General features: G+C 60.9%; 50 protein-coding genes (2 of these 50 running past the window's edge). 21 read left to right on the top strand and 29 right to left on the bottom strand.

Translation table 11 applies throughout. From position 1 onward, the window contains the following. Positions 1-556: the 3' portion of a PAS domain-containing protein gene (locus OU694_RS14265; RefSeq protein ID WP_308911684.1), read on the top strand. Its footprint begins 35 nt before the window's first position; 556 of the gene's 591 nt are visible here — the last part of the coding sequence; the start codon falls outside the window, past its left edge; the stop codon is at positions 554-556. Between the two features lie 57 nt (positions 557-613). Here OU694_RS14265 and OU694_RS14260 read toward each other — a convergent pair whose 3' ends face one another. The 3 genes from OU694_RS14260 to OU694_RS14250 are packed head-to-tail and all read right to left on the bottom strand — an operon-like array spanning position 614 to position 3,484. Then, positions 614-2,029, bottom strand: coding sequence for an NAD(P)(+) transhydrogenase (Re/Si-specific) subunit beta (locus tag OU694_RS14260; RefSeq protein ID WP_308911683.1), 1,416 nt, complete (start codon positions 2,027-2,029; stop codon positions 614-616). Between the two features lie 13 nt (positions 2,030-2,042). After that, a complete protein-coding gene (locus OU694_RS14255; RefSeq protein WP_308911682.1) occupies positions 2,043-2,342 on the bottom strand; it encodes an NAD(P) transhydrogenase subunit alpha part 2 in 300 nt (99 codons plus the stop codon). 11 nt (positions 2,343-2,353) lie between these two features. After that, on the bottom strand, positions 2,354-3,484 hold the full coding sequence (locus OU694_RS14250; protein WP_308911681.1) for a Re/Si-specific NAD(P)(+) transhydrogenase subunit alpha: 1,131 nt from the start codon (positions 3,482-3,484) through the stop codon (positions 2,354-2,356). A gap of 247 nt (positions 3,485-3,731) precedes the next feature. Here OU694_RS14250 and OU694_RS14245 point away from each other — a divergent pair, with 247 nt between their 5' ends. From OU694_RS14245 to OU694_RS14220, 6 genes are all read left to right on the top strand, one after another. Then, positions 3,732-5,186, top strand: a complete 1,455-nt coding sequence (locus tag OU694_RS14245) for a sigma-54-dependent transcriptional regulator (protein ID WP_308911680.1) — start codon at positions 3,732-3,734, stop codon at positions 5,184-5,186. 177 nt (positions 5,187-5,363) lie between these two features. Beyond that, on the top strand, positions 5,364-8,468 hold the full coding sequence (locus OU694_RS14240; protein ID WP_308911679.1) for an autotransporter outer membrane beta-barrel domain-containing protein: 3,105 nt from the start codon (positions 5,364-5,366) through the stop codon (positions 8,466-8,468). Positions 8,469-8,590: 122 nt separating this feature from the next. Then, the gene (locus tag OU694_RS14235; protein WP_308911678.1) at positions 8,591-9,520 is read left to right on the top strand and encodes a DMT family transporter; all 930 of its coding nucleotides are present in this window, start codon (positions 8,591-8,593) and stop codon (positions 9,518-9,520) included. Between the two features lie 51 nt (positions 9,521-9,571). Further along, positions 9,572-10,444 (top strand): glutamate racemase, encoded by an 873-nt coding sequence (locus OU694_RS14230; RefSeq protein ID WP_308911677.1) that lies wholly within the window; start codon positions 9,572-9,574, stop codon positions 10,442-10,444. A gap of 172 nt (positions 10,445-10,616) precedes the next feature. Then, positions 10,617-12,740, top strand: a complete 2,124-nt coding sequence (locus OU694_RS14225; protein WP_308911676.1) for a TonB-dependent receptor — start codon at positions 10,617-10,619, stop codon at positions 12,738-12,740. A 23-nt stretch (positions 12,741-12,763) separates the two neighbouring features. Further along, positions 12,764-13,789 carry a PepSY-associated TM helix domain-containing protein gene (locus OU694_RS14220; RefSeq protein ID WP_308911675.1) on the top strand — a complete coding sequence of 342 codons (1,026 nt, stop codon included), beginning with the start codon at positions 12,764-12,766 and terminating at the stop codon, positions 13,787-13,789. On the opposite strand, the gene OU694_RS14215 is transcribed toward OU694_RS14220, so the two are convergent. Both OU694_RS14215 and OU694_RS14210 read right to left on the bottom strand, forming a co-directional pair. Then, a complete protein-coding gene (locus tag OU694_RS14215; protein WP_308911674.1) occupies positions 13,790-14,422 on the bottom strand; it encodes a hypothetical protein in 633 nt (210 codons plus the stop codon). A 274-nt stretch (positions 14,423-14,696) separates the two neighbouring features. Next, positions 14,697-15,284, bottom strand: coding sequence for a TetR/AcrR family transcriptional regulator (locus OU694_RS14210; protein ID WP_308911673.1), 588 nt, complete (start codon positions 15,282-15,284; stop codon positions 14,697-14,699). A 145-nt stretch (positions 15,285-15,429) separates the two neighbouring features. On the opposite strand from OU694_RS14210, the gene OU694_RS14205 reads away from it, so the two are divergent. From OU694_RS14205 to OU694_RS14195, 3 genes are all read left to right on the top strand, one after another. Further along, a complete protein-coding gene (locus OU694_RS14205; protein ID WP_308911672.1) occupies positions 15,430-15,978 on the top strand; it encodes a carboxymuconolactone decarboxylase family protein in 549 nt (182 codons plus the stop codon). Between the two features lie 215 nt (positions 15,979-16,193). Beyond that, complete coding sequence (locus OU694_RS14200) at positions 16,194-18,350, top strand: TonB-dependent siderophore receptor (protein ID WP_308911671.1); 2,157 nt, start codon at positions 16,194-16,196, stop codon at positions 18,348-18,350. Between the two features lie 162 nt (positions 18,351-18,512). Continuing rightward, positions 18,513-19,535 carry an FkbM family methyltransferase gene (locus tag OU694_RS14195; protein WP_308911670.1) on the top strand — a complete coding sequence of 341 codons (1,023 nt, stop codon included), beginning with the start codon at positions 18,513-18,515 and terminating at the stop codon, positions 19,533-19,535. Positions 19,536-19,655: 120 nt separating this feature from the next. On the opposite strand, the gene OU694_RS14190 is transcribed toward OU694_RS14195, so the two are convergent. From OU694_RS14190 to OU694_RS14165, 6 genes are all read right to left on the bottom strand, one after another. Then, complete coding sequence (locus OU694_RS14190) at positions 19,656-19,931, bottom strand: DUF3325 domain-containing protein (protein ID WP_308911669.1); 276 nt, start codon at positions 19,929-19,931, stop codon at positions 19,656-19,658. Further along, the gene (locus OU694_RS14185; RefSeq protein ID WP_308911668.1) at positions 19,928-21,487 is read right to left on the bottom strand and encodes a PepSY-associated TM helix domain-containing protein; all 1,560 of its coding nucleotides are present in this window, start codon (positions 21,485-21,487) and stop codon (positions 19,928-19,930) included. Before OU694_RS14185 ends, OU694_RS14190 begins: the two co-directional genes overlap by 4 nt. Next, on the bottom strand, positions 21,484-21,771 hold the full coding sequence (locus tag OU694_RS14180) for a hypothetical protein (RefSeq protein WP_308911667.1): 288 nt from the start codon (positions 21,769-21,771) through the stop codon (positions 21,484-21,486). The genes OU694_RS14185 and OU694_RS14180 overlap by 4 nt, the downstream gene beginning before the upstream one ends. A 199-nt stretch (positions 21,772-21,970) precedes the next feature. After that, positions 21,971-22,282, bottom strand: coding sequence for a DUF2312 domain-containing protein (locus OU694_RS14175; protein WP_308911666.1), 312 nt, complete (start codon positions 22,280-22,282; stop codon positions 21,971-21,973). 68 nt (positions 22,283-22,350) lie between these two features. Then, positions 22,351-22,674: a DUF1244 domain-containing protein gene (locus OU694_RS14170; RefSeq protein ID WP_289503694.1), complete on the bottom strand. Its 324-nt coding sequence runs from the start codon at positions 22,672-22,674 to the stop codon at positions 22,351-22,353. Beyond that, positions 22,671-23,441 (bottom strand): N-formylglutamate amidohydrolase, encoded by a 771-nt coding sequence (locus OU694_RS14165; RefSeq protein ID WP_308911665.1) that lies wholly within the window; start codon positions 23,439-23,441, stop codon positions 22,671-22,673. Before OU694_RS14165 ends, OU694_RS14170 begins: the two co-directional genes overlap by 4 nt. Before the next feature lie 166 nt (positions 23,442-23,607). Here OU694_RS14165 and pyk point away from each other — a divergent pair, with 166 nt between their 5' ends. Continuing rightward, complete coding sequence (gene pyk, locus OU694_RS14160) at positions 23,608-25,074, top strand: pyruvate kinase (RefSeq protein WP_308911664.1); 1,467 nt, start codon at positions 23,608-23,610, stop codon at positions 25,072-25,074. 77 nt (positions 25,075-25,151) lie between these two features. Next, positions 25,152-25,856: a sulfotransferase domain-containing protein gene (locus OU694_RS14155; RefSeq protein WP_308911663.1), complete on the top strand. Its 705-nt coding sequence runs from the start codon at positions 25,152-25,154 to the stop codon at positions 25,854-25,856. A gap of 7 nt (positions 25,857-25,863) precedes the next feature. Here OU694_RS14155 and OU694_RS14150 read toward each other — a convergent pair whose 3' ends face one another. After that, positions 25,864-26,469: an HAD family hydrolase gene (locus OU694_RS14150; RefSeq protein WP_308911662.1), complete on the bottom strand. Its 606-nt coding sequence runs from the start codon at positions 26,467-26,469 to the stop codon at positions 25,864-25,866. Positions 26,470-26,559: 90 nt separating this feature from the next. Further along, on the bottom strand, positions 26,560-26,685 hold the full coding sequence (gene ykgO / locus OU694_RS14145) for a type B 50S ribosomal protein L36 (protein WP_121938607.1): 126 nt from the start codon (positions 26,683-26,685) through the stop codon (positions 26,560-26,562). A 425-nt stretch (positions 26,686-27,110) separates the two neighbouring features. On the opposite strand from ykgO, the gene OU694_RS14140 reads away from it, so the two are divergent. After that, positions 27,111-28,235, top strand: coding sequence for a M14 family metallopeptidase (locus OU694_RS14140; RefSeq protein ID WP_308911661.1), 1,125 nt, complete (start codon positions 27,111-27,113; stop codon positions 28,233-28,235). 66 nt (positions 28,236-28,301) lie between these two features. On the opposite strand, the gene OU694_RS14135 is transcribed toward OU694_RS14140, so the two are convergent. The 10 genes from OU694_RS14135 to OU694_RS14090 all read right to left on the bottom strand — a co-directional run bounded on the left by OU694_RS14135 (position 28,302) and on the right by OU694_RS14090 (position 43,261). Further along, positions 28,302-28,964: an aquaporin gene (locus OU694_RS14135; RefSeq protein WP_308911660.1), complete on the bottom strand. Its 663-nt coding sequence runs from the start codon at positions 28,962-28,964 to the stop codon at positions 28,302-28,304. Positions 28,965-28,968: 4 nt separating this feature from the next. Beyond that, positions 28,969-29,466: an arsenate reductase ArsC gene (locus OU694_RS14130; RefSeq protein WP_308911659.1), complete on the bottom strand. Its 498-nt coding sequence runs from the start codon at positions 29,464-29,466 to the stop codon at positions 28,969-28,971. A gap of 10 nt (positions 29,467-29,476) precedes the next feature. Then, a complete protein-coding gene (locus OU694_RS14125; protein WP_308911658.1) occupies positions 29,477-29,812 on the bottom strand; it encodes an ArsR/SmtB family transcription factor in 336 nt (111 codons plus the stop codon). Between the two features lie 88 nt (positions 29,813-29,900). Further along, positions 29,901-30,887 carry a DUF2336 domain-containing protein gene (locus OU694_RS14120; RefSeq protein ID WP_308911657.1) on the bottom strand — a complete coding sequence of 329 codons (987 nt, stop codon included), beginning with the start codon at positions 30,885-30,887 and terminating at the stop codon, positions 29,901-29,903. Between the two features lie 182 nt (positions 30,888-31,069). Beyond that, a complete protein-coding gene (locus tag OU694_RS14115; protein ID WP_308911656.1) occupies positions 31,070-33,592 on the bottom strand; it encodes an ABC transporter permease in 2,523 nt (840 codons plus the stop codon). Between the two features lie 30 nt (positions 33,593-33,622). Continuing rightward, positions 33,623-36,052 carry an ABC transporter permease gene (locus OU694_RS14110; RefSeq protein ID WP_308911655.1) on the bottom strand — a complete coding sequence of 810 codons (2,430 nt, stop codon included), beginning with the start codon at positions 36,050-36,052 and terminating at the stop codon, positions 33,623-33,625. A gap of 13 nt (positions 36,053-36,065) precedes the next feature. Next, positions 36,066-38,549 (bottom strand): ABC transporter permease, encoded by a 2,484-nt coding sequence (locus tag OU694_RS14105; protein WP_308911654.1) that lies wholly within the window; start codon positions 38,547-38,549, stop codon positions 36,066-36,068. A 63-nt stretch (positions 38,550-38,612) separates the two neighbouring features. Beyond that, the gene (locus OU694_RS14100; RefSeq protein WP_308911653.1) at positions 38,613-41,093 is read right to left on the bottom strand and encodes an ABC transporter permease; all 2,481 of its coding nucleotides are present in this window, start codon (positions 41,091-41,093) and stop codon (positions 38,613-38,615) included. Between the two features lie 59 nt (positions 41,094-41,152). Beyond that, positions 41,153-41,833: an ABC transporter ATP-binding protein gene (locus OU694_RS14095; RefSeq protein WP_308911652.1), complete on the bottom strand. Its 681-nt coding sequence runs from the start codon at positions 41,831-41,833 to the stop codon at positions 41,153-41,155. Positions 41,834-41,902: 69 nt separating this feature from the next. Further along, the gene (locus OU694_RS14090; RefSeq protein WP_308911651.1) at positions 41,903-43,261 is read right to left on the bottom strand and encodes an efflux RND transporter periplasmic adaptor subunit; all 1,359 of its coding nucleotides are present in this window, start codon (positions 43,259-43,261) and stop codon (positions 41,903-41,905) included. Positions 43,262-43,471: 210 nt separating this feature from the next. On the opposite strand from OU694_RS14090, the gene OU694_RS14085 reads away from it, so the two are divergent. Continuing rightward, positions 43,472-44,869 (top strand): sigma-54-dependent transcriptional regulator, encoded by a 1,398-nt coding sequence (locus OU694_RS14085; RefSeq protein WP_308911650.1) that lies wholly within the window; start codon positions 43,472-43,474, stop codon positions 44,867-44,869. Further along, the gene (locus OU694_RS14080) at positions 44,859-46,223 is read left to right on the top strand and encodes a sensor histidine kinase (protein WP_308911649.1); all 1,365 of its coding nucleotides are present in this window, start codon (positions 44,859-44,861) and stop codon (positions 46,221-46,223) included. Before OU694_RS14085 ends, OU694_RS14080 begins: the two co-directional genes overlap by 11 nt. On the opposite strand, the gene OU694_RS14075 is transcribed toward OU694_RS14080, so the two are convergent. The 4 genes from OU694_RS14075 to OU694_RS14060 form a co-directional block, all read right to left on the bottom strand. Continuing rightward, positions 46,224-46,994, bottom strand: a complete 771-nt coding sequence (locus OU694_RS14075) for an isocitrate lyase/PEP mutase family protein (protein WP_308911648.1) — start codon at positions 46,992-46,994, stop codon at positions 46,224-46,226. It abuts the gene before it with no gap. A gap of 125 nt (positions 46,995-47,119) precedes the next feature. Beyond that, entirely contained in the window at positions 47,120-47,617 is a 498-nt protein-coding gene (locus OU694_RS14070; protein ID WP_308911647.1) for a glutathione peroxidase, read from the bottom strand. Positions 47,618-47,745: 128 nt separating this feature from the next. Next, positions 47,746-48,144, bottom strand: coding sequence for an SRPBCC family protein (locus OU694_RS14065; RefSeq protein WP_308911646.1), 399 nt, complete (start codon positions 48,142-48,144; stop codon positions 47,746-47,748). Between the two features lie 316 nt (positions 48,145-48,460). Then, complete coding sequence (locus OU694_RS14060; RefSeq protein WP_308911803.1) at positions 48,461-48,901, bottom strand: Lrp/AsnC family transcriptional regulator; 441 nt, start codon at positions 48,899-48,901, stop codon at positions 48,461-48,463. 159 nt (positions 48,902-49,060) lie between these two features. On the opposite strand from OU694_RS14060, the gene OU694_RS14055 reads away from it, so the two are divergent. From OU694_RS14055 to amaB, 3 genes are read left to right on the top strand one after another with little or no spacing between them, the layout of a single operon-like run. Beyond that, the gene (locus OU694_RS14055; RefSeq protein WP_308911645.1) at positions 49,061-50,155 is read left to right on the top strand and encodes a saccharopine dehydrogenase family protein; all 1,095 of its coding nucleotides are present in this window, start codon (positions 49,061-49,063) and stop codon (positions 50,153-50,155) included. A 51-nt stretch (positions 50,156-50,206) separates the two neighbouring features. After that, entirely contained in the window at positions 50,207-51,868 is a 1,662-nt protein-coding gene (locus OU694_RS14050; RefSeq protein WP_308911644.1) for a thiamine pyrophosphate-binding protein, read from the top strand. 22 nt (positions 51,869-51,890) lie between these two features. Beyond that, positions 51,891-53,402, top strand: a complete 1,512-nt coding sequence (gene amaB, locus OU694_RS14045) for an L-piperidine-6-carboxylate dehydrogenase (protein ID WP_308911643.1) — start codon at positions 51,891-51,893, stop codon at positions 53,400-53,402. Positions 53,403-53,469: 67 nt separating this feature from the next. On the opposite strand, the gene OU694_RS14040 is transcribed toward amaB, so the two are convergent. Next, a complete protein-coding gene (locus OU694_RS14040) occupies positions 53,470-54,870 on the bottom strand; it encodes an MATE family efflux transporter (protein ID WP_308911642.1) in 1,401 nt (466 codons plus the stop codon). Positions 54,871-55,014: 144 nt separating this feature from the next. Here OU694_RS14040 and OU694_RS14035 point away from each other — a divergent pair, with 144 nt between their 5' ends. Further along, on the top strand, positions 55,015-55,539 hold the full coding sequence (locus tag OU694_RS14035) for a cupin domain-containing protein (RefSeq protein ID WP_308911641.1): 525 nt from the start codon (positions 55,015-55,017) through the stop codon (positions 55,537-55,539). Between the two features lie 91 nt (positions 55,540-55,630). On the opposite strand, the gene rpsU is transcribed toward OU694_RS14035, so the two are convergent. After that, entirely contained in the window at positions 55,631-55,849 is a 219-nt protein-coding gene (gene rpsU / locus OU694_RS14030; protein WP_289503719.1) for a 30S ribosomal protein S21, read from the bottom strand. A 269-nt stretch (positions 55,850-56,118) separates the two neighbouring features. Here rpsU and OU694_RS14025 point away from each other — a divergent pair, with 269 nt between their 5' ends. Both OU694_RS14025 and OU694_RS14020 read left to right on the top strand, forming a co-directional pair. Then, entirely contained in the window at positions 56,119-56,781 is a 663-nt protein-coding gene (locus OU694_RS14025) for a COQ9 family protein (protein WP_308911640.1), read from the top strand. Then, positions 56,778-57,671 carry the 5' portion of a tyrosine recombinase XerC gene (locus tag OU694_RS14020; RefSeq protein ID WP_308911639.1) on the top strand. The gene runs 72 nt beyond the window's last position, so 894 of the gene's 966 nt are visible here — the first part of the coding sequence; its start codon is at positions 56,778-56,780; its stop codon lies off the right edge, out of view. The genes OU694_RS14025 and OU694_RS14020 overlap by 4 nt, the downstream gene beginning before the upstream one ends.

The raw sequence follows: 57,671 nt of genomic DNA, 5'->3' as shown, positions 1-57,671 counted from the left end.
TGACCATTTTCTTTCCGCCTGGCATGCATGGCCCAAGGCGCCCGAAAGTGGTGTGCCTTACCGCGCTGCGCTCAATCCGATGCGACACAAGGATTACATCCCTTTCGTCAACCTGTGTGACTATGAAGGCGACGGCTGTGTTCGCCTGCGCCTCGTTGGCACCGCCAATGTTGAATTCCTCGGCAACGACCCGACCGGTACGTCAACTGCGGATCAGATCGTGGTCGAAGACCCGCAGGTCAAGCTGCACCGCAAAGTGGTTTCAAACATTTTCGAACATTCCTGCGGCGTGCATGTGGTGCGGCGTGTGCCCAACCAGTTTTCCCGCGAGTGGATCTATGAAACCCTCTCGCTGCCTCTCGCCAATAGGGAAGGGGCCAGCAACATAGCGATGATCGCCGCACAGATCCGCACGACAGATGGCAAGCCCCATGAATATCTGCCGGGATCGTTCCGGCTCGATGAATCACGCATCTGCAGCGTGGACTATATCGATCTCGGCACCGGCGCACCGCCACCGGAAATCGTGCCGGCGCGGTCCGAGGACGCTGCATAAGGAAAAGGCCCGGCGGATCGCACCACCGGGCCTCCCTGTTTCTGGCGTGTAAGCCGGTCAGAGCGACTTGACGATTTCCTCGACCATCTTCTTGGCATCCGCAAACAGCATCATCGTGTTGTCGCGGAAGAAAAGCTCGTTCTCGACCCCGGCATAGCCCGAGCCCATCGAACGCTTGATGAAGAGAACCGTCTTGGCCTTTTCAACATCCAGCACCGGCATGCCGAAGATCGGGCTTGCCGGATCGGTCTTCGCTGCCGGGTTCGTCACATCGTTCGCGCCGATCACGAAGGCAACGTCGGCCTGTGCGAACTCGCTGTTGATGTCTTCAAGCTCGAAGACCTCGTCATACGGCACGTTTGCCTCGGCCAGCAGCACGTTCATGTGCCCAGGCATCCGCCCGGCCACCGGGTGAATGGCATATTTGACCTCGACGCCTTCCTTTTTCAGCTCTTCAGCCATTTCCTTCAGGGCGTGCTGGGCCTGTGCCACCGCCATGCCGTAACCCGGCACGATGATGACCTTGGCCGCATTCTTCATGATGAAGGCCGCGTCCTCGGCCGAACCCTGCTTCACAGGCCGGTCTTCAACAGCCCCGCCAGCCGCAGCAGCCGTATCGCCACCGAAGCCGCCAAGGATGACCGAGATGAAGCTGCGGTTCATGCCCTTGCACATGATGTAGGAAAGGATCGCCCCCGACGAGCCGACAAGCGCACCGGTCACAATGAGCGCGGTGTTGGCAAGCGTGAAGCCGATGCCCGCCGCCGCCCAGCCGGAATAGCTGTTCAGCATCGAGACAACGACAGGCATGTCCGCCCCGCCGATCGGGATGATCAGGAGGAAGCCGATCAAGAACGACAGGCCGATGATCCACCACATCAGGTCACCGCCGCCCGAGGCTGCGCCGTCCGACAGCGTGAAGGCCACGATCAGCCCCACGATGCCAAGCCCGAGGGCAAGGTTGATCAGGTGCCGCATCGGCAACATGATCGGCTTGCCGGACATATTGCCGTTGAGTTTGGCGAAAGCGATGAGCGAGCCCGAGAAGGTGATCGCCCCGATGGCGGCGCCAAGGCTCATCTCCACCCGGCTCGCGGCAAAGATCGCCCCGGTGGCATCGACGATCCCGAAGGACGACGGATGCATGAAGGCGGCAGCTGCCACGAGGACAGCGGCAAGACCGACGAGCGAGTGGAACGCGGCCACAAGTTGCGGCATCGCGGTCATGGCGATCTTGCGTGCGATCACGAAACCGATGGCGCCGCCGATGACAATCGCCCCGATGATCCATTCGTAGGAAACGATCTCCGGGTTGAGGATGGTGGTGATGACGGCGATGGCCATACCGACCATGCCATAGATGTTGCCCTTGCGGCTGGTTTCAGGGCTTGAAAGCCCCCGCAGCGACAGGATGAAAAGGACCGCGGCCACGAGATAGGCAACGGCGGTCATGTCCGCATGGAACTGGGTCATGATTCAGCGCTCCCTACTTCTTTTTCTTTTTGTACATGGCGAGCATGCGGGCGGTGACGGCAAAGCCGCCGAATATATTGACCGCTGCAAGCGCGATGGCGATGGAGCCAAGGATTTTGGCGGCCGAAAGGCCTTCGGGCCCGGCGGCGATCAGGGCACCCACGATGATCACGCTCGAGATGGCGTTGGTGACGCTCATCAGCGGCGTGTGCAGCGCCGGCGTTACCGACCACACCACATAATAGCCGATGAAGATGGCCAGCAGGAAAACGCTGAACTGCTGGATGAACGGATTGACGATGATGTCATGCATATCAGCCTCCCTTAACTGGCGGGCGCGAGGCGCGGGTTGACGACGGCGCCGTCTTTGGTGACGAGGCTTTCCTTGATGATCTGGTCTTCCCAGTCAAAGGCAAGCACCCCGTCCTTCACATGCGGCGTGATGAAATTGAGGAGGTTCTTGGCGAACAGGAGCGACGCATCGGCCGCGAGGCGCGACGGCACGTTCCGGTAGCCGACGATCAAGACACCGCCCACTTCCACTATCTCGCCGGGCTTCGAAAGCTCGCAGTTGCCGCCAGCCTCAACCGCCAGATCGACAATCACGCTGCCGGGACGCATCGATTTCACCATTTCGGCGGTGATGAGGCGCGGCGCCGGACGGCCGGGGATCAGCGCCGTGGTGATGGCGATATCCTGCTTGGCGAGCGTTTCGGCAATCAGCGCCGCCTGCTTTGCTTTGTAAGCGTCACTCATTTCCTTGGCGTACCCGCCCGACGTTTCGGCAGCTTTGGCTTCCTCGTCATCCACCATCACAAACTTGCCGCCAAGGCTTTCAACCTGTTCCTTGGCGGCGAGCCGCACGTCGGTGGCGGAGACGATGGCGCCAAGGCGCTTGGCGGTGGCGATGGCCTGCAGGCCGGCCACCCCTGCCCCCATGACCATGACCTTGGCGGGCGGGATCGTGCCAGCAGCCGTCATCATCATGGGGAAGGCACGGCCATAGTGCGCGGCGGCATCAAGGACGGCTTTGTAACCGGCGAGGTTCGATTGCGAGGACAGCACATCCATCGACTGGGCGCGGGTGATTCGCGGAACGAACTCCATTGCGAAGGCTGCGAGCCCCGCTTCGGCGTAAGCCTGAACCCGCTCGGGCTCGGCAAAAGGGTTAACGAGCGACAATTGCGCGGCGCCCTTTTTGGCGAGCTTCGCGTCCTTGCCCTCGATCCCCTGGACCGAAAGAATGATGTCGGCGTCGCCGATGGTGGCCTTCAGGTCCTTGGCGATCGTGGCCCCGGCCGCCTCAAGGGCGCTGTCCAGCAGCGAAGCCGCTTCACCGGCGCCGGCCTCGATCACGACGTCGAAACCTAAGCCCTTGTATTTCTTTATAGTATCTGGAGACGCAGCGACCCTTTTCTCGGCATCGCGGCGCTCACGGATGACAGCAATCTTCATCCTGTTCCTCCTGACTGATGTCTGCAGGTCCGCGGCTTCTGATGGCCGCTGGATCAATGCCCCCGAACAGACCCGGCCCTTCCTTTGAAGGTGCCATGGAACTGTTACCGATCGGCCTTCAAGACTCAAGGCAAATACAAGGATTTAGGAACAATTTTATGCAATTTAGCAGGCAATTTTACCTTTAGGTTTCCATTAACCGGCGTCCCGAAATGATACACCCGACTCAGGACAGGAGTGTCTCGAAATGGGAATGAAACGTGTACTGCTGGTAGAAGACGAAGCCACCCAACTGCATCTGTTGCAGTCGATGGTTTCGCGCGCCGGATACGAGATCGAAACGGCCACCAACGGGCAAGAGGCGGTTACCCGCCTGATGCGCGCTGATGCACCGAAGATCGATGTCGTACTCCTTGATCTTATGATGCCCGGCATGGACGGGATCGAGGTTCTGCAGAAGATCCGCCCCTCGATGCCCGGCATGCCCGTGGTGATGCTGACTGCACATTCCTCCATCAAGACGGTGGTGGAAGCGATGCGGGCCGGTGCCAACGACTTCATCTCGAAGCCGGCGAGCGCCGAACGCATCCGCACGGCCATCGCTGCGGCCATCGAAACCTCGTCGCTGGTTGGCGAGATTGCCCCGATGACGGCAAAACTGAGCCGCCCCAAGGAAGGCTTCAAGAACCTGATCGGTGCCAGCCGCCCCATGCTGCATGCGGTGCATCTGGCCGAGAAGGCCGCGTCTGCCAGCATCCCGGTGCTGATCGACGGCGAATCCGGTGTGGGCAAGGAAGTCTTCGCCCGCGCCATCCATGAAGCAAGCGACCGCCGGAACGGCCCGTTCGTTGCTGTGAACTGCGGTGCCATCCCCGAGAATCTGGTGGAAAGCATCCTGTTCGGCCACGAGAAGGGGTCCTTCACCGGTGCGATCGAACGCCGCGTGGGCAAGTTCCAGGAAGCCGAGGGCGGCACCCTGTTCCTTGACGAGGTCGGCGAACTGCCCCTCGACATGCAGGTGAAGCTCCTGCGCGTGCTGCAGGAAAAGGAAATCGACCCTGTTGGCGGTCGTCAGCCTGTGAAACTGAATATCCGGGTGATCTCGGCCACCAACCGCAATCTGGCGGACCTCGTGGCGGCCGGCACCTTCCGTGAAGACCTCTACTATCGCCTGAATGTCTTCCCGATCAATCTGCCGTCCCTGCGCGAACGCATGAGCGACGTTCCGGCCCTGGTCGATCATTTCCTCGACCAGATTTCCGAAATGGAGCAGATGCCGCGCAAGAATGTCTCGCCGGCAGCCCTTGAAATGCTCACGGGCTACAACTGGCCGGGCAATATCCGCCAGCTGCAGAATGCCATCTTCCGCGCTGTCATCATGTCGGAAGGCAAGGAGCTGCAGCCGGCTGACTTCGCCCACATGATCACCTCGCCGGCCGAAATGAAGGGGGGCAACAACACCATCCCCTTCCCGACGCGGCCGACCATCGCCCATTCGGGCCCCGGCGCGGGTGTGATGCTCGATATCGCCGGTGATGACGGCCATATCCGCAGCATGGCGGAAATCGAGGCCGAAGTGATCGCCGCCACCATCGACCGCTACAATGGCCGCATGGCCGAGGTGGCGCGGCGGCTGGGCATCGGCCGGTCGACCCTTTATCGCAAGGTCGCCGAATACCACATCGACCTCGCCGCCGAATAGGCACAAAACCCACTCCTGTTTCGAGCGAAAGACCGCGCGGATGGCACACGTCATCCGCGCGTTTTTGTCCGTTAAGCGAACATTCATCTTGACTGGGGCACGAAGGGCGGGTCTCTGTCTTGCCGTATTTACAAGATAACCGACGGTCAACGCCGACCATACTTTGAAGGACTCCCCATGTTCGACTATCGCCGCATGGCCTCCCGGCCCTCGCTGATTGCGATCCTCACTGCCCTTGCCTCCGTTCCCGCCACCGCCACCGACAAGGAAATCACCGACGACCGCACGTCGAAAATCACCTCGACCACGGAAATCGGCACCGCATCGGGCACCCTGACGCTCGGCAGCGAAGGCAGCGTGGACGTCACCAGCGGCACCGCGATCGAAGTGAACGGGCCTCACCGTCTGGTTGTATCCGGCAACATCACATCGGACGGCAAGACCGACGGCCGCGGCATCTGGTTCAACTCCACCGCCGCCCGCCAGAACGCCTCGCTGAGCCTGACCGGTGATCTCGTGATCGGCGACACGACCGATAATTTCGATCTGGACGCGGCCACGAATGTGCGCGGGCTCGAACTCAGCGGCTTGGGATTTGTTGGCGATTTCATGATCAACAGCGGCTCGTCAATGACGGTCAATGGCGCTGACGGCCGTGGTGTGCTGATCGATGCGCCGCTGACCGGCAGCTTCATCAATAACGGCAGTATCAGCATGCAGGGCAATCGCGCCATCGGTATCGATATTGTTGGCGATGTTTCCGGCGACGTGGAGAGCTGGGGTGCGGTTGCAGCGCGCTATGCCGACACCTATGGCATTCGGGCACAGGGCGAGATTGGCGGGGCCTTCACCCTCGGCGGCTCGGTTCAGGTCGGCCGCGCCTCCTACACCGATGCAGATGATGAGGTGCAGCCCGCATCAGGCGCCAAGGCAGGCGTCTATTTCGGCAACAACGTCGATGGCGGTATCGTCTTCCAGGGCATCGGCGCCAATAACGACCTGGACTTCAATGACGACGGCACCGACGACATTACAGGTGATTCTGCGATTATCACGACTGGCGGCACGGCGGCCCTCGTTATCGAAAACACCCGTGCCGACAAAAGCGACCAGGTCATCGGCCTGATCGAGGGCGAAACCGACCTCAGCATTGTCAACCGCGGCAACTTCAGCGTGACTGGCGGCAGTGCAGGCGTCAGCGCCACCGGCATCATCCTCGGTGCTTCCGGTGCCAATGTCGGCAAAACCGTCTTCGAGGGCGACATCTCGTTCGACCTCGGCACGCTCGCCGTCACCGCGCTCAACGGAAAAACGACCGGCATCCACATCAAGGGCGGCGTCGATCTGCCGGGCATCCTCAACAGCGGCCAGATCGCGGCAGCCACCACCCGGACGACGACGACCGCCGACGATGGCACCGTCACCTATGGCGCGGGCGGCGATGCGACGGCGATCCTGATCGAGGCCGGAAACGACGTGTTCCGCATCAACAACTCGGGCCGCATCACCGCAGATGCCGCCGGTGAAGGCAAGGTGGCGACCGCCGTTCTCGACAAATCCGGCACCATCACCAATTTCCAGAATACCGGCACCATCACGGCAATTGCAGCGAACGGCACGGCCAATGCCATCGACTTCCGCGCCAACACCGGCGGAACATGGCTGAAAAACACCGGCACGATCACCGGCAATGTGCTTCTCGGCAGCGGCAACGACAGCGTGATTGTCGACGAAGGCACCATCGACGGCGACCTTTCCTTCGGCTCCGGCCGCGACAAGCTGCAGCTTCTCAACGGCGGTGCCATTTCAGGCTCGATCGACTATGACGGCTCACTGGCCTTCATCGTCGACAGCGGTGACCTTTCCATCGGTTCCACGTCGGTCCTCAATGCCACGACCGCCGATTTCAAAGGCGAAGGCAACATCACCATCGCCGTCGACGCCGCGAACAATACCGCCGGCCGGATCGCGGTTTCCGACATCATCAGTGTCGGCAACAAAGTGACGATCACACCGGAACTGGATTCGTTCGTGCGAGAAGCCCATTCCTTCGACCTGATCACCGCCGGCCGCATCGATTTCGCCGACGCGAATGCCTCGCTTGAACTGGCCGAAACGCCTTATCTTTTCGATGTCGAGCTGGATGCAAGCAACACGTCGGTCACCCTGAACCTTCGCCCGAAAACGGCGGCGGAAATGGGCCTGACGAACCAGCTGGCAGTCATCCATTCACAGCTTCTGGGTGACACCGATTTCGATACATCGCTTGAAAGCTATGTCGCGAACCTGAAAACAGCAGGCGAAGTGAACAATACCTTCCGCGCCCTGATGCCCGACGTTTCGAACGACAGCTACAATATCATGCTGCTTTCGGAACGCCGCACCAGCCGCATGATCAGCGAACGCCTTGAATCTGTCGGCACCACCCGCAACGACGACGGCTCGATCTGGGGTGCCCAGCATTTCGAACGCCTCACCTCGGGTGATGACGGCGCGATGCTGCCCGGCACCGTGACATCCACAGGCCTCACGCTCGGCATCGATCAGTCGGTCACCGATAGCTGGCTCCTGGGCCTCGCCGCCGGGTTCGTGCTGGACCAGACCGACCGCAAGGAAGAGATCGGCAGCGAAATCTCGATGTTCTCGCCGTTCCTCACCGGCTATGCCCTTGCCCGCTACGGCAACGCACACCTCGCCCTTACCACGAGCCTGCGCTACACCGACATCTCCCGCGATCGCACCCTTGTCCTCGATATCGAGGAACGGGCCGTCACTAGCGACACCACGGGCCTCGGCATCAGCGGCTCGGCGGAAATCGGCTATGACCTCGCCCTTGGCAATTTCCATTTCAAGCCGACCGGCCTTGTACGTGCCCTGCATTACAAGGAAAGCGGCTACACGGAAGAGGGTGGCTTCAGCGCCGGCTATGAAGTCGGCAAGCGCAGCATGAGCCGCGTTGAAGGCGAGCTCGGCGCCCGCCTGCAGTATGAAATCGAGTGGCGCCGCGGCAACAGCGGCTCGGTGAAGCTGGTGCCGGAAATCCGCGCGACCTATGCAAAGGCGATCAGTGGCGACGAATATACCGACATTTCGGCGCGGTTCGAGAATGCCGAAGAAGCCTTCATCATCCAGTCCGACAAGCTCTATGACAATCTCAAGAGCTTCGGTGGCGGCGTCGCGCTCTTCGGTAATGGCGCCACAGGCCGGATCGCCTATGACTACCGCGACTATGGCACCCTCACCGGCCATTCGGCCATGCTGACCGTGTCGCTTTCGTTCTGACCCTTCAGGTTCCGCGCGGGCGGCCCCGGCCGCTCGCGCTTCTCGGACTCGTGATTACTGGACACGTGCATCGTGCATGAAGCCGCGGCATATTGACCTCCCGTTCCTGAGGTACCTTCACAATGTCCGCCCATCACCCCGTCATGTCCGCCCGCGAGTGGGCCTTGCTGCTGGCCCTGTCCCTTGTCTGGGGTGGTTCCTTCTTCTTTGTCGAAATTGCCCTGCGCGACTTGCCGCCCTTCACCATCGTGGCCGGCCGCGTGACCTGCGGCGCACTTGCCATCCTCGTGATGCTGCGCCTGATGGGCAAACGCCTGCCCGCAGGGCGCGGCGTCTGGCGCGATTTCCTCGTGATGGGCTTCATGAATAACTTCATGCCTTTTTCACTGCTTGTCTGGGGACAAACCCAGATCGGCAGCGGGCTTGCCTCGATCCTCAATGCCACCACCCCGATCTTTGCCGTGGTTGTCGCCCATCTGTTCACAACAGACGAGAAGATGACCGGTAACCGCCTTATCGGTGTGGTCGTCGGCTTCGCGGGCGTTGTCCTGATGATCGGGCCCGAGGCCCTGCAAGGCCTTGGCGGCAATGTGTGGGGGCAGCTTGCCTGTATCGGCGCGGCCATTTCCTACTCGCTCGCGGGGCTTTATGGCCGACGTTTCAAAAAAGCGGGGATCGACCCGATGGTTGCAGCCGCCGGGCAGATCATGGGATCGGGCATGCTGATCATCCCGACGATGCTGATTGTCGACCAGCCCTGGACCCTGCCGATGCCCCATATGGCCACCTTCGGCGCCATCCTGTTCATCGGCATCTTCTCCACCGCCCTTGCCTACACGGTCTATTTCCGCCTGCTGGCGAGTGCCGGGGCAACCAACGTGATGCTTGTGACCTTCCTTGTGCCCGTCAGCGCCATCCTCCTTGGCACTGCCATCCTCGGGGAAAAGCTTGCAGGGGATGCCGTTCTCGGCCTCGCCTGCCTCGGGATCGGGCTTGCCGCAATCGACGGGCGGATCTTCTCATATTTCCGCCGCAAAGGCTGGTCAGGATAGGCCCCGGGCGCTAGAATGCCCGGCAATTAAAGATTTGGGGGAAATCCCGATATGATCGGCCTGTTCGATTCCGGTTCCGGTGGCGTAACGATCCTTGATACGCTTGTCAAACGCTTCCCGAAAGAGAAGTTCCTTTACTTGGGCGATCACAAGAATGCTCCCTATGGCCACCGATCGAACGCCCAGATTGTGGACCTGACCGAAGCCGCTGTTGCCCGCCTGATGGATGAAGGCTGCAGCCTTGTGATCCTCGCCTGCAACACGGCGGCGGCTGTGGCCCTGCGCACCCTGCAGAAAAGCTGGCTGCCGCACCATTATCCCGACCGCCGCATCCTTGGCGTGCTGGTGCCGATGGTGGAAGCCGTGACCGGCGTGCCATGGTCGGTGGAGGAAGCCCCGGCCCACCAGCATCCGGCCCGCAAGGTCGCCCTTTTCGCCACCAAGAAAACGGTGGAAAGCGGCGCCTATGCCGAAGAGATTCGCAAGCGCGCGCCGCATCTGGCCTTGACGCAGAAGCCCTGCCCCGGCCTTGTCGATGCCATAGAAGGCGGCGCCGGCAAGCGCCCGCTTGACGGCATGATCGCCGGCTATGTCGCCGAAACGCTGGAAGTCACCGGTGGAGCACCCGACGCAGCCATCCTCGGCTGCACCCATTTCCCGCTTGTCAAAGCCGCGTTTGAGGCGGCCCTGCCACCCGAGACCGAGATTTTCTCGCAGCCCGATATCGTCGCTGCCGCCCTTGAGGCCTATCTCGCGAACCACCCCGAATTTCGCCTGAACGATGCCCCGATCCTTGGCGAACGCGTCACGCTGTGGACCACCGGCGACGCCGAAACCGTGAACGGCCTTGCCGACTATCTGCCCGAGGGCCTGCGCCGGTTCGAACATATCCCGCCGCCGCCACGTTCCTTCGCGGTCGCCTGAACGACACACATCCGGACACACTGAAGGGCGCGGCCAATGGTCGCGCCCTTCGCATTTGTGATCCGATTTATATTGTGTCTGATAATCATTCTTATTAAAACGCCCTCAGCCGATTCCCGAGACGGGCCCGCAAAAGAGGCACCGTGAACCATCGGCCCAGAGGAGTTTTCCAATGTCATTCCGTTCCCCCCTCATCCTGTCCCTCATGGCTTCCGCCTGCATCGCGCCGATGGCCGCTGCCGACACGGCCGACGTGGAAGAGCTTTATGTCTCCGCCACCCGCACGCCGAAACCGGTAAGCGCCATTCCGAACATGGTCAGCGTGATCAGCACCGAAGACATTCAGGAGCAGATGACCGTCGTCACCGATATCTCGAGCTTCCTTGGCCAGCTGGTGCCGGGCTTCAGCCCCAGCCGCCAGAAGATGAGCGGTGTGGGTGAAAGCTTCCGGGGCCGCAAGCCCCTGTATCTGATCGACGGCGTCCCGCAATCGACCCCGCTCAGGGATTCGAGCCGCGAGGGCTACACGATCGATCCGGCGGTGATCGAACGCATCGAGGTGATCCACGGGGCCAATGCCATCCAGGGCCTTGGCGCGACCGGCGGCATCATCAATTTCGTGACCAAGAAAGCCGACACGAGCGGCGACCTGCAGATCGGTGGCCGCGCCTCGATCACCGCGGCCGACGGCTTCAAGGACAATGGCTTCGAGGAACAGATCGCCGTCTATGCCGGCCAGAAGATTGGCAAGTTCGATTATCTGGCGTCAGCGAGCTTCGTCAGCCGCGGCCTTTTCTATGACGGCGAGGGCCGCAGCATCGGCGTGGACGCCACGCAAGGCGACCTTTCTGACAGCGACAGCCGCGACTTCTTCGTCAAGCTCGGCTTTGAGCCCGACGAAAACCAGCGCCTGCAGCTGATGATCAACGACTATGAACTCTCCGGCGACGGCGACTATAGCACGCTTGAAGGCGACCGTGCCGAGGGCATCCCGGCAACCGCCGTGAAGGGTGCCCCCGAAGGCGAGCCCGCCACCAACGATGTGACCACCGTTTCGCTCGATTACAGCAACAAGGCCGTTGCGGGCGGCACGCTCAGCCTGCAGCTTTACCTGCAGGATTTCCGCGCGAGCTTCGGCGGCGGCAATTTCGCTTCCTTCCAGGATCCCGCCATCGCCCCCGTCGGTACGCTTTTCGACCAGTCCGAAAACAATTCGGAAAAGAAAGGCGCGCGGCTGACCTGGGACCGCGTGGATGTGATCGTGCCCGGCCTGCATCTGTATGGCGGTGCCGACTATCTTGAGGACACGACCTACCAGCGCCTGCGCGAAACCGACCGCAACTGGGTGCCGGAAACCAAATTTGAAAATATCGCCCCCTTCGTGCAGGGCGAATATGAGCTAGTGGAAGGCCTCACCCTTTCGGGCGGCATGCGCTTCGAGAATGCCAAGCTGAAGGTCGACGACTATCAGACGCTCGCGGCCAACACGCCGGACTTCACTGTCCTCACCGTCGGTGGCGGCTCGCCCTCCTTCAGTGACCTGATCCTGAACGCAGGGCTTGTGAACAAGATCAACGACAACTGGACCATCTATGCCTCCTATTCGGAAGGCTTCACAATGCCGGATGTTGGCCGTGTGCTGCGCGGTATCAATGTGGCCAACAGCTCGGTCGACGATCTCTTTGATCTGGAGCCGGTGAAGGCCGACAATATCGAGATCGGCGCCACCTTCACCTACGGCGTCTTCCACGCTCAGGCGAGCTATTACGAATCCCGTTCGGATGCCGGCGTCCGCTATGTGGCGGACAGCGACGGCTTCCTGCGTGTTACCCGCGAAAAGACCCGCATCCGCGGCCTTGAAGCCATCGTCGAAGCGTCCATCACCGATGAACTTCGCCTCGGCGGCAACCTTGCCGTCCAGCGCGGCCGCGTGGACACGAACGGCGACGGTGATCTTGACGCCGATCTTGATGCCGCGAACATCGGCGCGGACCGCGCCAACCTGTTCGCAAGCTACCGGAGCGGTGATATTTCGGCCCGTGTGCAATGGTCGCATCTCTTCGACCGCGACTTCACGAACGCTGCCGATGCCATCGCCGCCGAGTTCAAGGGCTACGACACCGTCGACCTGTTCGCGAGCTACAAGCTTGATGTCGGCACCGTCAGCCTCGGTATCCAGAACCTGATGGACAAGACCTATATCACCTACTACGGGCAGGCTGGCTCCAACCGCGACGACCGCTATTTCGCCGGTCGCGGGCGGACCTTCACCCTCGCCTTCCAGACCGCCTTCTGAGGCGGTATCGGGGATTGCCGGCGATGCGCCCCCTGATCAGACGGCTTCACGAGGTCATCGGCCTCGTGATCGCCGTTTATATGATCCTGATGGGCGTGACCGGCACCCTCCTTACCTTCCGCGAGGATATCCTCGCCGCCAGCCTGCCGGGGCTTGATACCCCGGCAGCGGCAACCGATCAGGCGACGATCGATCGCATCGTCGCAACATACGCACCCGCGGGCCTGCGCACGATCAAGTTGCCGAAGGACGGCTTCAATGCCTACCGCGTCTATCTGCCGGATCACCGCGAGCTATTGCTAGATAGCAGTACGCTCGAGCCCGTAGCGGACCCGCTGCATCTTGATGGCTTTTTCATCACCCTCTTTGACCTCCATCACCGCCTTACCTTCGGCGAGGCGGGGGAAGAGGTGATCGGTATCCTCGGCCTCACCACGCTGTTCATCGCGGTCAGTGGCATTTATCTCTGGTGGTCGTGGCGACGCGGCTTCAGCCTTGCCCGCATGCGCCCGCGCGGGGAAAGTGCCGCCGCCTACAGGACCGCGCACCTCACCAGCGGTATCGTGATCGCGCCCTTCCTGCTGATGAGCGTGGCGACCGGCAGCGCGATGATCTATTCAACCGCCGTGCGCGACGGCCTGACTGCCTTGTTCGGCGGCGAACGGCCCGTGGCCTCTATGCCTGCCGGGAATACAGGCAGCCTCATCGACGATGTCAGCACCGCCCTGCCCGGCAGTCGGCCTGTTTTCTATATCCTGCCGAGGGGCGGCGCGGTCGAGCCTTCGATGCGTGTCAAGATGCCTGCCGAGTGGCACCCGAACGGTCGATCCACGCTTGCGAGAAACGAAGATGGAACTCTCGCCGTCTATGACGCGACCGGTTCAGGAACAGGTCACCGGATCGCGGACGCCGTCTATCCCCTGCATTCCGGCAAGGTGGGCGGCCTCGCCTATCGCCTGCTCATCGCTGCAACCGGCCTCGCCATCATTTACCTGAGCTATCTGGGGCTTGTGGCCTATATACGGCGCTTCCGGAAACGGCGCACTTAATCAATCACATGCAAGAGGTGGCAGATCTGCCTGCGACGTTGCCGCCAGACGATCGATCATTGCCGCGTCCGCCGTCTTGTCTGCAACCAGATAGATCGCCGACGAATCCTTCAGCCAGATTTCCCGAAATACCTCAAGGCCATATCCAAGCCTTTTGAGGTTGGTCTTTGCAAATCCCGGCGACTGGACAAGATAGCGGACACGCCCCGAGAGCAGCAGCCGCTCAATCTGGCCTTGCGCCCCCTGCGGCACTGCCATCAGTTGCGAGGCCGGCACGCCAAGCTCCAACAGATATTCACATTCGTAGCTTCTGAGATAGCAGGCGATCATGCCCTTCGTCGGCATGCCTTCCTTCACCGCCTCGGGGTCACCCATACGTGCATAAAGCGCCAGCTTCAACGGCTTGGTCAATTGCAGGACCCAGTGATATTGGTCTTCCAGCCTCGGGCGGCGACGTACACCGAACACCAGGCTTCGGGGATCAGCGGCGGCACGCTGCAGCGTCCGCCCGAGCGGTGCTACAATCTTTTCGGGGGATAGACCGGATCTCGCCAGAAAGGCTTCGGTCCGTGCCATCATCGGGGTCACGATCGGATCACTGGCATCGAGCATTTCGCGCGATTGCCCGGACATGTAGAGGCGGATGTCTTCGGCGTGTGCGGCGGCCGGCCATAGGGAGACCAAAATCCCTATACACAATAAAAAGATAGGCGCACATCTCCGCTGCAAGACCATCTCCCGACTACACGAAACAAGATTCCTTCCTACCAGCAAGCAGGTGGCACGTCATCCTTCTATTCGCGCATTCCGCGAAATCGAACGAAATTCTGGGCCGGCCAGCATCTCTGCCAATGCTCTGAACCCGTATTAATTTTACTTGGATTTGCCACAGCAGCTGCAGCTGCATTCAGGCTTCATTGGGTGAATGTGTGGCCTTGAAGTCCCGGTCGAGCAGTGCCCGTGCAGCCTCACGCGCCGCCAGCGCCACGGTCGGGTCACGGCGGAAACGGCCATAGACGATGGCACCTTCGAGGAGCACGACAATCTGCCGGGCAAGTGCTGCAGGGTCGGCCGCCCCGCCCTCGGCGCACAGGCCGGTGATCACAGTCTCGAGATCCTCGAAAAAGCCGTCGCAGGCGGCCTCGATCCCCGGTTCCTTGCCGTCATATTCAAGCCGCGCATTGATGGCGAAACAGCCGGAGAAATCACCGGCGGCAATCGCCTCGCTCTTGATATCGAACATCGCGAGGATGCGGCCCCTCGGGTCATCCGCCCGGCGCTCGATTTCATCCGCGATCGAGGCAAGCGCAGCATGCCGGTAATAGGTCACTGCCGCCTCCACCAGCTCTTCCTTCGTGCGGAAATATTTATAAAGCGTGCGCTTCGAAATACCCGTATCCGCCAGCACGGCATCCACGGGCGTTGCCAGAAAGCCCTTCTGATAGAAGGTGCTGAAGGCACTGCGGACGATCTCGTCCCGTTTGGTTTCCTGCATGTCGAACTCCATTACTGAAATTTTTATAGCAAGGCCTGTTGACAATGTAAACTGATGAGTTTACTTACAGCGATGTAAACCGATCAGTTTACATACAATCGCAAACGAACAACCCGATTCATCGACAGCTTGAAAGGAATTCAAAATGGCTCGTATCACACCCGCAACCAACCCGTCGGAAAAATCCCAGGCACTCCTCGCCGAAGTTAAGAAGAAACTCGGCGGCACGCCCAACCTCTTCACCACCCTTGCCCATTCGCCCGCAGCCCTCGGCTTCTATCTGGCCGGCGGCGGCGCCATTGGTGACGCCAAGCTTTCCGCTTCCTTGCGCGAACAGCTCGCCCTTGCCATCGCTGGCGCCAACGGCTGTGACTATTGCGCCTCGGCCCACACCACCATCGGCAAGATGTTCAAACTGGATGAAGCAGAGCTTGCCCGCAACCTGAACGCCGCTTCGTCGGACGCAAAGGTGAACGCAGCCCTCACCTTCGCCCGCAATGTCACCCTCACCCGTGGCCGCGTGAGCGACGCCGAGCTTGCCGCCGTCCGCAACGCCGGTTACAGCGACGGTGAAATCCTCGAAATCATCGCCGTCGTCGCGATCAATACCTTCACCAACTATGTGAACCATATCGCCGATACCGAAGTGGACTTCCCGCTGGTGACGACCGAGGCCGCCAGCAAAGCCGCTTGACCCAACCGATGCCCCGCCTTTGATGTCTCCTTCAAAGGCAAAAGTGCGCCCGACCCCTTCCCCCGGGGCCGGGCGCATCCTTTTTTCGTAACCGCCTCAAAACTGTCATGAAAGGGCTGGACGCCTCTGATCCGACTCTATAAGAATGCAAATCATTCTTAATATCTGATAAGGCACCCACTCCCCAACGGGCGCCAAGGAGGAAAGGTCCGATCATGTCTTCTCTTACCCCCCATCACTCCCGCCATGCCCTGATGCTTTCGCTGATGGCATCCGCTGCACTCATCACCGTCCCCGCCGCAGCACAGGATGCTGCTGGCACCGATGACGCAGGCATCGAGGAAATCATCGTCGAGGGCAGCTACACGACCAACGAGCTGCTCGATTCCGCGACTGGCCTCGGCCTTTCGCCGCAGGACACGCCACAGTCCGTGAGCGTCATGACCTACCAGCGCATCGCCGACCAGAATCTGGATTCGCTGACTGATATCGTGATGAACGCCGTTGGTGTTTCCGCCAAGGAACTGGACAGCACCCGTTTCAGCTTCTCGGCGCGCGGCTTCGCGATCCAGAATTACCAGCTGGACGGTGTGCCGCTGGCATGGAGCCCCGGTGGCGATTCCGGCGAAACTCAAATCGACACCGCCCTTTATGAACGGATCGAAATCGTGCGCGGCGCCACCGGCCTCCTCACCGGTGCCGGTGATCCCTCGGCCTCGATCAACCTTGTGCGCAAATCCGCCAGTGCGCGCGAGTTCACCGGTTTCGTGTCGGTTGACGCCGCCAGCTGGGACACCTACGGCATCCTTGGCGATGTTGCGACACCGCTGAACGAAGCCGGCAGCATCCGCGCCCGCGTCGTTGCCCGCTATCAGGACGGTGACTCGTTCCGCGACTGGGGCAGCGACAAGAAGACCGTGCTGTATGGCACCATCGAAGCTGATCTTGCGGACAACCTCCTGCTGCGCGCCGGCGCCAGCTATCAGGACAACGATCCGCTTGGCTCCACATGGGGTGGCCTGCCCACATGGTATGCGGACGGCAGCCGCACGAACTGGGACCGCAAGAAATCGATCGCACCCGACTGGTCCTTCTGGGCTTCAGAGCGAACCAACTATTTCGCCACGCTCGACTATGATTTCGCCCCGGACTGGAGCCTGAAGCTCAATTTCAACCGCAACGAAACCTCGGCCGACCTGAAGCTTCTGTATCTTTTCGGTGTCCCGGACCGCGAAACGGGCGTCGGCCTTGGCGCTTCGCCGTACCGTGCCGATACGGAAAGCAACCAGGACAGCATCGATTTCCAGCTGCAAGGTGCCTTCAGCCTGTTTGGCCGCAAACATGACCTGGTGCTCGGCGGCCTGCACAGTAAACAAGCCACCGAAGGCTATACCTACGCCGCCAGCAATGTTTCTGCGATTGGCAACTTCAATGAATGGGATGGCTCCTACGCCGAGCCGACCTGGGGCAGTGAGGGCAGCCTCAGCGGCGACTATGACACCAAGCAAACCGGCTTCTATGCTGCGTCCCGCCTGAATGTCAGCGACGCATTCAAGATCGTCCTTGGCGGCCGTGTTTCCAAATGGAAGCAGGAAGGCGTCCTTTATGGTTCCACGCTCGACTATGGCGACAGCGGCGTCTTCATCCCCTATGCAGGCGCGCTTTATGATCTGACCGAGAATCACACGCTCTATGCCAGCTATACCGAGATTTTCGAGCCCCAGAATGCGCAGGACCGCAATGGCGACTTTCTGCCGCCGCTCGAGGGCAAGAACTATGAGATTGGCCTGAAAAGCACCTTCTTCGACGATGCCCTGCACACCACGGCAACCTTGTTCCTCGTACAGCAGGACAATCTGGCCCAGCCTGACCCCGGCCACCTGATCCCCGGCACCATTTTCGAGGCCTCCCGCGCCGCCAAGGGCACCGAAAGCAAGGGCTTCGAGTTTGAAGCCGTGGGTGAACTGGCAGAAGGCTGGAATGTCAGCCTCGGCTATACCCAGTTCAAGGCCGAGGATGCGGACGGCGTTGCAGTGAACACCTCGCAGCCGCGCAAGCTCCTGAAAGTCTTCTCCACCTACACCTTCCCGGGTGACTGGGACAAGCTGACCATCGGCGGCGGCGTGAACTGGGAAGGCCGCAACTACACCGACACCACAAACCCGGTGACCGGCAATGCCGAGCGGCTGGTGCAGAAATCCTATATCCTCGCCAACCTGATGGCCCGCTATGACATCTCGGAAGCGCTGTCGCTGCAAGCCAACGTCGAGAATCTCTTCGACAAGACCTATTACAGCCAGATCGGCTTCTACAGCCAGCTCGCTTACGGCGAACCGCGCCGCTTCACCGTCCGGGCCCGCTACTCCTTCTGAGCGGCCTGAAAACCAAACAAAAAGCCCCGGACAACATATCAGTTCGGGGCTTTTCCTATGGGCCTCCAACTTCTCAGCTGCGGCCACGTTAACGCTTGCTTTTCCTGTTCGCACAGGAGAGTCTGCAATCAGCACTCGTAATGATAGTAAGGACACTGGTTGATGACATTTCTCTCCCGACTCGAAGCCGTCGCGGCCGACCTGCGCTCTGGCCCGGTCTACCTATATGGCGCCGGCGGGATGGGAGCTGATTTCCTGGATTTTGCGAGAGAGAACAATACCGACATCGCGGGCTTTATCGATAGCAATCTGGACCGCGTCGGGACCGTCCATCATGGGCTGCCGATCGTCGAGCTGGAAATAGCGCGAGCAGCAAATGCGCATATTGTGATCACAACCTCGAAACATCTGGAAGTGCGTGCCCGGCTCGCGGACTATAGTGTCGGGCATGTGCTGCACACCAAGGCCGGTGCACTCGCGCTCTCGCCTGATACAATTGCACTTTACGACTACTTGGCCGATGAAGCGTCGCGAGAGACCTTAGCTTCGCTATTCGACTATTTTTGCGGGCATATTAGCCGCCCTGCACACAGTCTCTATCCCCAGTATCAGCATCCGACGCTCGACTTTCCGAACATCCGCACGATTGTAGATGCAGGGGCCTATGACGCCGGTGTATTCCGTCGCTTCCAGGGAATCTGCTCCGACAGAATGAAAGCCTATCTTTTTGAGCCCATTGCCAGCAATGCGGTCACCATACGCGCCACGATCGGCGATACCGAACAGGCCGTCGTGGTTCAGAAAGGCCTGTGGTCACACGAAACCGAACTTGTCTTTGAAGAAAGCCTGGCAGCCAGCAGGGCGCGCGCGGATCTTGACGACGGCATGCGGCTGCCGGTTGTCAACTTGGACAGCCTTGTTCTGGACGTCGATCTGATCAAGATGGATATAGAGGGGTCCGAGCAAAAGGCTCTCGAGGGTGCGGCCAAAACTATCAATCGTTGCTCACCCAATATGGCGATATCAATCTATCACAACTTCCGGGATTTCGTAGTTATTCCCAAGCTGCTAATCGAAAAGCTGCCGGATCACCGTTATTTTCTCGGCCATCACTACTCCCAGTCAGCCCCCTCGGGATATTTCATGGAATATGAGACCGTATTCTATGCCTTAAGAGCGGCATGAACCCAGCGACGTGTCTCAGACGCCTACGTTCAGTGTGGTGCACCTGACTCGCGGCGACATGGAGCGGCAGCAAAACCCTCATGATCGAACTTTGATTACCCAGCGCTTATCTTCATTCGCTCAGGCGCGCTGCGTGCGCCAACTGATCAAGAGGATCAGTATCCAGGCCGCGAGGCTCATGTAACCAAGCCAGCTAATAACCCCATAAGCCCAGCCAAGCGACCATGTTGCCTGCAAGAAGGATAGCCCCAACAGGCAAAAGCCGGTGAGCCGTAACGCACACACCCCGCCTTCCGACAAGGCCCGCCCCAGAAGATCACGCTGGTGGCGTGGCATCGCGAGGCAAAGGGCGATAAAACCCGCAAGCGACAGGATGGTGCCGACGATATGGCTCATGACAGCGCCTCCGCCGGCTTGGCGCCACGAACACGCGGGGTTCGCTCTCGGGGCCTGTGCAGGGCGAGCCTGCGGGCCGCTAGGCCGATAAGCACTGCAAAGAAAAGCATGCTCAGATCAAAGCCCGCAAACACCCAGTCGCCCTTCGTCAGGCTGGCCAGCAGATGCCGGCTGGTCGTCAACGCATTGACAAGCGGAACAGCGGCATAGAGGCAGGCGCCAGCCGCCATCACCTCAACCCATGCCCGCTTCACCGGGCGTCCGACGGCCCAAACAAGGCTCGCCCCCCACAGGATGAACAGGCAGTGGATTTCCCATTCGGCACGGGCTTCGAGATCAAGGGGCAGCAGCCAGTTCGCGATAAAATAACCCGCGACAGCAGCAGGCAGCCCGGCAACGGTCGCTACATTCAGCCGTTCCACCAGCCGAAAGCCGAAATGAGGCCGGTCGGGATCCTCCAGTTTCTGGCGGCGCTTCACGGTCCAGAGCACAAGGCCGCTGCCGACCATGATGGTGCCACCAACCCCGGACAGGAAATAGAGCCAGCGCAGTGCGGGGCCGGCGAACCGACCGGCATGTAGCCCCACCATCACACTTTCGGTTTCGCGGGCGGCGCCCCGCGCGGGCGGCGTCGAAAGAAGCGCCCCTGAAACCCCGTCGAACACCAGCCGTTCCGCGCGCGTGCCAACGGTATCACCCGGCGAGCGGAAAACCATGATGCGCGCAGCCGTGTCGCCGGGATTGCTCACCTGTGCGGTACCGAGATGTCCGTCCGGCCAATAGGAAAGGGCGTCTTCCAGCACCGGGCGCAGTGGCGTGAGGGGTGCTGCAACACCCGTTGCCTCCATAGCATCCTGCGGGAACAACGCTTCGAAATAAGTGCCGCTATCCGCATAGTTGGCGGCAATCGCCCAGGGCATATAGAGCGTCGCGAGGGTGACGAGACCGGTGTAAGTGATCATCAGATGGAACGGCAGTGCCATCACAGCCGTGACATTATGGGCATCAAGCCAGCTGCGCTGCCCCTTGCCGAAGCGCAGCATGAAAAAGTCAGCGAAAATCTTCTTGTGGGTGACCACGCCCGACAGGATGGCAATCAGCATGAACATGGCAGCCACGCCAACCAGGTACCGCGCCCAGATGACCGGCATGTAATGCAGATCGAAATGGAACCGGTACAGGAAATTGCCGCCGCGCGTATCGCGCAGCTCAACTTCCGTGCCCTGACCATCGAGCGTTGCACTGCGGCCACGCCCGCCTCCCTCATCGCTCGGCGCCGGACGCCAGAAGACATTCGTCACCACCTGCCGCTCGCTTGTCGGCGTGATGAACCAAGAGGGCGAGTTCGGCGCCTTTTCCCGCAAATAGGCAGCCGCACCTATCGCCGAGTCAATAGGGTCTGCCTCACCCTCAATTTCGGGCTGCATCCACCGTGTGATCTCGTCGTTGAAATAGGCGGCGGTACCGGTCAGGAACATTGCAAAGAGCAACCAGCCAAGCAGGAGCTCAGTCCAGGTGTGCAGCCATGCCATGGATTGCCGCAGGCCCGCCTTCATAGCCGCCCCCATGCCCGAAGCGAAAGCCAGAGGATAACGCCGAGCAGGGCCGACCAGCCTGCCATCAGAACATAGACCCGAAGTACCGACCTGGCCGCAAAGACCCACATGGCGAGAAGAGCAAAGACCAGAAAGCAGGAAAGCGTCGCCGTCATGCTCGCCTCGCTCGGGGCGAACGGCAGCAAGCGCGCCATCACGCCTGCGATGAGCGAGGTCAGAAGGTAATTGCCGCCGGTCGCAGCAATCGTGCGCAGTATCACCTGCCAGACCGCCAACCACCGCACGATTGCAGACTGCCTGCCTGACACTGCTGCTCTTGCCACCTCTGTTTGCTCCGTCCTGTCACACTAACGGGCCGACCATATAGCTACTGATAATCATTTGCAATATATGATCCACCCTCCCCTCGCAAGGACACCAACAAAAAGGGCACCCGAAGGTGCCCCATCTCGATTCTCTGCATAGATGCCGCGACAGACGAGCTTATTCAGCCGCGTCGGCATCCATGTCCATGTCATCGGCTTGCGAGGGTGCCGTACGGGTCGGCAGGTCGCCGCCTTCGATGGCGTGCAGGTAAACGTCAATCAGCGATTCCTGCTCCTGACGGTCGGCCGCATCCATCTTGCGGATGGAGATCACCTTGCGCATGATCTTGGTATCGAAGCCCACGGCCTTGGCCTGTGCATAGACTTCCTTGATATCCTCGGCGATGCCTTTTTTCTCTTCTTCAAGGCGTTCGATGCGCTCGATATAGGAGCGGAGCTGTTCGCCCGCGACGCCGCCTGCTTGTACCATGGTCATACTCCTTGAAAGGCCGTGTTCTCAAATGTTGGCGCGCACCATAGCGGGTGCCGGGATGGGCTTCAACGGCCTTCCCGCATCGCCTTGTTTTTAGCCACACTCTCGTCCATCAGGGCGAGCTGTTCGGGGGTGGCGGGCGTCTGGTAGGCTGCCTTGTAGGTGTCGTAGGGCATGCCATAGATGGCCTCGCGTGCCGTATCCTTGTCCATCGTCACGCCCATCGCATTGGCGGCCTCGGCGTACCAGTCGGACAGGCAGTTGCGACAGAAGCCGGCGTGCCCCATCAGGTCGATATTCTGCACATCGGTGCGGACCGAGAGATGCTCGATGAGGCGGCGGAACACGGCGGCTTCGATCGATTTCTGTTCATTCACGGTGGGCGTCATGGAAATACTTTCGGGGTGATGAGATCGGGGCGCGTCATGCACTCGTCCAACAGGTCGGCAAGGAGCGCCGCCCACTGGTCGATCTCGTGTTCATTGGCCATCAGGTCCTGCCTGATTTCGATGGTCGTCTGCGCAAGGCCGCGATCTGCACCGTGGCGCTGCATTGTATAATAAAGGGCCTTGCCGGAGTAAGGCTCGTTGTCGCCGACAATAAGGCCGGTCTCGCGCTCCACAAGGCCGATCATGGCCTGCGCCAGCCGCGGATCACGGTTCCACAGGAAGCCGATGGCCCACGGCCGCGGCGCGCCGTTCATCGCGGGCGTGAAACTGTGGATACCAACAACCAGCGGATTGACGCCGGCCTTCTGGTGCGCGTCGATCACGCTTTCGCACGCCGCATGGAAAGGCCGCCAATAGGCATCGATGCGGGCCGCACGGGCGGCGCCCGAAAGGCCCTGATTGGCCGGCACTCGCACCCCGTCGCTGACCTCCGGGATAAGGCCAGCCTGACCCGTATCCCGGTTCACATCGATCACCAGCCGGCTCACTTTCTGGATGACACCGGCAACCCCCATCATCTCGCACATCCGGCGCGTCACGGCCTCGGCGCCGATGTCCCATGCGATATGATCCTGCATGGCAGCCGCAGGTACGCCCAAATCGCCGATTTCTGCGGGTACCGCGTTCGAAGCGTGGTCACATAGAAGCACCAGGGGCGCCTTCGCATCGAAGTTGAGGATTTCCGGGGAGATGGGGGTCAGTTGCATCAGGGCCTGTCCTGCAATTGGTCTTATTGTCACCCCTTAAGCCCCGGTGCTGACGCCAGAATTTCACTGGACCGACGGGGCGTTTGGCGGCAGCATAGCGGCCAAATTAGCCGGCTGATTCGGCAAGTCAACACCCGCCCCTTCTGCCGGCCTTTCCGGAGGCCATATGTCAGCGATCACACCCCTTATCCGCCGCCAGCGCAAGACCCGCATTGTCGCCACGCTCGGCCCGGCGTCTTCGAGCCTTGAGCGTATCCGCGCCCTGTTCCTTGCAGGCGTCGATGTGTTCCGGCTGAACATGAGCCACGGCGAGCATGAGGACAAGATCAAGCTGATCGACGCGATCCGCACGGTGGAGACCGAGTTTTCGCACCCGATCGCCATCCTGGCGGACCTGCAAGGCCCGAAACTGAGGATCGGTTCCTTCGCTGGCGGCAAGGCGATGATCGAGGAAGGATCGAATTTCCGGCTTGACCTCGACACCGACAAGCCGGGCGACGCCACCCGCGTGAGCCTGCCCCACCGCGAGATTTTCGAAGCCATCAAGGTTGGCACCCATATCCTGTTGGATGACGGCAAGGTACGGCTTGAGGTGAAGGATGTGCTGCCCGATCACGCCAACTGCCGCGTGCTTGTGGGCGGTCAGCTTTCCGACCGCAAGGGCGTGAACGTACCCAACGCCATCCTGCCGCTCGCCGCCCTCACCGACAAGGACCGCCGCGACCTCGCCTTCGCGCTGAAGCATGGCTGCGACTGGATCGCCCTTTCTTTCGTGCAGCGCGCCGACGACGTGGCCGAGGCCAAGAAGCTGGTTGGCCGCAAGGCTGCTGTGATGGCCAAGATCGAAAAGCCTGCAGCCGTCACCTCGCTTGACGATATCCTCGATCTCGCGGACGGCGTGATGGTGGCGCGCGGTGACCTTGGCGTTGAAGAACCGGCCGAGAATGTGCCCGGCATCCAGAAACGTATCGTGAAGGCCGCCCGCCTTGCCGGCAAGCCGGTGGTGGTGGCAACCCAGATGCTCGAATCCATGATCAAGTCGCCGGTGCCGACCCGCGCCGAGGTTTCGGACGTGGCAACCGCCGTGGCGGACGGCGCCGATGCCGTAATGCTGTCGGCGGAATCGGCCGTGGGTGACTATGGCGACGAAGCTGTGCGCGTGATGGACCGCGTGGCTCGCAAGGTGGAAGGCGAAGCTGATTACATGAACAGCCCGTCGGATCTTCGCATGAACCCGAATTCGACGAGCGAGGACGCTATCACCGCCGCCGCGCGGCAGGTGGCCCGCACCGTGGGCGCCAAGGCGATCGTGACCTTCACCTCGTCGGGTGCGACCGCCCTGCGCGCTGCCCGCGAACGGCCGAGCGTACCGATCCTGACCCTGACCCCGAAGATCCAGACCGCCCGCCGGCTGGCCCTCGGCTGGGGCCTGCACTGCGTGAAGACGCAGGATGTGGACACGTTCGAGGAAATGATCGGCAAGTCGAAGCGCATGGCGCTCCGGCACGATCTGGCCCAGCCAGGCGACCGCATCGTGGTGACGGCTGGCGTGCCCTTTGGTACCCCCGGCGCCACCAACGTGCTGCATATCGCGTGGGTCGGCCATGACGAGTTGAAGGGCCGCAAGCAGTAGCCGCAGGTTCTGCACCAACGGTCAACCGCGACCTTATCCGCTGTATCGGCGCCTACCACAAGGCCGGTACGATCTGGATGCGGGATGTCTTTACAGCGATTGCAGCAAGGCTCGGGCTTGATTTCGTCAACACGCCCTCAAGCGCCATTGGCACGGCCGCGCCGCAGCGCGGTATGATCTATTTCCAGCGGGACTGCCGTTTTCTCGATGCGTTTGACAGGGATGACGTGCGCGGCTTCCGCATCGTCCGCGATCCCCGCGATATCGTGATATCCGGCGCGCATTATCACATGAAATCAGCCGAACCCTGGCTGCATGTGAAGAAGGATTGCTTCGGCGACCGCAGCTATCAGGAAATGATCAATAGCCTTGCCGGTCAGGACGAACGCTACCGGTTCGAGATGAACAATTTCAGCCGCGGCACGATCCGCAGCATGGCCATCGCACGCGGCAACAGGGCAATGCGCGACCTCATCGAGCGGCGCTTCCTGACGGTGCGGTATGAAGACCTGATCGAGGATGTGGAGGCGACCACATTCCGAAGCATCTGCACCCACCTCGACCTGCCCTTTGATATCTGCGCGCCGATTCTTGTGGAAAATTCCCTGTTCGGGCAAAGCGTCAGGAAAGACCATGTGCGCTCGGGCAAAAAGGAACAATGGACCGGTGCTTTCACCCGCGATTTCGCCCGCGAGTTTGCAGACGCGCACCAGCCCGCGCTCGAAAAGCTCGGTTACGAGAAAAACAGGGACTGGATCGAGCGCTGCCCCGACAAGGCCTGACGCGCCGTCAGATGAGACCTGTTTCTGCGAGCGTCGCTTCCAGCCCTTCGGGCCCCGTGAAGACATGGCCCCGGAAACCGAGCGCCTCGGCAGCCCTCACATTCTCGTCGCGGTCGTCGATGAAGAGCGTTTCGGCAGGGGTGAGGCCGTAGCGGCTGGCGAGCCGCTCGAAGATCGCGGGATCGGGCTTCACGAGGCGTTCCTCGCCCGAGACGACCACACCATCAAACAGTTTCACGAAGGCATAATCGCGGGCGAACGCCACCCATTTCTCGGCGGAGAAATTGGTGAGGCCGTAAAGCGGCACGCCCTTCGCCTTCAGCCGTTCCATCAGAGCAACGGTGCCTTCGATGACCGGCCCGATAGTCTCGTCCCAGCGCTCGTCAAAGGCGCGGATCAGGTCGGCATGGTCAGGATGTTGTTCAGACAAGATACGGACACCTTCGGCAAAGGGTCGGCCCTTGTCGTGGTGTGTGTGCCATTCGAGCGTGACGATATCGGTGAGGAACCGGTCAAGCTCCGCCGCATCGGGAATGAGCTTGGAATACAGGAGACGCGGGTCCCAGCGGACCAGCACATTGCCGATATCGAAAACAACAGCGGTGATTCGCACGTCTCAAGCCCCCCTCAAATGACGACGCCGCGCGACTCGGTTGAGACGCACGGCGCGAAAACCTGCCAGCAAAAAGCTGGCGGCGTCGGCTCAGCCCTGGCGGGCTTTGAAGCGACGCTGGGTCTTGTTGATAACGTAGATGCGGCCTTTACGGCGGATCACGCGGTTGTCGCGGTGACGGCCTTTCAGCGACTTCAGGCTGTTACGGATCTTCATAATGTATCTCTCTAACTCTGCAGTTGACAGAACCTTCTGAACCACCGCCACTTTCGGCCGCTATCCGGAAGGCAGGACCTGCATCGCTGCCGATCCTCGAATCCATTGGCGGCGGACCATATAGGCGAGCCCCGGTACTGTCAAGGGTCGGAACCGGTGAAAAATGACTGCTGGCGCACGGGCTTCATCCCGCTGCCGGCCCCCGGACAAAATGGAGGCGTCCCCCATGCCCGGCAGGACGCCCCAATTCCCCCGTTCAGATAGCGGGGGTGTCCGCTCACGCCTTAGCGTCAGTAACGATGATAGTACCAGAGCGGCCCTAACGAGTCACGGCCTTTCGCCCGGAATTCTGCGCCTTTCCGCAATTGACGGCGGCGGCGCGGCAGGCTAGCAAGACGCATCGGACAGAAGAAAAGGAACGGTCCATGATCATCACCAGCGCCTTCGATAGCGGCAATATCGAGGTCATTCAGGCAGATAGCCCTTCGAACATCCGGCTTGCGATCCGCAAAGACCATATGTCCGATTTCCAGCAATGGTTCCATTTCCGCCTGTCCGGCGTTGCCGAAACGCCGTGCAAGCTGGTGATCGAAAATGCAGGTGATTCCGCCTATCCCGAAGGCTGGCCCGGCTATCAGGCGCGCGCGTCCTATGACCGCGAAACCTGGTTCCAGATCCCGACAAGCTACGCAAACGGCAAACTGACCTTCGAAATCGAGCCCGATCAGGACAGCGTCTGGTTCGCCTACTTCGCCCCCTATTCGATGGAGCGCCATGCTGACCTCATCGCCGAGGCCGCCCAGTCGCCGCTCGTGAAGACGCATGTTCTGGGCCTCACGCTCGACGGTCAGGCGATGGACCTCATCGAGCTTGGCCACGGCGCAGAAGGCCGCAAGAAGGTGTGGCTGATCGCCCGCCAGCACCCCGGCGAGACAATGGCCGAATGGTGGATGGAAGGGGCACTCGACGTGCTTCTCGACCCCGACAATCCGGTCGCCGCAAAGCTCCTGCAGAAAGCGCATTTCTATATCGTGCCGAATATGTGCCCGGACGGATCGAAGCGCGGCCACCTGCGCACCAACGCGGCGGGCGTGAACCTCAACCGTGCCTGGGCTGAGCCCGACATGGAAACGAGCCCCGAGGTATATCTGGTGCGCCAGAAGATGCTGGAGACGGGTGTGGATATCCATATGGACGTCCACGGCGACGAAGCGCTGCCGGTGAATTTCCTGGCGGGTTACGAAACGATCCCGAACCTCGATCCCGCGCATTATCAGCGGTTTCTCGATTTCGAGGAAAGCCTCTGCCTCATCTCCCCCGATTTTCAGCGCGAGCGCGGCTATGAAAAGGGCGAGGCAAATTCAAGCGACCTGAAGAAATGCACCGACTGGACGGCGCACCAGTTCAAGGCGCTCGCCATGACGCTTGAAATGCCCTTCAAGGACAATGACCTGCTGCCAAACCCCGACGAGGGCTGGAGCCCGGCCCGCGCCATCGCGCTCGGTCGGTCCTGCATGTCCGCAGTTCTCGAGGCCGTGGAACGGGGCTAAGACCCTGCTGTCATGCCGGGCTTGACCCGGCATCCAGCGGTGCCTGCATCAAGCATGGACCCCGGATCAAGTCCGGGGTGACGGGCTTGCCAGCTTGTACACCCCGAGCGCGAGAAACGCCCCCACAAGCTGGGCGGCGATGAAGCCGACAACATCGTTCGGCGCTATCCCCGAGAAGGTATCGGTGAAGCTGCGGGCGATGGTGACGGCAGGGTTCGCGAAGCTTGTGGAAGCGGTGAACCAGTAGCCAGCGGTGATAAAAAGGCCAACGGCCATGGGCACAGCCTCGGGCCGGGCGCGCGCGACCCAGAGGATCGTCGACAGAAGGCCGAAGGTCGCCACCCCTTCACTCAGCCAGATGGCGCGGCCAGTGCGGATGTGCTGGCTTTCCTGCAGGATAGGCATATCGAACATGGCGTGGGCGATGATAACGCCCGCCACTGCCGCCATCACCTGCACAAGCAGGTAACCCGCCATTTCAGCCCGGTTGATGTCGCCCCGTGCCCGCATCACCAAGGTGACGGCGGGGTTGAAATGCGCGCCAGACACCTGCCCGAACATCAGGATCAACACCACAAGGATAGCGCCGGTTGCGAGCGTATTGCCAAGGAGGGCGATGGCGTCGTTTCCATCCGCCAGCCGCTCCCCCATGATGCCGGAACCGACAACGGTAGCGAGGAGAAGCGCGGTGCCAATGGCTTCGGCCGTCAGTTTGCGGGCAAGCGACATCAGGTCAGCCCTCCACCGGTGCAAGCTGCACCAGAAGGTCGCGCCGCTCGGCCGCGTTCATGCTTTCCAGCGGATGCGACAGAAGCTCGGCCACGCGGCCCGAGAAATCCTTGTAAAGCGCATCGAAGGCAGCCGCCTTCGCGGCCGGGTCCGGAATATGGGCGGGGTCCGGGTAACCCCAGTGTGCGCGCACGGGTGCCCCCGGCCACACGGGGCAGGCCTCACCCGCCGCAGACGAGCAAACGGTGATCACCATATCCATTTTGGGGGCGCCTTCACCTGCGAACTCGTCCCAGCTTTTGGACCGGAAAGCGGACGTATCGATCCCGGCTTCCACGAGCCGCGCGATGGCCGCCGGGTTCGGCTTGCCGGTCGGCTGGCTGCCGGCGCTGTAGGCCCGGATGCGGCCCTGCCCCAGATGATTGAAGACCGCTTCGCCGACGATCGAGCGCGCGGAATTCCCGGTGCACAGCACAAGGACATTGAGCATCTTTTCGGTCACGATGGTTTCCTCACGGGCATTTGCAGGCAAGTGTATCGATGACGGGCTGGCAAAGCTCCGGCTTGCCGCCGCAGCATTCCTCCATGAGGAAGCCCAAGAGCCCCCTCACCCCGTCGAAATCGGCAAAATAACGGATCGCGCGGCCTTCCCGCTCGTTGCGGATCAGCCCGGCGCGCAAAAGTATACTCAGGTTGGTGGACATGGTGTTCTGGCGCACGCCCAGCCTGTCGGCCACCTCGCCCGCTAGCATGCCGGCAGCCCCCGCCTGCACCAGCAGGCGGAAGACCTCCAGCCGGGTTTCCTGGCTGAGGGCGGCGAAGGCAGAAAGGCTCTGATTAATATCCATATATCAAGATATATAGATATTAATGGCAAAGGCAAGTGCCTTCCGGTGCCCTGCGACACCAGACAGCGATATTGATTTCAAACCGTGATCAGCCTTCGCCGGCGAGACCCGAAGACGGCGCTGCATTGTCGTTGGTGCCGTGGGCGCCTTCGACATAAAGCTTGCGGGCGATATTGAGGAAACGCGGCGCCATCGCCTTTGACACGCCAATCCGTTTCATCAGGTCCACAAAATCCTGCGCCTTCTTCAGGTTCAGGGCTTCACGCACCTGGATGATCGGCAAGCCGGCCTCCAGCGCGAAAGAGCTTTCAAGGAAAGCGGCACTGCCACGCTCGGCCATTTCGGCGACCAGAAGGTGGGTCAGGCGCTTCTGCTTGCGCATGTCGTTGACGAGCGCATGCACTTGCTGCGGAGCCGCGTTCGCAATCTGTTGCCACAGCGCCTCGATGCGGCTGCCGCCGGCGATCTTCTCGGCGAGCGTGCCATCGACGGCATAATGCTGCATCAGCGTGTCGCGGCAGTGATCGGAAACCTTGTCGATGATCTGCTCGACCACCACAAGCGGCAGGTCGGCCCGCGCTGAAAGCTGGTCCATCAGGCGGCGGTCGCCCCCGAAGCGGCCAACCACGGCATCGCAAGCTTCCTGGGTGAGGCCGACACTGTCGTTTCGCACCAGCGTGGTCACGCCCGGCGCTTCGGAATGCTCGGCCAGCGCCTTGACGGCAAGGCCGCCAAGATCGGGCCGGCGGGCAATCGTCACGCGGGCATGTTCCGCCAGCGACGGGATGAGTGCGGCCAGCGTTTCATCATTGAAAGCATGGGTCGAGGAAAGGAAAGGCGATGCCACATCTTCCACATCGCGGGCAATCTTTTCAGCGAGATCAGAGGGCAGAACATCGCAGTGACGCAGTTCGAACGCCAGCACCTCACGCACCTGCGTGGAAAGATCGCGGGCCAGAAGGCGTGCAACATCCTCCACGGCAATGCGGTCGTCATCGGACTGCGAGCCATTGAGGAACTTGGCCACACGCTTGGCCAGCATCATTTTTTCAAGCTTGACGGAATCGATCAGCATTACCCTGCACCGTTCTAAAGTTCGCCAACTTTTGCCTGAAATAGCGCTTTGCGCTGTTCTATTTCGAGACACATACTGGCACAGGGAAATTAATATTTCGCGTACAGGTCGATAAAAAACGAAGAAAAAACCGGCGACCAGTTGTGGCCGCCGGCAAGTGGGCGAACCCCGCTAGGGAAACGTCATTCGTAGCGGAGCGCGTGGATCGGTTTGGCGCTGGCGACCCGGATGGCACGGCCCGCCACGGTGCCCCAGGCGATAAGGAGCGCGACGAGACCCGCCACCACGGCGGCGACCAGAATGTAACCATGCCCCAGCCGGTATTCGAAACCCTGCAGCCAGTCGACCATCAGATACCAGGCAACCGGCCATGCGATCAGGTTTGCAACCACAACGGGCTTCGAAAGCTGCCAGACAAGCAGCCGGACGATATCCCGCGTGCGGGCCCCCATCACCTTCCTTATCCCGATTTCCTTGGTGCGGCGCTCGGCAGTGAAATGGGCAAGCCCATAAAGGCCGAGGCAGGCAACAAGGATCGCGAGGCCCGAGAAGGCCGCGAAAAGCGTGCCCTGCGCCACATCGTCAGCATACTGGGCGGCAATCATGTCATTCAGGAAGCTCATGTCCATCGGCACGTTCGGGGCCACACGGCGCCACGTACCGCCAATGGCGGAGACCAGCGACGGCAGATCAGCGGTGCGGTAGGTGACGGTCGCCACATCCATGTTGGTCGGCTGAACGAAATAGACGCTCGGCTGCTTGCCGAACCGGATGGAGCGGAAATGCACATCCGGCACCACACCAACGATGGTGAGGTCATAGGGACCGGCGCGATAGACCCCCGCCCGCAATACACGCCCCACCGCGTCGGCCGCATTGCTGAAGCCAAGGTTGCGGGCTGCCATCTCGTTGATCACGACAGAGGCCGAGCGGCGGATGCTGTTGTCCTCGAGCGCGGCCTCGATCACTTCATTGCCGCGGGAACGATCAAAGGTACGGCCGGCAACCGGGTCGATGCCATAAGCCTCGAAGAAGCCGAAATCGACCGAGAAATAGTTGATGATCCGTTCCTCGGTGTTGGCCGAGGTGTCACCTGCTGCGGACAGCAGCTGGAAGCCGGTGTTGTTCTCATTGTCATCCGTCGGCACTTCGGACGAGAAGACGACGCTTTCAACACCGGGGAGAGCCGCCAGTTCACGGCCGATCGATTCCCGCTGTTCGGCAATCGGCGCGGACGTGAAATTCCGCATCACGATCTTGCCCTCGGTTTCAAATCCGAGATCCATCTTCTGCGCATACATGGACTGGCCGTAAACAACCGCCGTGCAGATGGCGAGGCCGATGGATACGGCAAACTGGATGACAACGAGCAACATACGGAGGCGACCGGAGCCTTCGGCATCCGAAGACTTGTTGGCCTTCAGGATACGTGCCGGCGCAAAACGCGACAGCACGAGTGCAGGATAGCTGCCGGCGATCACGCCGACGAGCACTGCCACCCCCAAAGCAAGGGCCATAAGCCCGCCGTTCGTCGCGATGGTCATCTCAAGCGAGCGGCCAAGAACATCATTGTAGGCGGGCAAGACCATCTCGACGCCCATCAGGCCGAGCATGAGGGCAATCAGCGACAGCATCACCGCCTCGCCCAGAAACTGCAGGGCAACCTGTGTGCGCGATGCACCGAGAACCTTGCGCAGTGCGACCTCGCGTGCCCGCTGGGTTGCCCGTGCGGTCGACAGGTTCATGAAGTTGATGCAGGCGATGGCGAGGATCAGGAAGGCCACGGCCGAGAAGGTATAGACGAAACGGATATCGCCCATCGGCCGCATGTCGCCGAAATTGCCGGCGTCAGGACGGGCATGCAGATGCAGATCCGGCACCGCCATCACATTCGGGCGAATGAAATCGCTCGGCTGGCCGTCCATGCCCGCATCCGCCGTCATCTTGCGGAAGGGGCTTTCGCGGTCCAGCCAGTCATAAACGCGCGCCTTGAAGCCCTCGACGGTCGCACCCTCTTTCAGCTTGAAATAGGTGAGCGTGTTCACGCTCGTCCAGGTCTTCAGGATGTTCGGCGCGAAGTCGAACATCGGAGGATCGAGGAACACGAGGAAATCGATATCGAGATGGCTGTTCTCAGGGATGTCCTTGATCACGCCCGAAACACGGACATCCACTTCCTGGCCCTGAACGCAGCAGACCGTGAGCGTTTCACCAACCACGTCGATGCGGCCAAAATATTTGAGGGCCATTTCCTCGCTGACGATGAAATCCATCGGCTTCGAGAAGGCGCTCGCCGCACTCCCTGCCACGAACGGCAATTTGAAGATGTCGAAGAAGGTGCTGTCGGCGAATACCAGCCGCTCGTCAAATACCTTTTCGTCCTTGATGATCGTCTGGTTGGTACGCACCAGCCGCACTGCCGTTTCAACGTCCGCTGCGGCATAGGCCGAGATGGCATCCATCCAGAAGCCGGGAGCGGAAACCGTGCGGAACGCTGGCCGGTCGGGCGACAGGAAGGCACTGTGTAGCCGCACGATGCGGTCGCCTTCCGGCAGCCAGTCATCATAGGAAAGCTCGTCTTCCACAAACAGGAAGATCAGCATGCAGCTCATCAGTCCGACGGCGAGGCCGAAGATATTGATGAAGGAAAACAACCTGTTCTTGAACACATGCCGCCAGGCGGTCAGGAAATAGTTGCGGAACATCGTCTCTTCTCCTCGCTTCTCGGATCAGTCTTATTCGTAGCGCAGGGCATTGATGGGTTTGGCGCGGGCCACCAGGTATGCCCGTCCGGCAACGGTCGCCCAGGCGATCAGGAACGCGGCCAGCCCTGCCGCCATGCAGGCAGGCAGCATCAACCAGCTGTCGATGCGGTTCGGATACTGTTCCAGCCATGACGACATGGTGAAGAAAGCCACCGGCCATGCGATCAGGTTGGCGACGATCACGGGCCGCGAGAATTGCCAGACCATCATCATCACGATGTCACGCACCCGCGCACCCAGCACCTTGCGGATGCCAATTTCCTTGGTACGCCGCTCGGCCGAAACCGCCGCAAGGCCATAAAGCCCCATGCTGGCGATCAGCACAGCGAGGCCTGAGAAGAAGGTCAGGATTCTTGACATCTGCACTTCTTCCTCAAACTCTTCAGCCACCGCGTCATCGACGAAAGTGAAGACAAACGGGGTGAAGGGCGCCAGTTCCATCCATACCGAACGAACGGCCTCGACGACCTCGGTCGGCGACCCGCCGAAACGGACGGTCAGGTTGTAGCCCCGGTCCCGTGTGAAATAATAGACTTCCGCGCGCTGCGGGTCGTTGATGTCCTGCAGGCGGGCATTCTTCGCCACCCCGACTATCCGCAGCGGACGCGTGCCGTTATAGACCAGCGCACCGATGGCGGCGTCTGGCGACGCAAAACCCATCTGTTCAGCCGCAAAGGCATTCAGCATGACCCGGTTTTCAACCGGATTTTCATCCGTATTGTCCTGAAACTCGTCAGCTTCATTGGTGCCTGAAAAATTGCGGCCTGCCGCCATCTCGATCCTGTAAGTGTCAAAGAAGGCGTCATCGATCCAGATCTCGCCCATGTTGATCTGTTCGTCCCGGACCGGGGTCGGGCCAAAATTGCCGCCGCTGTTGTTGCCATCCGATGGCGTTTCCGACGACATGCTCGCCGCACGCACCATCGAAAGCTTCCGCACCTTGTCCCGGAGGGTCGCCCGCTTGTCCTTCATGTCGCCGCGGTCGACACCCTGAACGACCAGAAGATTGTTGCGGTCATAACCGGGGTCCATGTTGGTCACGAACCAGGTCTGGCCATAGATGATGATGGTGGACACGATCAGGATCACCGACACCGCAAACTGGAAGGTCACCAGCACCTGCCGAAGGATGATGGTCCCCCGGCTTTCTGCCGACTTGTTGGCCATGAGGATCCGCCCGGGACGACTGCCGCTGATGGCGAAGGCCGGATAAAAGCCGGCAAGGCCACCCACGACCAGAACGGTCGCAATCAGCGACGCCCAGAAGACGCCGTCATCATAGGAAAGCTCAAGCGGAGCATCCAGAAACTCGGCAAAGGCTGGCAGGCTGAATTCCAGCAGCACCACCGCCAGCATGGCGGCGATCAGGGTGATCAGGATCGATTCCGTCAGGAACTGGACAATCAGTTGCGGCCGCCCGGCGCCCAAAACCTTGCGCAGCGCCACCTCACGCGTCCGGCGGATTGCCTGCGCGGTCGCCAGATTGACGAAATTGATGGCGCCGACCAGCACAAGAACAACCGCGATGGCGATCAGGATCTGCATCTTGGCCATCACCGACATCTCGTCGAGCGTGACAAAGTGGGCATGATAGTCCGAGAATTTCATCCCGTTCATGGCAAGGAAAGACGACCCTTTGCCCGAGCGGGTTTCGACAAATTTGTCGAGTAGCCCCGGCATCCCGGCCTGGATGGTCGACCACGAAGCGCCGCTCTTCAGAAGCACATATTGCTCGACGCTCGTCGATCCCCAGTTCCGAAGGAGCCAATGCGGCTCGGCGAAGGCTTCCTCGTCCATCAGGGCAACAGCCGGAATATCCAGCTCGCTGTTTCTTGGCAGGTCCTCATAGACAGCGACGATGCGATAATCGCGGTCCAGATTGTAGACTTTCAGGTTCAACACACGGCCCAATGGGTCCGCGTCCCCGAAATGGTTTTCAGCGAAGGTACGACTGACAGCGAGGCTCGATTTGTCGCCAAAGGCAGCCTTCATGTCGCCTTTGAGCACCCTGAACTGGAAGATTTTCAGCAGATCCGCGTCCGCCCATTGCACCAGTTCGTCCGTGACCTTGTCGCCGTCGCGGATCGTCGGCTCCAGGGCGCGCAGGCGCGCGGCGGCCTCGATCTCCTCCGGGAAGGTGCTCAGCATTGCCGCCTGCAGCTGCCCGGAAAGCCGGCGCAACCGTGCCTTCGGCTCGGGGCCGGTCAGGAAGCTCGTATCCATCCGGTACAGACGGTCGGCATTCGCCCATTCCTTGTCGTAGGAAAGCTCGAACCGGACAAACAGCAGGATCAGGAACGCCGCCATCAGGCCAACGGCCAAGCCGCCGATATTGATGGCGCTATAAAGCCTTTCCTTGGCAATGTTGCGAATGGCGCTGCGAAGATAATTGGCAAGCATGATGGCGTCCCTTTCACTCGTACCTGAGGGCTTTGATGGGATTGGCGCGGGCGACCTGCGCGGCGTTACCGCCGACCGTTGCCCATGCGATGCCGAGCGCGATGAGGCCGGCGATCAGGCACAGCGGCGCCAGCATCCAGGCCTCCATCCGGTAGGGGAAATTTTCGAGCCACGAAAGCATCCCCCACACCGCAACCGGCCATGCCACCAGGTTGGCGATCAGGACGGGCTTGGAAAATTGCCAGATCAGCAAGCGGACGATATCGGTCACGGTGGCACCCATCACCTTGCGGATGCCAATCTCCTTGGTCCGGCGCGCCGCGGTGAAGGCCGCAAGGCCATAGAGGCCGAGGCAGGCGATGACAATCGCGAGGCCCGAAAAAACGCCAAGAAGCATTGACTGGCTCTCTACCGCCTCGAACTCCTGCGCCATGACCTCGTCCACATAGTCATAGGCAAAGGGCACCGTGCTGATCATTGATTTCCAGGACTTTTCGATCTCGGCAACAACCGGACGCGGATCGCCGATATAGCGCACATTCAGGTTCGAGAAGCCGAACGAAGCGAGCATATAGACTTCCGGGCGCATCACTTCCTTCAGCGACTGGAACTTGATGTCCGGAATGACCCCGATGATGGTGAATTGAGCCTGCACATCGTTGCCCACACTTGCCTTGACAACGCGGCCGATCGCTTCCTTTGGCGTTCCGAAGCCGAAACGACCAAGTGCGCCCTCGTTCACGATGATATTGCCTTGCAGCAGATCCCCCGGCTCGGCGGCAAAGCCGTTCGGGGTTACATCAAGTGCATTCTGGCGATTGTAGGCTCGCCCGGCGAGGAACGGGATTTCGTAGGTTTCGAAGAATTCATAATCTACCCGGTGGACCCCGATCAGCACGGTGCGTTCGCCGTCATCATCGGCAACACGGACCGAAATGTTGCTCTCGTTGCCGCTGGCTGGTGCATCGCTCGAGAAAGCTGCATCGACAACCCCCGGAATCCGCAGGACCTGCTCCTTGAAGGCGTCCCGCTTGCTCACGGCGCCGGAGTTCGACGTATTGCGAACGACCAGGAGGTTTTCCTTGTTGAAACCCGGGTCAAGTCGCGTCGCGTAAAGCTTCTGGCCATAGACCGTACCGGTGGAGACGATGAGCGTGATCGAAATGGCGAACTGCATCACGACAAGCGCACTGCGAAGCCGGGCCGAGCCGCTCGATTCCGCGGACTTGTTGGCCTTGAGCACGCGGGCCGGGCGGTAGCCTGAGAGGACGAGTGCCGGATAGAGACCACCCAGAACCCCGACCACAACCATCAGGCCGGCAAGAACGCCAATAGTGCCTCCGTCGAAATAATCGAACACCAGATCCTTGCCGACAAACTCGCTGAAGAAGGGCAGCGCCACTTCAACGAGGACGAGACCAAACATCAGGCCGATAAAGGCAATGACGGTGGATTCGCCAAGGAACTGGATCACAAGCTGCCGGCGATTGGCACCAAGCACTTTCCGGATTGCAACCTCACGGGCCCGCTGGGTGGATTTGGCGGTGGCGAGATTGGTGAAATTGATGCAGGCGATCATGAGAATGAGGGCCGCAATGGCGGCGAAAGCCATCACCGTACCCATGTCGCCCGTCGGCTTCATTTCCATATCCCGGGCACCAGCCTGGTTGAGCTGGATATCGGTCAGCGGCTGAAGGCTATATTGAACATAGGTCGACGACTTGGCGTTGCCGATGGCGGCGGGTGGCTCGATATAGGCGTCGACGAAATCGTCGAGGCGATCTTCAATCGTCCGGATTGACGCGCCGGGCTTCAGGGTGAAATAGACATAGTTGTTCACGCTGTACCACTGGCTGAATTCCCAGTTCTGCTTCGTGAAGTCGTTTTCATCGATCTTGGCGAGCCCTTGGAAATTGAGCACGGAATTATGCGGCAGATCCTTGTAGACTGCCCCGATCCTGTAATCCCGCTCGATATCCATCAGATTGATGGTCACGGTCTTGCCGAGCGGGTTGCCTTCGCCGAAATGCTTTCGCGCGAAGCTCTCGTTGACGGCGAGGCTGGCGTTGTCCTGCAACGTCTGGCGCAAGTCACCGGCGACAACTTCGAGATCAAAAATGTCAGCGGTCTCGGGATCGGTCCACATCAGGATTTCGCTGAAGACACTACCGTCCTTGTTCATCACCACTTCCATGCTGTTGAAGCGAGTGACGGCTTCGATCTCTTCCGGAAAATAGGCCTTCAGTGCGTCCTTGGTCGGCCCTTGCGCCATCACCGTGACCATCGGTTCGCGACCGGGAGTGTTGAAGGTGGTATTCAGGCGATAGATACGATCAGCATTCGACCAGAACTGGTCGTAGGAAAGCTCGTCCCGCACGAAAAGCGCAATCAGGACGCAGGCTGCAAGGCCAATCGCCAGCCCGGCGATATTGATGAAGCTGTACAGCTTGTCTTTCACAAGGTTCCTGAGCGCGACGCTGACATAATTGCTGAACATGGTGGTCTCCCTGCTGTCGTTCTGCATGTCGGGGCCGGATGCATCGCCCGGCCCCGTTTATGATCATTCGTAGCGCAGCGCCTTGATCGGGTTGGCGCGAGCCACCTGCGCGGCATTCCCGCCGACCGTCGCCCAGGCGATGCCGAGCGCGATCAGGCCGGCGATCAGGCACAGGGGCCCCAGCACCCAGGCTTCCATCCGGTAGGGGAAGTTTTCGAGCCACGAAAGCATGCCCCAAACCGCGACCGGCCAGGCGATCAGGTTGGCGATGATCACGGGCTTCGAGAATTGCCACAGCAGCAGGCGGACGATATCGGTCACCGTTGCACCCATCACCTTGCGAATGCCGATTTCCTTGGTGCGGCGCTCGGCGGTGAAGGCGGCAAGACCATAGAGACCGAGACAGGCGACAAACACAGCAAGCCCGGCAAACAGCGCCAGCATGGTGGCCGTTGCTTCTTCCTGATCGAATTCCTCGGCCAGAGCCTCATCGACAAATTCATAGGAAATCGGCACCCCGGTCACGAGCGACCGCCAGATATTCTCAACGCCAGAAACAAGCGCCTTCGGATCGCCCGTGAAGCGGACAGTGAGATTGCCATAATTGTCGGCATCAAGCGCGTACATCTCCGGCCGCTTCACAGTCTTCAGCGACTGGAAATGCACATCCGGCACCACGCCCACGATGGTCAGCGCATTCTTCACACCGTTGCCACGGCCGATCATGAAGACCTTGCCCAGCGCTTCTTCGGGGGTGCCGAAGCCAAGGCGATTCAGGACGCTTTCATTGACAATGATGTTGCTGTTGACCACATCGCCTTCCTTCAGCCCTTCCACGCTCGGCTCGGAATCGCCCGCATACTGGCGGTCATAATCGCGGCCGGCGATGATCGGAATCTGGTAGGTCTTGAAGAAATCATGGTCCACATCCTGCACACCGATGAGGATGGTGCCGGTGTTTTCCTGCCCCGGAATCTCGACCGATGTGTTGTTCTCGTCCGAGCTGCCCGGCGTATCGCCCGAGAAGGTAGCCGATACCACGCCCGGCAGGCGCTGGATTTCCGCCTTCAGCGCGTCCCGGCGTTCTTCCGCGCCCTTGCGGTTGATGCGGTGCAGGACGAACATATTGTCCTTCGTATAGCCGGGATCCATCGTCGTCGCGTACTTGAGCTGGCCGTATACGCCGGATGTACCAACGATCAGCGCGATCGACACGGCGAACTGGAAGATTACAAGACCGCTGCGCAGGGCTGCCGAGCCTGAAGTTTCCGCCGACTTGTTGGCCTTCAGCACCCAGGCCGGGCGGAAGCCCGAAAGGATGATGGCCGGATACACACCGCCCACCACGCCAACCGTGGCAACGAGCCCAGCAAGGATCGCGAGCGTCATGCCATCGGTATAATCGAAGCTGAGGTCACGGCCGATGAATTCGCCGTAGAATGGGAGTGCGGCTTCCACGATCACAATCCCGGCGACAAGGCCGATGAGCGCGATCAGCACCGATTCCCCGATGAACTGGACGATCAGCTGGCCGCGGCCGGCGCCCAGCACCTTGCGGAGCGCCACTTCACGCGCCCGCTGGGTCGATTTGGCCGTCGCGAGGTTCATGAAGTTGATGCAGGCGATCACAAGGATGAGACCGGCAATCGAGGCGAAGATGATGACGGTGGCGATATTGCCCGTGGGCTTCATCTCGCCAAGGCCGGCCGGATGCAGCTGGGCGTCCACAAGCTTCGTGGTGCCGAACTGCACAAAGGCCGAAGCGCCCTTGCCGCCGGTCAGTTCCGCAGGCATTTCGATGCTGTTGTCGGCAAAAGCATCGAACCGGCTGGTGACGCTGCTGATATCCACGCCCGGCTTCAGCGTGAAAAGCACCGTGTTATTGACCGAGAACCAGCTGTCGAAGAGGAAGGCCTGATCATGCCAGTCGTTCTCGTCGATCATGGCGACCATTTCAATCGCCAGCACCGTATTGTGCGGCAGGTCCCGGAAGACCGCTGCTACCCGGTAATCACGCTTCAGGTTATAGTTGGTGATGGTCATCACCTTGCCCACAGCCGGCTGGTCGCCGAAATATTTGTGGGCCATTTTTTCTGAAAGCGCGATGGAGGCATTGTCGGTCAGCACGGCTTTCATGTCGCCGGCCACCACGTCGAAATCGAGGACATCGCTCGCGGTCGGGTCCGCAAAAATCATCTCGTCGGTGTAAAGCGCATTGCCGATCTCGATGACCGGGGTCAGCGATTGCAGGCGCACGACCTTGTCGATCTCCTGCGCAAAAAAGCGCTCGAGTGCGCCTTTCGATGGCCCGGGTGACACCACGGTCACGAAGGGCTCGCGGCCGGGGATCGAGAAAGTGGTGTTCAGGCGGTAAAGCCTGTCAGCCTTCGTCCAGAACTGGTCGTAGGAAAGCTCATCCCGCACAAAGAGCGTGATGAGGATGCAGGCTGCAAGACCGATGGCGAGCCCGATGATATTGATGGCGCTATAGAGCTTGTTTTTCACAAGGTTCCGGAGCGCGACGCTGACATAATTGCTGAACATGGGATTTCCTCCCCGCTGTCGTGTTCGGTTTTTTGTTTTGTGTCAGTCGGCTGCGCGTCTTATGCGGCGCGCAGGTTTTCCGTTACCACCTGGCCATCGAACAGGTTGATGGTGCGGCGGGCATAGTCGGCATGGGCCGGGCTGTGGGTCACCATCACGATGGTGGTGCCTTCTTCATTCAGGCCCTGCAGCATTTCCATGACTTCCTGGCCGTGGGCGCTGTCAAGGTTACCGGTCGGCTCATCCGCAAGGATCATCGACTGGTTGCCGACCACGGCACGAGCCACTGCCACACGCTGTTGCTGGCCGCCCGAAAGCTGGCTCGGCATATGCTTGGCGCGGTGGGCAATGCCGACCTTGTCCATCACGGCGGCCACGCGGTCGCGGCGCTCGCTGGCGGCGATATCGTGATAGAGAAGTGCGAGTTCGATATTCTCGGCGACCGTCAGTTCATCAATCAGGTTGAACGACTGGAAGATGAAGCCGATGTGGCGCTTGCGGATATTGGCGAGCTTGGCTTCCGAATAGCGGGCCACATTTTCGTCGAAGAAGAGATAGTCGCCTTCCGACGGGTTATCGAGCATGCCGATGATGTTGAGGAGCGTCGACTTGCCACAGCCCGAAGGCCCCATGATGGCAACGAACTCGCCGGAATTGATCTCGATATTCACATTGTTGAGGGCGATGGTCTCGACCTCGTCGGTGCGGTAGATTTTCGAAAGATTGTGCATCTTGAGCATGTTTTTTCCTTCCCGTTTATCGCTGTCGTCACTCTGGCCGGATTTGGCCGTTTTCTCGCTTTTCAGACCTTATTTTTCACCGAGCTTCAGGCGGTCCATGTCCTTGAAGTTCGTATAGGGCGACGTGATCACCTTCTCGCCAAGGTCGAGACCATCAAGGACTTCGATATGGCGGGTGTTGCGGCGGCCGAGGCGCACATTGCGCTTCACGGCTTCGGTGCCATCGGACGAGACGACGAAGACCCAGTGGCCGCCGGTATCCTGGAAGAAGGCGCCGTTCGGGATGAGGCGGGCTTCGGTCGCATCGCCGAGCGTCAGTTTCAGCTGGATCGTCTGGCCGCGGCGGATGGCTTTGGCTTCTTCGCCGTCGAACACAAGGTCAACCGTGAAGAGACCACCTGTCACCTGCGGATAGATTTTGGCGACCTGCAGGGCATAGTCGCTGCCACCCTGCTCGAACGTGGCAATCTGGCCAAGGTCCACACGGTTCAGGTAAAATTCGTCAATCTCGGCTTCGAGCTTGAAGCGGTTCGGATCATCAATCTGGCCAAGACGGCCGCCGCGTTCGATGCTCTGGCCGATTTCCACATTGAAGCCGGAAAGCTTGCCGTCAACAGGCGCCTTCACCTCAAGGGCTTCAAGGTTGCCACGGGCGAACTCGAGGCTCTTTTCAAGCTGTGCGCCGGCTTTCTGCAGGAAATCGAGCTGCTGCTTCTGCATGCGCATGTCGGTCGCCTGGCTTTCAATCGTCACTTCGCGCTTGGCGATATAATAGGCGAGCGCATCTTCGGTATCATCGAGCTTGGCCTGCGACACCGCACCCGTCTTGATCAGGTCGCGCTCGCGCTCGGCCTGACGCGACAGGCGCGTGATCTCGTAATTGATTTCAACAAGGTTGCGCTTGTGGTCCAGCCGGTTGCGCTCCAGCCCCAGTTCGGTGGTGCGCAGGTTATTCAGCTGCTCGGTGACGAGCGCTTCGTTCTGGATCACTTCAAGCTGCAAGGTGGCGTTCGAAAGCTCGACGATCGGGTCGCCGGCCTTGACGACGGCGCCGTCTTCCACCAGCACGCGCTCCACCCGGCCGCCTTCGATGGCGTCAAGGAACACGGTCTTCAAGGGCGTCACGCGGGCACGAACGGGGATGAAATCCTCGAACGTGCCGCTTTGCACCTCGGAAATCTCCAGTCGGTCCTTGCCGATCTTGAGGGAGCGGCCACCGGTTGCCTGCATTGCAAGCGCGGCGGCAACCGCCACAAAAAGGACGCCCCCGCCGATCCAGCCGATCTTTTTAAGCGGTAGTTTCTTTTTTTCCACACGGCGGTCCATGCCGGACCCCGATACGGCACCCGAATGCGGCCTCCCTGAGCCCGGGTTCGGATTGTTCTTCGGCTGTTTCGACGGATTTTCCATATTCGTGACAGTACCCATTTCTGTTTCCGTTCGTGCTGTGCCCCGTTTGTTTTTTTGGGGTCCTCGCTGTCGTGACCACCCCTTATCCGCAAGCGGCGTGCCAGTTTATAAATCCGCAGATTTCTGCGGCATTCAGATGCCAGTGTTCGATATCGAACATTTTTGTGTGTACGATATCGAACAGTTGCGATAGGCTCGCGACCAACCGGACAAGAGGGGTAGACAGGCGTGGCGGAAAAGGCGGGCAGCATTCTGATTGTGGACGATGACGAGGATATCCTTGTCGCCGGACGGCTGCTCTTGAAGCGCCATTTCGACCGGGTGACCACGACCAACCGCCCCGCCGATATCCGCGAGCTTCTGGCCCGTGAAAAGTTCGATGCCATCCTCCTTGATATGAATTTCGGCCCCGGCGAATCGTCGGGCGAAGAGGGATTCGCCTGGCTGAAGGTGATTCTGGAGCTTGATCCCGAAGCGGTCGTCGTGATGATCACGGCGCACGGCGGGGTGGATACGGCGGTGGAGGCCATGAAGCTTGGCGCCACCGATTTCATCGCCAAGCCATGGCAAAATGAAAAGGTCGTGGCCACCCTTTCGGCTGCCGTCAAGCTCGGCCAGAGCCGGGACGAAACCGCCCGCCTCAAGGGCGCCAACAAAACACTCGCGGCCGCCAGCGTGGGCAGCGCCCCCACCATCATCGGTGACGCCCCGCCGATGCAGGACCTGATGCGCCTGATCGCCCGCGCCGCGCCCACGGATGCCAACGTGCTGATTCTTGGTGAAAACGGCACGGGGAAAGAGCTTGTCGCCCGCGAACTTCATAGGCAATCAAGGCGTTCGAGCGCCGTGTTCATGGGGGTGGACCTTGGCAGCATCGCGGAGTCGCTCTTCGAGTCGGAGCTGTTCGGCCACAAGAAGGGCGCCTTCACGGACGCGAAAGAGGACCGCACCGGGCGTTTCGTGGCGGCCTCGGGCGGCACCCTGTTCCTTGACGAGATCGGCAACCTGCCCCTGCATCTGCAGGCCAAGCTGCTGACCGTGCTGGAACGCCGCGAAGTGACGCCCGTGGGTGCCACGCGGGCCGTACCCATCGATGTGCGGGTAATCGCCGCGACCAACATCGCGCTTGACCAGTTGCATGATGAAGCCCGCTTCCGGCAGGATCTGCTGTTTCGCCTGAATACAGTGACGCTGACCCTGCCCCCCTTGCGTGACCGGCGCGAGGATATCCCGGCGCTTGCCACCCATTATGCAGCTTTCTATGCCCGCAAATATGGCAAGGCGGAAAAGCCCTTCTCGCCCGATGCACTGGCCGCGCTCGCCACGCAGGACTGGCCCGGTAATGTGCGGGCGCTGCGCCATGCCATCGAGCGCGCGACAATTCTTTCGGATACGGAACGATTTGAAGCCCGGGACTTTTCCGACGGGGCCCCGACAGCCGCGCCTGCCCCGACAAACGGGGACGCGGCGGCACCGGCGCTTGATGACCTGAACCTTGAGCGGCTGGAGCTTGCCGCCATCAGCACCGCGCTCAAGAAGCATCGCTACAATATCAGCCACGCGGCGAAGGATCTGGGCCTGACCCGCGCCGCGCTTTACCGCCGGATGGAAAAACATGGGCTTTAAACGCTTCAGCCTTTATCTCGTCCTGCGGCTCGGCATCATCGCCCTGCTGCTTGCCGCTTTCGTGGCGCTATTGATCACGCCGGGCTATCAGGTGGCAACCCTTGTGGCGCTGGCAGCAGCCGCGTTTGCCACCATGGAAACCCACCGTTTCATCAGCCGCACGAATGCCGAACTGAATCGTTTCCTCGATGCCGCGCGCTACGGCGATTATGGCCAGCGCTTCAACCTCACTGGGCTCGGTGCCGGGTTCGGGGAACTGGGCGAGACCTTCACCGCGATCCTTGATCGCTTCCGTGCCGAACGCACGGGACAGGAAGAAGAACTTCGCCACCACAAGGCCCTGATCGAGCATGTCCCCGTACCGCTGATTTCCGTGCATGGCGACGGGCTTATCACCGTGTGGAACAATGCCGCCCGGCGGCTGTTCGGCAGCCACCATCCGCGCCGCATTTCCGACCTTGAAATCTTCGGGGAGGAATTCAAGCGGCAGGTGACGATCATTGAGCCCGGCGAGCGCAAGCTGGCCCCCTTCAACGCCGACGGAGCCGAAGGCCAGGTCGCCATCGCAGCGACGCAGATCATGATCGGCGGCAAGCTGGAGCGGATCGTCAGCCTGCAGGATATCGGCAGCGAGCTGGATCAGGCCCAGCTTGAAGCCTGGCAGTCGCTGGTGCGCGTACTGACACACGAGATCATGAATTCGATCACGCCTGTCGCATCGCTCGCCAAGACGGCGGCGGATCTCGTAGAGGATGCCGCCGGCAAGGTGACGGACCACCCCGAAGCCGTGGCGGAGCTTGAAGACGTGCTTGATGCCGTCAACACCGTGGCGCGGCGCTCGGACGGGCTGATGCAGTTCGTGCAAAGCTACCGGCGCCTCACCCGCCTGCCCCCGCCCGAGAAAACCCGCCTTTCGGTTAAAACACTGCTTGAGGAGGCAGCCCGTCTCGCCGCCCACGACTGGGAAGCCCGCAAGATCGGCCTTCTGATCGATGTCGAGCCCGCGTCACTTGAGGTGATGGCTGACCATGACATGCTGATGCAGGTGCTGATCAACCTGTTGCAGAACGCAGCACAGGCGCTCGTGGGCGACGATGGCCCGAAAGAAGGAGCAGAAGTCACCCTGTCCGCCCGGCTCAACCGTCGCGGCCGCGTGGTCGTCGAGGTGGCGGACAATGGCCCCGGCATCCCGGATGCCATTGCCCGCCAGGTTTTCGTGCCCTTCTATACCACCAAGCGGGATGGCTCCGGCGTCGGCCTGGCGCTCACCCGGCAGGTAATGATCGCCCACGGCGGCGGTGTTTCGCTCGCCACCCGCGAGGGCGGCGGGGCGCTTTTCACCCTCACCTTCTGATCAGGCAGCAAGCTCGGCGAGGAAGCGTTCCTTCAGCCCTGCCATCGCCTCTCGGTAGGGCCGCGGGCCATAGCTCGCCCGCGCGACACCAAGCGCTGCCATCTCGGCCACCGTGCCGATGCCGCTGAACATCATCACATTCACCGGCAGGGCGACCGCCCCGCATACGGCCCGGATGAGGGTAGGATCAGCAAGTGCGGGCACGAAGAACCCATCCGCCCCTGCCGCCTTGTAAGCTTCGGCGCGCGTGACAGCCTCGGCAATCAGGCCCTGATGCTTCGCCCGGTCGCCTTCCTGCAGGAAAAGGTCGGTGCGGGCATTGATGAAAAGGTCAATGCCCTCGGTCTCTGCCGCCGCGCGCACCGCCTTGATGCGGGCGGCTTGCGCCTCAACCGGATAGACACCGCTGCCGCCCACCACCTGATCTTCGAAATTGATGCCGACAATGCCGGTCTGGACCGCGCGGCGCACATTCGCCGTCACGCCCGCCGGATCTTCGGCATAGCCGCCTTCGAAATCGAGCGTGAAGGGCACATCCACCGTGCCGGCGATCCGTTCGGCGATGGCGAGGAGCGTATCAAGCGGGATTTCCTGCCCGTCCTTGTAGCCCTGCGCATCGGCGACCGACCAGCTGCCGGTGGCTACTGCTTTGGCGCCTGCCTCCGCCACCGCGCGCGCACTGCCAGCGTCCCAGATATTATAAAGCACCAATGGGTCGCCCGCCTTGTGCAGGCTGCGGAATAACCGGGCACGATCCTGTTGGGTTGGCATGTCATATCCTCCTGTCCGTTTCTTGTTTGGGTATCCCTTCATACCGGACAAGCGGACAGGTGCGCAGGCGGAAATCGGACATCAATATGATTTGATGTCCGACCCGCCAGTCAGGACGCGAGAGATCAGACCGGCGCGGTCACCTTCGCCAGTTCTTCCTCGATGCGGTCGGTGATCAGCTTGTTATCGGGCCCGACGATCGAGGGCCAGAAACCCGCAAGCTTGCCATCCGTGCCGATCAGATATTTGTGGAAGTTCCAGCGCGGCGGGGCATTCACACCGCCCTCGTCTGCCAGCCATTTGAAAAGGGGAATGGCGGCGTCCCCCACCACATGCGCCTTCGCCGCCATCGGAAAAGACACACCGTAATTCACCATGCAGAACTGGGCGATCTGATCGGCGAGTGCAAATTCCTGCTTGGCGAAATCGTCGGACGGCACACCGATCAGCGCGAGGCCCACCTTGCGGTACTTTTCATACAGCGCCTGCAGGCCTTCATACTGATTGGTGAAACGGCATTTGGAAGCGGTGTTGATCACCAGCACAGGCCGCCCGCGATAATCGGCAAGGCGGATCGGGGCAGCCCCGGTGAGCGGGGCCAAGGAAAACTGATAGGCACTCATAACATATTCCTTCTGGTTGCCTTGACTATCGGCCCCGACAGAAAAGCAGAAGGATGTGACCCAGTGAAACGAACAAAGCCGATGTCTCTGTTCGGTTTACCCATTTAAAATTTTAAGAAGGGCCGCCGCTATCCGGCGAGCTTGTCCAGTGTCTGCTGCATGATGCCCATGCCGGTCGCCATCACGGCATCCTGATGGGGTGCGGCGTCATCGGGCAGGAAGTCGACCGTCCAGGTGAGCCTCGTCCCGTCCGGTGTTTCAGACACCTGAACCACCGCATTATAATGCGTCATGTGGATCCCCTCGACCGACCAGACAAGCCGCCGTGCGTCGTCATCAAGGGTGATGATAGGTTCGCGCACCACCAGCCCGTTGGCGAAGGTAACGGTGCGGGCGCCGGGTTCGACGACTGTGTCGACAACAAAGCCGGGCACCAGCCGTGTATGCAGCGCGCCGACATCGCGCACCGCATCCCATACGGCCGCCGTGCTGGCCTTTGTCACGATTTCCTTTTTGATTGTCGCCATGTCGTTCCTCCCCCATCGGTGCGGGGAGAGTATCAGGAAGCCAACCTGAAAACCTCAGGAAAAGACGTTCCGGCAGGAGGCCGCCAGCCCGCCTGAACTGACGGGCTGGCGTGGCAATTGGTGCAAGATCAGCCCTTGGCAGCCTTCTTGGCGGCCTTGGCTGCTTTCTTCTCCTTGGGCGAAAGCAGCGGCTTCTTCTTCTCTTCCTTCTTGACGTCCTGTGATTTGGCCATGGCGTGTCTCCTTGATCAGCACTGGTGACACAATCATACCGCGCCACCCGAATCGCCGGAAGATGTGTCGGAACAAGGATTTCTTATCGTTCCACCTTGGTGGAAAGGATGACCGCCGATTGCGTGCGCTCCACCCCCTTCAGCCGCCCCAGCGCATCCAGCGCCTGATCGAGCGCGGCGGTCGTCTCCGCGCGGAGGATAGCGGCAAGGTCGAACTCGCCCGAGATCGTGTAAAGCGACAGCAGCTCTTTCAGCTTCTTCGCCTGCGCCACCACCTCGTCCTGCGCTTTCGGCACGATCTTCAGGAACACATGAGCGCGCACATCGCGTTCTGTCATCTGCTCGTTGAGCCGCACGGTGTAGCCCGCAATCACGCCGCGTCCTTCAAGGCGCGACAGCCTGTCCTGCACCGTGGAGCGCGACACGCCCATGCGGCGGGCAAGCTCGGACAGCGGTAGCCGGGCATCAGCTTTCAGCAGGTCGATCAGCGCGCGGTCGGTATCATCCAGCAAGTGGATCGGCATTTTCACGAAAACTCCGTTAAATCGCACAATAATATCGGTCGAATTGGGCAGCCTGTCCATTTATTTCGGCGGATTGGGCCCCTATCCTTAGGGGCGAAGGGTGGGGATCCGGACAGACCGTGCAACCTCGCCAGAAATCCGTATGGAGGGACATTCAAAATGAAAAACATTCTTCTCATGGGCGCCGGCAAGATCGGCGAGATGATTTCCACGATGCTCGCCATTTCGGGCGACTATCATGTGACCGTGGCTGACCGCGACGAAGCAGCCCTCGCCCGCATGCCGAAGCATGACGGCATCTCGACGCTGAAGCTCGATGCCACCGATGCAGCCGCCATGGACGCCGCCCTCAAAGGCAAGTTCGCCGTTCTCTCGGCCTGCCCCTATACCATGACGAAGATCATCGCACCCGCCGCCAAGAAGGCCGGCGTGCATTATCTCGACCTCACCGAAGACGTCGCCTCGACCCGCCTCGTGAAAGAGCTGGCCGAAGGTGCGAATTCGGCCTTCATCCCCCAGTGTGGACTGGCGCCGGGCTTCATCTCCATCGTCGCTTACGACATGGCGAAAAAGTTCGACAAACTGCGCAACGTTCACATGCGCGTTGGTGCGCTCCCCAAATATCCGTCCAACGCGCTCAAATATAACCTGACCTGGTCGACCGATGGCCTCATCAACGAATATTGCAATCCTTGCGAAGCCATCGTGAACGGCCGGCTCACGGAAGTGCCGCCGCTTGAAGAAGTCGAACATTTCTCGCTCGACGGCATGGAATACGAAGCCTTCAACACCTCGGGCGGCCTCGGCACGCTTTGCGAAACGCTTTCGGGCAAGGTTGACAACCTCAACTACCGCACCGTGCGTTACCCCGGCCACCGCGACATCCTGAAGCTGCTCCTTCAGGACCTGCGCCTCTCGGAGCGTCAGGACCTGATGAAAGACATTTTCGAGCATGCCCTGCCGATCACCCTGCAGGATGTGGTGCTGGTGTTCGTCACCGTCACCGGCATGAAAGACGGCCGCTTCACGCAGGAAACCTACGCGCACAAGGTTTACGCCAAGGATATCGGCGGCAAGCGTTTCTCGGCCATCCAGATCACCACGTCGGCCGGCATCTGCACCGTGCTTGACCTGCTCGCCCACGGCAAACTGCCGCAAAAAGGCTTCGTGCGTCAGGAAGACGTCAACTTCGACGATTTCATTGTAAACCGTTTCGGTTCGGCCTATGCACAAGCGGTCGAGGTGGGCGCCTGAGGCGCCCATCCACCACATTCAAAGCGACGCGAACTGGGGAACGGGGACGGTATGAGCGACGGGATGGTGACAGGCGGACAGGCGCTGATCGAAGCGCTGATTGCCAATGGTGCGGATCTGGCCTTCGGGGTGCCGGGCGAAAGTTATCTCGCCGCCCTCGATGCCATGCATGATGTGGGCGACAAGTTCCGCTTCATCACCACCCGGCACGAGGCCGGTGCCGCCAACATGGCGGAAGCCTACGGCAAGCTGACTGGCCGTCCCGGCATCTGTTTCGTCACCCGTGGCCCCGGTGCCACCCACGCCACCATCGGCCTTCACACCGCCTTCCAGGACAGCACGCCTATGATAATGCTGATCGGGCAGGTGGCGGCCGATCAGGTGGAACGCGAAGCCTTCCAGGAAATCGACTATCGCCGCTTCCTTTCGGAAGTGACCAAATGGACGGCCGAGATCAACGATGCCTCGCGCGTCGCCGAATATGTGGGCCGCGCCTTCCGCGTTGCCACCTCCGGCCGCCCCGGCCCGGTGGCGCTCGCGCTCCCCGAAGACATGCTGACGCATCTTGTGAAGGCGCAGCCTTCGGTGCCCTATACGCCCGCCAAGGCGCATCCGGGTGCTGCCGACATGGCGGAACTGAAGCGCCTTCTGGACGGCGCCAAGAAGCCGTTCCTGCTCTTGGGCGGTTCGGGCTGGACACAGGAAGCCGTCACCGAGATCGAAACCTTCGCGGCAGCCAACAACCTGCCGGTCAGCGTTTCTTTCCGCTGTCAGGACCGGTTCAATAACGATCACCCGAACTATGTGGGCGACATGGGTATCGGCGCGAACCCCGCGCTTGTGAAGCGCATGACCGACGCCGATGTGATCCTCTGCCTTGGCCCCCGCCTTGGCGAGATGACGACCGGCGGCTACACCCGCCTTTCAGTGCCGGTTCCGACGCAAACGCTCATTCATGTGCATCAGGGTGCCGAGGAACTCGGCCGCGTTTACCAGCCCGCCCTTGCGATCAACGCCACGCCGACGACGATTGCGCCCTTGCTTGCCAATATGAAGCTCGTGAATGCGGCTGACTGGGCAGCGGACACGAAGGAATGCCGCGCGTCTTACGAGAAGTGGCAGCAACCGACCGCGATCCCCGGCAATGTGCAACTTGCCGAGCTTTACCTGCATATGCGCGAAAAGCTCCCCGAGGATACGATCTACTGCAACGGCGCCGGCAACTATGCGATCTGGCTGCACCGGTTTAACCGCTGGCGCACCTTCCCCTCGCAGCTTGCCCCGACCTCGGGCGCGATGGGCTATGGCGTCCCTGCCGGGATCGCCGCCAAGATCATGTACCCGGAGCGCACGGTGATTGCGGCCGGCGGCGACGGCTGCTTCATGATGAGCGCCATGGAGCTTGCCACCGCCGCACGCTACAATGCGGCTGTCATATTCCTCGTGTTCAATAACGGGATGCTCGGCACCATCCGCATGCATCAGGAACGCGAATATCCGGGGCATGTCTCCGGCACCGGCCTCACGAACCCCGATTTCGTGAAGTTCGCCGAAAGCTTCGGCGCCCATGCCGCGCGTGTGGAAAGGACGGAGGATTTCGCCCCCGCCCTTGACGCCGCCATCGCATCGGGCAAGCCGGCGCTGATTGAAATCATGGTCGAGCAGGAAGCGATCACGCCGGTGGCGACGCTTTCCTCGCTTGGCAAACGCTGAAGTACAAGAACAGGAGTTTTCCATGCAGGCTCGCGTTAACGACCTTCTGAAAGAACTGGGCATCGATCCGGCCACCATGCATGGCGGCGACCTCGAGGTCTTTTCGCCCATCGACGGCAGCCTGATGGGCGCCGTGAAGACCGACCGCAAGGAACAGGTCGACGCCAAGATCGCTGCCGCCCACGAGGCTTACCTCAAGTGGCGCACCGTGCCGGCCCCGCGCCGGGGCGAGCTTGTTCGCCTGCTCGGTGAAGAGCTGCGCAAGCACAAGGATGCCCTTGGCGCCCTCGTCACTGCCGAGTGCGGCAAGATCCTCGAGGAAGGCAAAGGCGAAGTTCAGGAAATGATCGACATCTGCGATTTCGCAGTCGGCCTTTCCCGCCAGCTTTACGGCCTCACCATCGTGTCCGAGCGCCCGGGCCACCATATGCGTGAATACTGGCAGCCGATCGGCCCCGTCGGCATCATCTCGGCTTTCAACTTCCCGGTGGCCGTCTGGGCATGGAACGCCGCCCTCGCGCTTGTTTGCGGCGACAGCATCATCTGGAAGCCCAGCGAAAAGACCCCCATGGTCGCGCTCGTCTGCCAGGCGATCCTCGAATCCGCCATCAAGAAATTCGGCGCCGACGCCCCCGAAGGCCTGTCGTCGGTGATCATCGGCTTCGCCGACGTTGGCGAGCAGCTGGTGGACGACCACCGCGTGCCGCTCATCTCCGCCACCGGCTCCACCCGCATGGGCCGCGCCGTTGGCCCGCGTGTGGCTCAGCGCTTCGGCAAGTCGATCCTCGAGCTTGGCGGCAACAACGCCATCATCGTGGCACCGTCGGCCGATCTTAACCTCGCCATTCCCGGCATCGTGTTCGGCGCCGTTGGCACCTGCGGCCAGCGCTGCACCACCACGCGCCGCGTGATCGTGCATGAAAGCCTGAAGGACACGCTCGTCGAGAAGCTGAAGAAAGCCTATTCGGGCATCCGCCTTGGCGATCCGCTTGAAAAAGGCACGCTCGTTGGTCCGCTGATTGATGAAGCTGCCTTCAACGGCATGGAGCATGCCCTTGGCAAAGCCAAGGCCGAAGGCGGCAAGGTAACCGGCGGTGGCCGCGCGCTTGCCGACAAGTTCCCCGGCGGCTTCTATGTGAACCCGGCGATTGTCGAGATGCCGGCACAAACCGATGCCGTGAAGGAAGAAACCTTCGCGCCGATCCTTTACATCCTCACCTACAAGACGTTCGACGAAGCGATGGCGCTGCAGAACGGCGTACCGCAAGGCCTGTCGTCGGCAATCTTCACCACCGACATCCGCGAAGCCGAAGCCTTCGTCGCGACAAGCGGTTCGGATTGCGGTATCGCCAACGTCAATATCGGCACCTCGGGCGCTGAAATCGGCGGCGCCTTCGGCGGTGAAAAAGAAACCGGCGGTGGTCGCGAGAGCGGGTCGGATGCCTGGAAGGCCTATATGCGCCGCCAGACCTCGACCGTGAACTTCAGTCGCGAACTGCCGCTCGCCCAGGGCATCAAGTTCGACCTGAACTAAGCTCAGGTCAGACAGCGAGACATGAAAAGGCCGGCTCCCGATGGGGCCGGCCTTTGCTTTTGGATCGTCAGGCGGCTTCGGGTGTGTGCCGGAAGAGGCCAAAACGCGCCCCTGTGCGCTTGCCGATGCGGGTCAGCACGAAAATGGCGATCAGTGTCAGCGCTACATCGCCCACCGGCGACGATAGCCAGATGCCACGTTCACCGAGCGCGAAGGGCAGCAACAGAATGAGCGGCAGCGAGAAGAGATACGGCTTGGCGAGCCCCATGAAGGCCGCCATACGCGCATCCCCGAGCGCCTGGAAATAGCCGGACAGGATGAAGCACGGCCCAAAGATGAAGAAGGTGAGCATCATCAGCGGCATAATCCGGCCGACCTCGTTGATGACCGCAGCGTCCGACACAAAGATGCTGCCGATCCACGGCGCACCGGCGATCATCAGGCCTTCCATCAGCGCGCAGTAGCCGAGTGCGGAGGCGAGCGCCACGCGCAGTGCCCCGTCCGAGCGGTCATAACGTTCCGCCCCGAAATTGTTGCCGACAATGGCTTGCGCCGCCATCGAAAGCCCCAGAAGCGGCAGGAAGGTGAAGCCCGAGATACGGGTGATCACCCCGTAGGCCGCGACACTGGTGCCGTAGCCATCCCCCGCCCAGCCCTGCAGCGCGAAGATGACAAGGCCGGAAACAAGGCTGACGCCAAGGAAGCTGAGGGACGGCGGCAGGCCGAGCGTCAGGATCCGCTTCCACAGGCCAAACACATCCCCGTGCGGCACCGCAATGAAGGGCAGCTTCATGTTGCCGCGCTTGCGCAGAATATAAACGAGCACAAAGGCCACACCCTGCGCCATCAGCGTGCCGATGGCCGAACCGAAGACGCCCATCTGCAACTGCACGATCAGGATATAGTTGAAGACGCCATTGAGGAACGTGGCCGCCACGGCGATCAGCGTGGTCGCGCCGACCTTACCCTCCGCCCGAAGCGCATCCCAGTGCACACCCACGAAGAAGTTGAGCACAGCGCCCACAACAAGCGGCCCGATATAATCCATGCTGAGCCCGGCAAGTGCAGCATCGCCCGCTGCCATGGCAAGGATCAGCCCCTTGCCAACCGTGAAATAGAGAAGGTTCAGAAGGAGCCAGATAACGACGGTGAGAAGCTGTGCGGCCCCGAATGTATCGCGCGCACCTGCCACATCGCCGGCACCGAGCCGCCGCGCCACGATCGAAACCATGCCGCCACCCACAAGGTTGCCAAGGGCCACGAAGAACATGAAGACAGGGAACATGAGCGTGACAGCCGACAGCGCCTCCGGCCCCACAAAGTGACCGATGAAGGCGGCGTCCACCACGGTGTAAAGCCCGTTGATCATCATCACGAGGATCATCGGCAACGCGGTTTTCACATAAAGCCGCGACAGCGACCCCTCAAGATATGGATTGGCAGCCTGCTGCTGCGCTTGGTCTGACATGATATCCTCGCCTGTTTTATTTTTACCCGGATAAATAAGGTCATCGCTGACCGATAGTCAAGCATGGATCGCAAATGCCCAGAAGTGTTTTGACGTCGCTTCCCGGCGGGCATAGCTTCTCACCCGACGACAGGGAGACATATAATGACCAATCCAATCCTCAATATTGAAGACATCGCCTTTTCCGACTTCGGCCACGGCCACGAAGAACCCGGTATGGGCAAAGCGAACGAGAAGTATGCCGCCCGCCTCGGCAGCGTCAGCACAATGATCGGCGCACGCGACCTTGGCTACAATGTCTGTATCATCAAACCGAAGTCGGCGGCCTTCCCTTTCCATGCCCACGCGGCAATCGAGGAAATGTTCTTCATCCTTGAAGGCGTCGGCGAACTGCGCCTCGGCGACAAACGCTATCCGGTGCGCAAGGGTGATTTCATCGCCTGCCCTACCGGCGACAAGGAAACCGCCCACCAGATTTCAAACACATCCGAAACGGACAATCTGACCATGATTGCCGTCAGCACCATGCGCTATCCGGAAGTTTGCCAGTATCCTGACAGCGGCAAGGTGCTCACCATCGCCCGGTTCGAAACGCCGGAAGGCGAGCGGAAGGTGCTGCGCCGGATGGTGATGGAAGACACGAATGTGGGTTACTGGGAGGGGGAGTGACACCCCCACAAAGGCGAAGCCCGCCGCCGATTGCTCGGCCGCGGGCTTCAGGTTCTAACGCTTGACCGGACGAACCGGCTGTAGCGAGTGATCAGCGATTATGGCTCATGATGCCATCGCGTTCCATACGCTTGCGCTCCAATTTACGGGCGCGGCGGACGGCGGCGGCTTGTTCACGTGCCTTCTTCTCCGAGGGTTTCTCGTAGAAACGGCGCATTTTCATCTCGCGATAAACGCCTTCACGCTGAAGTTTTTTCTTCAGAGCGCGAAGCGCCTGGTCAACGTTGTTATCCCGAACGACAACCTGCATAGGTTGCTCACCCCTTTCTAATGGTTAGATTGACCGGCGACTAGTCGGGCGCACACCGGTCGTACCGAAGGCGCCCATATAACAAAACCCGCCAAGTCACACAAGGTTTTTCACACGAAAGAACCGTCCCCGCCAAAAGGCCGGCCAGCTTCCCCCGCGTTCATGACTGCATCATAGCAAAGCCTGGACGTCCTTGCAATGGCGCGGCCTTTCCTCGGCCACAGGTGCGTGTTAGGAATAGAGACTGACTTTTTGCGAGGATGATCCCCATGGCCAAAGCCGACCTCACGCCCGAAGAAATGCGCAAGCCCCTTCTTGACGCCATGCTGGCCCATGTGCCCTTCGATGGCTGGAGCGACAAGGCGCTGAAGGCCGCAGCTGAGGACACTGGCGTATCGGCAGGCATCGCCGAACTCGCCTTCCCGCGCGGCGCCATCGAAGCGCTTGAGATGCATCTGGCGGACGCCGACGCCCGCATGGCAGCTGCCATTGCCGGGCTTGACCTCCCCGCGATGAAAATCCGTGACCGGGTCACCGCCGCCATCCGCATCCGGCTGGATCAGGCGGAAGGCCACCGCGAGGCCGTGCGCCGCGGTCTTGCCACCCTTGCCCTGCCCGCCCACGCCGGCCTCGGCGCCAAGGCGCTGTGGAACACCGCCGACACCATCTGGCGGTCGCTTGGCGACACCTCGACCGATCACAACTGGTACACCAAGCGGATGACGCTTTCGGCCGTTTACTCCGCTGTTCTTCTTTACTGGCTGTCGGACGAATCGGAAGGCTATGCCGACACCCATGCGTTCCTTGATCGCCGGATCGAGGACGTGATGAAGATCGAAAAAGCCAAATGGGAATTCCGCAAGGCGAAGGAAAACATGCCCTCCATCGCCCGCTTCCTCGGGCGGCTGCGCTATCCCGGGCGGGCAGCGTGAGCGATAGCGCCGCGCCTGAAGACTTTGTCGGCGCCCCGGCCCTTGCCTCATTGGACGACAACCTTGCCGCTGCCGTGCTGCGCTGGCGGCGCTACCTGACCAGCGAAAAGCGCATGTCGCCCCACACGATTGCCGCCTATGGCCGCGACATGGGCGATTTCCTGACCTTCATGAGCGGCTACAAGGGCGGGATGCTGGGCCTCGCCACGCTGGCGGGCCTCCATGTACGCGAGTTTCGCGCCTTTCTGGCGGCCCGCCGGGGCGACGGGCTGTCCTCACGCAGCATGGCCCGCACCCTTTCCGCCATCCGTAATTTCTACCGCTATCTGGACCGCGCCGAAGGCGTGCATTCGGATGCCATATCGGCCATCGAAGCACCGAAGCTGCCGCACCGGGTGCCCCGCCCCTTAAGCGAAGCCGACGCACGCCGCGCGCTTGAAACGGTCGCCGAGATGGAAGACGAGCCCTGGGTGGCGGCACGGGATGCGGCGGTCCTCACGCTTCTCTATGGCTGCGGCTTGCGCATCGCCGAAGCCTTGTCGCTGACCCCGCGCGATATCCCGGAAGGCGATACGATGCGGGTCACCGGCAAGCGCAGCAAGGAACGGATCGTGCCGCTGTTGCCTGCCGTGCGCGAAGCCATCAACGATTATATGAAAGCCTGCCCCTACAGCCTCGGCGCCGACGAGCCGCTGTTCAGGGCCAAGCGTGGCGGGCCGCTGTCGCCGCGGGCCATCCAGGCCGCCATGCAGCGCATGCGGGCAGCGCTCGGCCTGCCGGACAGCGCGACACCCCATGCATTGCGGCACAGTTTCGCTACCCACCTGCTGTCGCGCGGCGGCGACCTGCGCACCATTCAGGAACTACTGGGCCACGCCGATCTTGCAAGC

This window comes from Pseudokordiimonas caeni, from assembly GCF_026719705.1.
In the GTDB taxonomy this organism is placed as follows: Bacteria; Pseudomonadota; Alphaproteobacteria; order Sphingomonadales; family Kordiimonadaceae; genus Gimibacter; species Gimibacter caeni.
This window is presented reverse-complemented; position numbering and strand designations above follow the sequence as displayed.

Coding starts and splice junctions, on each gene's coding strand:
- OU694_RS14260 (WP_308911683.1), bottom strand. CDS start 2,029: ATGACCCAGTTCCATGCGGACATGACCGCCGTTGCCTATCTCGTGGCC.
- OU694_RS14255 (WP_308911682.1), bottom strand. CDS start 2,342: ATGCATGACATCATCGTCAATCCGTTCATCCAGCAGTTCAGCGTTTTC.
- OU694_RS14250 (WP_308911681.1), bottom strand. CDS start 3,484: ATGAAGATTGCTGTCATCCGTGAGCGCCGCGATGCCGAGAAAAGGGTC.
- OU694_RS14245 (WP_308911680.1), top strand. CDS start 3,732: ATGGGAATGAAACGTGTACTGCTGGTAGAAGACGAAGCCACCCAACTG.
- OU694_RS14240 (WP_308911679.1), top strand. CDS start 5,364: ATGTTCGACTATCGCCGCATGGCCTCCCGGCCCTCGCTGATTGCGATC.
- OU694_RS14235 (WP_308911678.1), top strand. CDS start 8,591: ATGTCCGCCCATCACCCCGTCATGTCCGCCCGCGAGTGGGCCTTGCTG.
- OU694_RS14230 (WP_308911677.1), top strand. CDS start 9,572: ATGATCGGCCTGTTCGATTCCGGTTCCGGTGGCGTAACGATCCTTGAT.
- OU694_RS14225 (WP_308911676.1), top strand. CDS start 10,617: ATGTCATTCCGTTCCCCCCTCATCCTGTCCCTCATGGCTTCCGCCTGC.
- OU694_RS14220 (WP_308911675.1), top strand. CDS start 12,764: ATGCGCCCCCTGATCAGACGGCTTCACGAGGTCATCGGCCTCGTGATC.
- OU694_RS14215 (WP_308911674.1), bottom strand. CDS start 14,422: ATGTCCGGGCAATCGCGCGAAATGCTCGATGCCAGTGATCCGATCGTG.
- OU694_RS14210 (WP_308911673.1), bottom strand. CDS start 15,284: ATGCAGGAAACCAAACGGGACGAGATCGTCCGCAGTGCCTTCAGCACC.
- OU694_RS14205 (WP_308911672.1), top strand. CDS start 15,430: ATGGCTCGTATCACACCCGCAACCAACCCGTCGGAAAAATCCCAGGCA.
- OU694_RS14200 (WP_308911671.1), top strand. CDS start 16,194: ATGTCTTCTCTTACCCCCCATCACTCCCGCCATGCCCTGATGCTTTCG.
- OU694_RS14195 (WP_308911670.1), top strand. CDS start 18,513: ATGACATTTCTCTCCCGACTCGAAGCCGTCGCGGCCGACCTGCGCTCT.
- OU694_RS14190 (WP_308911669.1), bottom strand. CDS start 19,931: ATGAGCCATATCGTCGGCACCATCCTGTCGCTTGCGGGTTTTATCGCC.
- OU694_RS14185 (WP_308911668.1), bottom strand. CDS start 21,487: ATGAAGGCGGGCCTGCGGCAATCCATGGCATGGCTGCACACCTGGACT.
- OU694_RS14175 (WP_308911666.1), bottom strand. CDS start 22,282: ATGGTACAAGCAGGCGGCGTCGCGGGCGAACAGCTCCGCTCCTATATC.
- OU694_RS14170 (WP_289503694.1), bottom strand. CDS start 22,674: ATGACGCCCACCGTGAATGAACAGAAATCGATCGAAGCCGCCGTGTTC.
- OU694_RS14165 (WP_308911665.1), bottom strand. CDS start 23,441: ATGCAACTGACCCCCATCTCCCCGGAAATCCTCAACTTCGATGCGAAG.
- pyk (WP_308911664.1), top strand. CDS start 23,608: ATGTCAGCGATCACACCCCTTATCCGCCGCCAGCGCAAGACCCGCATT.
- OU694_RS14155 (WP_308911663.1), top strand. CDS start 25,152: ATGCGGGATGTCTTTACAGCGATTGCAGCAAGGCTCGGGCTTGATTTC.
- ykgO (WP_121938607.1), bottom strand. CDS start 26,685: ATGAAGATCCGTAACAGCCTGAAGTCGCTGAAAGGCCGTCACCGCGAC.
- OU694_RS14140 (WP_308911661.1), top strand. CDS start 27,111: ATGATCATCACCAGCGCCTTCGATAGCGGCAATATCGAGGTCATTCAG.
- OU694_RS14135 (WP_308911660.1), bottom strand. CDS start 28,964: ATGTCGCTTGCCCGCAAACTGACGGCCGAAGCCATTGGCACCGCGCTT.
- OU694_RS14125 (WP_308911658.1), bottom strand. CDS start 29,812: ATGGATATTAATCAGAGCCTTTCTGCCTTCGCCGCCCTCAGCCAGGAA.
- OU694_RS14120 (WP_308911657.1), bottom strand. CDS start 30,887: ATGCTGATCGATTCCGTCAAGCTTGAAAAAATGATGCTGGCCAAGCGT.
- OU694_RS14115 (WP_308911656.1), bottom strand. CDS start 33,592: ATGTTCCGCAACTATTTCCTGACCGCCTGGCGGCATGTGTTCAAGAAC.
- OU694_RS14110 (WP_308911655.1), bottom strand. CDS start 36,052: ATGCTTGCCAATTATCTTCGCAGCGCCATTCGCAACATTGCCAAGGAA.
- OU694_RS14105 (WP_308911654.1), bottom strand. CDS start 38,549: ATGTTCAGCAATTATGTCAGCGTCGCGCTCAGGAACCTTGTGAAAGAC.
- OU694_RS14100 (WP_308911653.1), bottom strand. CDS start 41,093: ATGTTCAGCAATTATGTCAGCGTCGCGCTCCGGAACCTTGTGAAAAAC.
- OU694_RS14095 (WP_308911652.1), bottom strand. CDS start 41,833: ATGCTCAAGATGCACAATCTTTCGAAAATCTACCGCACCGACGAGGTC.
- OU694_RS14090 (WP_308911651.1), bottom strand. CDS start 43,261: ATGGGTACTGTCACGAATATGGAAAATCCGTCGAAACAGCCGAAGAAC.
- OU694_RS14080 (WP_308911649.1), top strand. CDS start 44,859: ATGGGCTTTAAACGCTTCAGCCTTTATCTCGTCCTGCGGCTCGGCATC.
- OU694_RS14075 (WP_308911648.1), bottom strand. CDS start 46,994: ATGCCAACCCAACAGGATCGTGCCCGGTTATTCCGCAGCCTGCACAAG.
- OU694_RS14070 (WP_308911647.1), bottom strand. CDS start 47,617: ATGAGTGCCTATCAGTTTTCCTTGGCCCCGCTCACCGGGGCTGCCCCG.
- OU694_RS14065 (WP_308911646.1), bottom strand. CDS start 48,144: ATGGCGACAATCAAAAAGGAAATCGTGACAAAGGCCAGCACGGCGGCC.
- OU694_RS14060 (WP_308911803.1), bottom strand. CDS start 48,901: ATGCCGATCCACTTGCTGGATGATACCGACCGCGCGCTGATCGACCTG.
- OU694_RS14055 (WP_308911645.1), top strand. CDS start 49,061: ATGAAAAACATTCTTCTCATGGGCGCCGGCAAGATCGGCGAGATGATT.
- OU694_RS14050 (WP_308911644.1), top strand. CDS start 50,207: ATGAGCGACGGGATGGTGACAGGCGGACAGGCGCTGATCGAAGCGCTG.
- amaB (WP_308911643.1), top strand. CDS start 51,891: ATGCAGGCTCGCGTTAACGACCTTCTGAAAGAACTGGGCATCGATCCG.
- OU694_RS14040 (WP_308911642.1), bottom strand. CDS start 54,870: ATGTCAGACCAAGCGCAGCAGCAGGCTGCCAATCCATATCTTGAGGGG.
- OU694_RS14035 (WP_308911641.1), top strand. CDS start 55,015: ATGACCAATCCAATCCTCAATATTGAAGACATCGCCTTTTCCGACTTC.
- rpsU (WP_289503719.1), bottom strand. CDS start 55,849: ATGCAGGTTGTCGTTCGGGATAACAACGTTGACCAGGCGCTTCGCGCT.
- OU694_RS14025 (WP_308911640.1), top strand. CDS start 56,119: ATGGCCAAAGCCGACCTCACGCCCGAAGAAATGCGCAAGCCCCTTCTT.